Genomic DNA, 56,734 nt, shown 5'->3' on the forward strand with positions numbered 1-56,734 from the left:
CCTGGCCCTGGTTGCGGCATGTCTTCGCCGACGGCGGCCATGCCGGTCCGAAGCTGCGCGACGCCATGAAGGGCCACGGCGACTGGGACATCGAGATCATCAAACGGTCCGACACAGCATCGGGTTTCGAGGCGCTGCCGCGCCGATGGGTCATCGAGAGAACATTCGCCTGGCTGGGCCGCTCGCGCCGCCTCGCCAAGGATTGGGAGGCGACGACCGCAAGCTCCGAGGCATGGCTGCTGATCGCCCATATCCGCATTCTTGTCAGACGCTTGGCTCGATACCACGCACCACCGGTCGAATTATGAGTCGGGCTCTTAGGCGATAGGTTTATTCTGAGCCGAAATATCCGGTTTTAACACCGCCCTTCCGAACATACCCGGAGCATTTAACCGGAGAACATGATAAGCGTTTGATTTTTATAGAAAGTTCAAAAGGCTAATATCAAGTCATTCCGGGCGCACCACCTTCCCGGACATTGCCTTCGAGATCGCGGCGCGCATGATCGCCGCGCACGGCCTTTCGCGCGCTGCGCGGCGGCGATGCGATGTCGGAAGGGAAGGGAGAGTGGAGCGGGCGATCGGGATCGAACCGACGACATTCAGCTTGGGAAGCTGACGTTCTACCACTGAACTACGCCCGCGTCTGGGGCTTCGGATAGCGCCCCGCGCGCCCCTCGTCAAGGGGGCGCCGCGCCGCGCTGGCGCCGGGCGCGGCGGCGTGTATGCTGCGCCCGCGCCGCGCCCGGCGCGCCCTGGCCATGGGAGCCGACATGCGAGAGAATCGCACCTTCGAAGAGCTTGAGGTCGGCGAGAGCGCCGTCATCGAGCGCCTTTGCCGCGACGAGGATCTGATCGTCTACGCCAACGCCTCGGGCGACCACAATCCGCTCGGCCTGCCCGACGAGGACGGCGACGGCGACGGCGCGCCCGAGGCGCTGGCCCCGGCGATGTGGGTGGCCTCGGTCATCTCGGCGGTGGTCGGCAACATCCTGCCGGGGCCGGGCTCGCAGGTTCTGGCCGCGCGGCTGCGCTTCGCCGAGCGCCTGGCCGCCGGGCGCACCCTGCGCGTCGAGTTGCGCGTGGCGGGCAAGCGCGAGGGCGGCGTCGTGCTCTTGCACGCCCGCGCCGAGCGCGACGACGGCGCGCCGCTGGCCGAGGGCGAGATCGAGGCGCTGGCCCCCGCGCGCAAGATGCGCTTCGACGACGCCCATGTGCCGGGGCTGACGGTGCAGCGGCACCTGCATTTCCGCCGTTTGCTCGAGGCGGCCGAGGGGCTCGAGCCGCTGAGCGTCGCGGTCGCCGCCGCGGAATCGCCCGAGGCGCTCGAGGGCGCGCTGGCCGCCATGCGGCGGGGGCTTATCCGGCCGATCCTGACCGGCCGGCCCGAGCGCGTGGCCGGCGCCGCCCAGGCGCTGGGCGAAGACGTTTCCGCCATCGAGCTGATCGCCGCCCAGGACGAGGACGACGCAGCCCGCCGCGCCGTCGCGCTTGTGCGCGAGGGGCGCGCGCGGGCGCTGATGAAGGGGCATCTGCACACCGACGCGCTGCTGCGCGCGGCGCTTGATCGCGAGCGCGGGCTGCGCGCGGGGCGGCGGCTGAGCCATGTGTTCGTGATGGACGTGCCCGGGCTCGACCGGCTGCTGGCGGTGACGGATGCGGCGGTGAACATCGCGCCGGACCTGGCGCAAAAGCGCGACATCCTTCAGAACGCGGTCGATCTGATGCGCGCCCTCGGGGTCGAGACGCCGCGCGCGGCGGCGCTCTCGGCCGTCGAGACGGTCAACCCCGCGATGGCCTCAAGCGTCGAGGCGGCGGCGCTGGCCAAGATGGCCGAGCGCGGCCAGATCCGCGGCGCGCTGGTCGATGGTCCGCTGGCCATGGACAACGCGGTGGATCTGAGCGCGGCGCGCACCAAGGGGATCGGCGGCGAGGTGGCCGGGCGCGCCGACATCCTGCTGGCGCCCGATCTGGAATCGGCCAACATGGCGGCCAAGGAGCTGACCTTTCTTGCGCACGCCTCGGCGGCGGGGGTGGTGGTGGGCGCGGCGGCGCCGATCATCCTGACCAGCCGCGCGGATGACGAGATGTCCCGCCTGGTCTCGTGCGCGGCGGCGGCGCTGGCGGCGCGGGCCATGGGCTAGGGCGGGGTCTGAGGGCCGCGCCCGGCGCGGCGGCCCGCGGCGCGGACCCTTGTCCAACCGGCTCGCGGCGGCGGGGCAAGGGGGCGGGGCGCCTGACTTGCAGCCGCGCCGGGCCGAGGGCGGCGGGGTCGGCAGAGGTGGGGCGCGATCGGCGCGTCGGGGCGCGGCGCAGGGGGCGCCGCGGGGCCGGGGCGGCGGCGCGCCGCGTGCTGCCTGGCGTGCCAGGGACCGCGGCCGCCACGTGCTCGTGGCCCCCTGCGGGGTCGAGACCGGGGCGGGGGCGCTCGGCTTGCCGGGACGGGGTTCCGGCAGGCGGAAACGGGTCTCGTTTTGCGTGGCGTCCGGGGGCGCGCGGGCCTAATCCTTGCCCCGAGATCCGCGCCCTTGCCGCAAGGAGTCCCCATGTCCGAGACCATCGAAGCGCTGCTCGCTCCGCATCCCGACCAGGCCCCCGCGCTCGAGGCGCCGGGGCGCGCGCCGCTGAGCCATGGCGCGCTGCGCGCGCTGACCGCGCGGGTGCGCGACTCGCTGCGCCGCGCCGGGATCGGGCGCGGCGACCGGGTGGCGATCGTGCTGCCCAACGGCCCCGAGATGGCCGCCGCCTTCCTGACCGTGGCGCAAGGCGCGACCACCGCGCCGCTCAACCCGGCCTACAAGGCCGAGGAGTTCGACTTCTACCTGAGCGACCTCGACGCCAAGGCCATCATCCTGGCCGAGGACGAGAGCGGCCCCGCCCTGACGGCCGCGCGCGCCCGCGGGGTCGGGGTGATCCGCCTGCGCCCGGGCGCGGCGGCGGGCGATTTCGAGCTGATCCCCGAGGGCGGCCCGTTCGGCCAGGCCGACCCGGCCGCGCCGGGCCCCGAGGACGTGGCGCTGGTGCTGCACACCTCGGGCACCACCTCGCGGCCCAAGATCGTGCCGCTGACGCAGGCCAATCTGGCCGCCTCGGCGCGCAACATCGGCCAGGCCCTGGCGCTGGGCCCGCAGGACCGCTGCCTGAACGTGATGCCGCTGTTCCACATCCACGGGCTGGTGGCGGCGACGCTGGCCTCGGTGGCGGCGGGCGGGGCGACGTGGTGCGCGCCGGGCTTCGACGCGCTGCGCTTCTTCGGCTGGCTGGCGCAGGCGGACCCGACATGGTTCACCGCCGTGCCGACCATGCACCAGGCGATCCTGGCGCGCGCGCCGCGCAACGCCGAGATCATCGCGCGCGCGCGGCTGCGGCTGATCCGCTCGAGCTCGGCCTCGTTGCCGCCGCAGGTGATGGAGGCGCTCGAGCGCACCTTCGGCTGCCCGGTGATCGAAAGCTACGGCATGACCGAGGCGGCGCATCAGATGTGCTCGAACCCGCTTCCGCCGCGCGCGCGCAAGGCCGGCTCGGTGGGCGTGGCCGCCGGCCCGCTGGTGCGCACCGCGCACGAGACCGAGAACCGCCTTCTGCCCGACGGCGAGACGGGCGAGGTGGTGATCTCGGGGCCCAACGTCACCCCCGGCTACGAGGCCAACCCCGAGGCGAACGCCAAGGCCTTCTTCGAGGCCGAGGGTCGGCGCTGGTTCCGCACGGGCGATCAGGGGCGCTTCGACGAGGAGGGCTATCTGCGCATCACCGGCCGCCTGAAGGAGATCATCAACCGCGGCGGCGAGAAGATCAGCCCGCTCGAGGTGGACGAGGCGCTGATGGACCATCCGGCGGTGCAGCAGGTGGTGACCTTCGCCATCCCGCACCCCAGGCTGGGCGAAGAGGTGGGCGCCGCCGTGGTGCTGCGCGAGGGGGCCGAGGCGGACGAGGCCGAGCTGCGCGACTTCGCGCGCCGGCGGCTGGCCGATTTCAAGTGCCCGCGCCGCATCGTCATCCTGCCAGAGATCCCCAAGGGCGCCACGGGCAAGCTTCAGCGCATCGGCCTGGCGCAGAAGCTGGGCCTGGCCTGAGGAGGCGGCGATGGGCGATCCGATCAAGATCTGCATCTTCGGCGCCGGCGCCATCGGCGGCTTCATGGGCGCGCGCCTGGCCGCCGATCCCGAGGCGACGGGGGCCGATGTTTCGCTTGTGGCCCGCGGCCCGCACCTTGCCGCCATCCGCGAGAAGGGCCTGACGCTGATCGAGCAGGAGCGCGAGCTGAACGTGCGCGTGCGCGCCACCGACGATCCGTCCGAGCTGGGGCCGCAGGATTATGTGGTGCTGACGCTCAAGGCGCACTCGGCGCCGGCGGTGGTCGACGCCATGCAGCCGCTGCTGGGGCCCGACACCGCGGTCGTGACCGGGGTGAACGGCGTGCCGTGGTGGTATTTCCACCGCTTCGGCGGCCCGCTCGAGGGAACGCGGCTGCAAAGCGTGGACCCGGGCGGGCGCCAGTGGGAGGGCATCGGCCCCGAGCGCGCGATCGGTTGCGTGGTCTACCCCGCCGCCGAGATCGCCGCCCCCGGCGTGGTGCGCCATGTCGAGGGCTGGCGCTTCACGCTGGGCGAGCCCTCGGGCGAGCGTTCCGAGCGCGCGCTGCGCCTGTCGCGGGCGCTGACGGCGGCGGGCTTCAAGGCGCCGGTGCGCCCGCGCATCCGCGACGAGATCTGGGTCAAGCTGTGGGGGAACCTGTCCTTCAACCCCATCTCGGCGCTGACGCTGGCGACGCTGGACGCGATCTGCGCCGATCCGGGAACGCGGGCCGTGGCGCGCAGCATGATGCTCGAGGCGCAGCGCATCGCCGAGAAGCTGGGCGTGAAGTTCCCCATCGACGTGGACCGGCGCATCGAGGGCGCGGCGGCGGTGGGGGCGCATCGGACCTCGATGCTGCAGGATCTCGAGGCCGGGCGGCCGATGGAGATCGACGCGCTGGTCACCGCCGTGCAGGAGCTGGGGCGCCTGGTGGACGAGCCGACGCCGACCATCGACGTGGTGCACGCGCTGATCTGCCTGCGCGCGCGCGTCGCGGGCCTGCGCTGAGCGCGCGCCGAGGCGCTTGCGCGGCGCCGGGGCGCGGGCTATCCTGACCGCGCCCGCTGGGAGAGATCGGACCGCGTCCGGCGCCGAAGGAGCAACCGCCCCGGAAACTCTCAGGCAAAAGGACCGGCGGGCCATGGTGACCGACTCTGGAGAGTGGCGCGCGGCGCCCGCCGAAGGGATAGCGATCTCAGGCGAAAGGACAGAGGGGGCGTCGGCGCGCGCGGCTTGACCGCGCGTTGAACGACGCCGGAACCATGCGGCCGTGCCGCCGTTTCCGGCGTGATGGCACGGAGGGCCGCATGACGGACGAAACCCGCACCCCCGGCGACGAGGCGCCGCTGCGCACGCCGCTTCACGACCTGCATCTGGCGCTGGGCGGCAAGATGGTCGCCTTCGCCGGCTACGCCCTGCCGGTGCAATATCCGGCCGGCGTGCTCAAGGAACACCTGCACACCCGCGCCGCGGCAAGCCTGTTCGACGTCAGCCATATGGGCCAGATCGCGATCCGCGCGGCCTCGGGGCTGTGGGAGGACGCGGCGCTGGCGCTCGAGACCGTCACCTGCGCCGACGTGCTGGGCCTTGCGCCGGGGCGCCAGCGCTACGGGCTGTTCACCAACGAGAATGGCGGCATCCTCGACGACTTCATGTTCGCGCGCGAGGGCGACGCGCTGGCGCTGGTGGTCAACGGCGCGTGCAAGGCGGCGGACCTGGCGCATCTGCGCGCGCGCCTCGACGGCGCCGCCTCGGTGCGGATGATCGAGGATCGCGCGCTTCTGGCGCTGCAGGGGCCCATGGCCGAAGCCGCGCTGGCCGCCCTGGGCGCGCCGGTGGGGACGATGCGCTTCATGGATGCGCGGCGCATGACCATTCTCGGCGCCGACTGCTTCGTCACGCGCTCGGGCTACACGGGCGAGGACGGGTTCGAGATCTCGGTTCCCGCCGAGGCGGCGCGCGCGCTGGCCGAGGCGCTGCTCGACCACGAGGCGGTCGAGCCCGCCGGCCTTGGCGCGCGCGACAGCCTGCGCCTCGAGGCGGGGCTTTGCCTGTATGGCGCCGACATCGACGAAACCACCACCCCCGTCGAGGCCGATCTGGCCTGGTCGATCCAGAAGACCCGCCGCGCCGGCGGCGCGCGGCAGGGCGGCTTTCCCGGCGCCGAGGTCATCCTGCGCCAGCTGATCGAGGGCGCGCCGCGCCGCCGCGTCGGCCTGCGTCCCGAGGGGCGCGCGCCCGTGCGCGCGGGCGCGCCGCTCTTCGCCGACGAGGACGCCGCCGCCCCCGTCGGGCACGTCACCTCGGGCGGCTTCTCGCCCACGCTCCAGGCGCCGGCGGCGATGGGCTACGTGCCCGCCGCGCTGGCCGAGCCGGGCCGGCGCCTGTTCGCCGAGCTGCGCGGGCGCCGCGTGCCGGCGCTGGTCGCGCCCCTTCCCTTCGTTCCCACCTCCTACAAGCGCTGAGGTTCCCCGATGATCCGTTTCACCGAAGACCACGAATGGCTCGAGCTCGACGGCGACGTCGTCACCGTCGGCATCACCGAGCACGCCGCCGAGCAGCTGGGCGACATCGTCTTCATCGAGCTGCCCGAGGTGGGCCAGAAGATCGCGCCGGGCGACGAGGTGGTCACGATCGAATCCGTCAAGGCCGCGTCGGACATCGCCGCCCCGCTCGAGGGCGTGGTGACCGAGATCAACGAGAAAATCGTCGAGAACCCCGCCCTGGTGAACGAGGACCCCATGAACGCCTGGTTCTTCCGCATGAAGGCCGACGATCCCTCGGCGATCGAGGAGTTCATGGACGAGGACGCCTACAAGGACATGATCGCCTGAGGAGGGCGCGCCGATGACCGCCCGCAGCCAGTCCCGCCCCTTCACCGACTACGACCCCTACGACTTCGCCAACCGGCGCCATATCGGCCCCTCGCCGGCCGAGATGGAGGCCATGCTCGAGGCCGTGGGCGCGCCCAGCCTGGACGCGCTGATCGACCAGACGGTGCCGCGCTCGATCCGCCAGGAAGAGCCGCTCGACTGGGGCCCGGCCCTGTCCGAGCGCGACGTGATCTTCCGCCTGCGCGAGGTGGCGGCGCGCAACAAGCCGCTGACCTCGCTGATCGGCATGGGCTATCACGGCACGGTGACGCCGCCGGTGATCCAGCGCAACATCCTCGAGAACCCGGCCTGGTATACCGCCTACACGCCCTACCAGCCCGAGATCAGCCAGGGCCGGCTCGAGGCGCTGCTCAACTTCCAGACCATGGTCGCCGACCTGACGGGGCTCGACGTGGCCAACGCCTCGCTTCTGGACGAGGCGACGGCCGCGGCCGAGGCCATGGCCCTTGCGCGGCGGGCGGGCAAGTCGCGCGCGGCGGCGTTCTTCGTGGACGCCGAGTGCCTGCCCCAGACGATCAACGTGGTGCGCACGCGCGCCGCGCCGCTGGGGATCGAGGTGATCGTCGGCGATCCCTTCCGCGACCTGAACCCCGAGGCCGTGTTCGGCGCGCTGTTCCAGAACCCCGGCGTGAACGGCGAGCTGCGCGACTTCTCCGATCCCATCGCCGCGCTGCACGAGCATGGCGCGCTGGCGGTGGTGGCGGCCGACATCCTCAGCCTGGCGCTGGTCAAGTCGCCGGGCGAGATGGGCGCCGACGTGGCCGTGGGCTCGACCCAGCGCTTCGGCGTGCCCATGGGCGCGGGCGGCCCGCACGCGGCCTACATGGCCGTGCGCGACGCGTGGAAGCGCGCCATGCCCGGCCGCATCGTCGGCGTGTCGGTCGATGCGCGCGGCAACCGCGCCTATCGCCTGGCGCTGCAGACGCGCGAGCAGCACATCCGCCGCGAGAAGGCGACCTCGAACGTGTGCACCGCCCAGGCGCTGCTGGCGGTGATGGCGTCGATGTATGCGGTCTTTCACGGCCCCGAGGGCATCAAGGCCATCGCGCAGGACGTGCACATGAAGGCCGCGCGCCTTGCGGCGGGGCTCGAGCGCGGCGGCTTCGAGACCGCGCCGCGCGCCTTCTTCGACACGGTGGTCGTGCGCGTCGGCCCGCTTCAGGGCGTGGTCATGCGCGCCGCCCTGGCCGAGGGGATCAACCTGCGCCGCGTCGGCGACGACCGCATCGCCATCGCCATGGACGAGGTCGCGCGCCCCGAAACGGTCGAGGCCGTCTGGCGCGCCTTCGGCCTCGATCTGCGCTGGGACGAGGTCGAGGCCGCCCCGCGCCTGCCCGAGGCGCTGCAGCGCCGCACGCCCTATCTGACCCACCCGGTCTTTCACATGAACCGGGCCGAGGCCGAGATGACGCGCTACATGCGCCGCCTGGCCGACCGGGACCTGGCGCTGGACCGGGCCATGATCCCGCTGGGCTCGTGCACCATGAAGCTCAACGCCACGGCCGAGATGCTGGCGCTCAGCTGGCCCGAGTTCTCGTCGCTGCATCCCTACGCCCCGGCCGATCAGCTGGAAGGCTACCGGATCATGGTCGAGGACCTGTCGCGCAAGCTGTGCGCGATCACCGGCTACGACGCCATGTCCATGCAGCCCAATTCGGGCGCGCAGGGCGAGTATGCGGGGCTTCTGACCATCCGCGCCTATCACCGCGCCCGCGGCGAAGAGGGGCGCAACGTCTGCCTCATTCCCACCTCGGCGCACGGCACCAACCCGGCCTCGGCGCAGATGGCGGGGATGAAGGTGGTGGCCGTCAAGGCCGCGGCCAACGGCGACATCGATCTCGAGGACTTCCGCGCCAAGGCCGAGAAGCACGCGCATGAGCTGGCCGCCTGCATGATCACCTATCCCTCGACCCATGGCGTGTTCGAGGAGACGGTGCGCGAGGTGTGCCGCATCACGCACGAGCATGGCGGGCAGGTCTACATGGACGGCGCCAACCTCAACGCCATGGTCGGGCTGGCGCGTCCGGGCGACATCGGATCGGATGTCAGCCATCTGAACCTGCACAAGACCTTCGCCATTCCCCATGGCGGCGGCGGCCCCGGCATGGGGCCGATCGGGGTCAAGGCGCATCTGGCGCCCTTCCTGCCGGGCGACCCGCTGGCGGGCGAGGGGGCGGTGTCGGCCGCGCCCTGGGGCTCGGCGTCGATCCTGGCCATCTCGTGGGCCTATTGCCTGCTGATGGGCGGGGCGGGGCTGACGCAGGCGACCAAGGTCGCCATCCTCAACGCCAACTACATCGCCAGCCGCCTGAAGGGGGCGTATGAGGTGCTCTACAAGGGGCCGGGCGGGCGCGTGGCACATGAGTGCATCCTGGACCTGCGCCCGCTCGAGAAATCCGCCGGCGTCACCGTCGAGGACGTGGCCAAGCGTCTGATCGACAACGGCTTCCACGCGCCGACCATGAGCTGGCCCGTGCCGGGCACGCTGATGATCGAGCCCACCGAGAGCGAGCCCAAGGCCGAGCTCGACCGCTTCGTCGCCGCCATGCTGGCGATCCGCGACGAGATCCGCGCCATAGAGGAGGGGCGCATGGACCGCGAGGACAACCCCCTCAAGCGCGCGCCGCACACGGTCGAGGATCTGGTCGGCGAGTGGAACCGCCCCTATTCGCGCGAGCAGGCCTGCTTCCCCCCCGGCGCCTTCCGGGTGGACAAGTATTGGCCCCCGGTCAATCGCGTGGACAACGCCTATGGCGACCGCCATCTGGTGTGCACCTGCCCGCCGATGGAGGCCTATTCCGACGCGGCCGAGTAGCCGCCGCCGCGCCCCGGCGCCCGCCGCGCCGGGGCGTTTTCGTCGCGGACGGGACGGCCCCGGAGCCGCCGCAAGGGGCGCCCGGCCCGCTGCGCCGGGAACGGTCCGCGTGCAGCGAAGGGGCGCCATGACCGCCGACGCCTTGCGCCGGCGCGATCGGGGCCGGGCGCCGCGCTCCGGCCCCCGCGGCGCCGGGCGTTCGGGCGGGTCCGGCCTCGGCCCGGGGCCGGGCGTCCGTGGCGGGTCTGGCCTCGAGCCAACCGGGGCCGGGCGTCAAGGGCGCGGCGGCCGCTTCGAGCCAACCGGGGCCGGGCGTTCAGGGCGGCGCCGGTTTCGGGCCGGGCGGCGCGAAGGGAAGGGATTGCGCCGCGCCCCGGGCTCGGGGGCGATCCAGGCGCCGCTTGCGGTCGATCGGCTGGGGTTGGTTCGAGGCGGCGCATCGCCGGGGCCGGCATGGTTTCGGCGCCATCGGCGGGCTCTGCGGTCTGTCGCGGACCCTTGCCGGCGCGGGCGCGCGTCAGGCGCGGCAACCCCGGCGGTGGGGCTGCGTCCATGCCGCTTTGTCTTCCCGCCGCCGTCTTCGCGTTCCCGATCGTTGCGGCTCGGACGGCGACGGCGCCCCGGTCCGCCTTTCCGCGTTGCGACGCCTCAGGGACCTGCGCCCGTGTCGGGCCCGAACGGCCGCGCGCAGCGGCGGCCGCCGCGCGCGGTCGGCCGGCGTCGCCTGGCCCTCAGCTCTGGCGCCGGGATGCGGGCGGCGCGGCGCCCGGCTCGACGTCCGATCCGGCGCCCGACCCGGGTCCGGGCTCGGGGCCGCCGTCCGGGGCCGTCGCGGCTGCAGGCGGGGGAAGCTCCAGCGTCGGGGGCGCGTCGGCGCGCAGCCAGGCGGCCAGCGCGCGCGCCGTCGCGTCGATGCGCGCGCGCGTCAGGGCGCATTCCCACACCACCGCCACGCGCCAGCCCGCCGCGCGCAGAGCCGCCTGGGCGGCCTGGTCGCGCGCCTGGTTGCGGGCGAATTTCGGCAGCCAGTAGTCCCGGCGCGAGGCGGGCGTGCTGGCGCGCGGGCAGCCCGCATGCCGGTGCCAGAAGCAGCCATGCACGAACACGGCCGCCCGCCGTCCGGCGAAGACGAGATCCGGGCGCCCCGGCAGCGCGCCGCCCGCCGCCGCGCCATGCAGCCGGTAGCGCAGGCCCAGCCGGTGCAGCGCGCGGCGCAGCGCCAGCTCGGGGCTGGTGTCGCGCGCCTTCACCCGCGCCATCGTGCGCGAGCGCGTCGCCCTGTCATGCACGTCCGCCATGGGCCCTCGTTCGGGACGGCGGGCCCGGCCCGGCGGGGGGCCGGGCGGGCGCGTCGCTCATTTCGTAAGGATCAGCTTGCCCTGGCGCGTGATGCGCAGATTGTAGATCATGCCGTCAAGCTCGATTTCGGCTTCGCGTCCGCCGCGGGTGAGAACGCGCGCAGCATGACGTGGCCGCGTCAGCGCGCCGGGCGGGTCTCCCGCCGCGGCGCCCGGCTCGTCGGCCGTGCGGATGACGGCATGGAAGGCGCGGGGGTCCTGATGGCGGCTCATGCCGGTGTCTCCTGCGCTTCGGCGGCGCGGCCGACGGGGGTTGGATTCGCTGGCAACGCCCGGTTCGGGCGCGCGCAGGGGCGGTGCGGATCGGGGGTGGTCATTCCGTCTCTCCTTGCATGGGGCGCGTCCGGGCGTTGCGGCGGGGCGGTGAGGTGGGCCGCGGCTGGGACGGGCTATTTCTGACAAAAACAATCGGAGAAGTCAATCGGCGCTTTCTCGCCGCAATGCAACAAAAGCGCTTGGCGCCGCGGCTTGGCCGCTGCGATAGTGCGCCCCGGCGCCCGGCCGGCGGGCGCGATGGATGATCCGCCCGCATTCGCGGGCGCGCAGGATGATCGGAGGCCGCATGCACCCCTTGGCGCGCGCAGCGATCGGCGCGGCGGCGGTTGCCGCCGCCCTTGGCGGGGCCTGGTGGTGGCGCGCCGCGCTCGAGGACGGCCCGCCGCCCGGATTCGCCCGCTCGAACGGCCGGATCGAGGTCACGCGCGTGGACGTCGCCTCGCGATTTCCGGGCCGCCTGGCCGAAGTGTTGGTCGATGAGGGCGACCGCACCGCGCCCGGCCAGGTGGTGGCGCGGTTGGACGATGCGCAGCTGCGCGCCCAGCTCAACGAGGCCGAGGCCATGCGCGCCCAGGCCGAACAGGCGCTGATCGAGGCGCAGGCCCTGGTGCGCCAGCGCGCCAGCGAGCTCGAATTCCAGAACCAGGAGCTCTTGCGCACCCTCGCGCTCAACGCGCGCGGCCACGCCAGTCAGGAGGCCGTGGACCTGGCCCGCACCCGCCGCGAGGCCGCCGCCGCGGCCGTCGATCTTGCCCGCGCCTCGGTCGGGCGGGCGCGCGCGGCCATCGACGCGGCCGCCGCGACGGTGGCGCGGATCAAGGCCGACCTGGCCGATTACGCGCTGGTCTCGCCGGTGCAGGGGCGGGTGCAGCATCGGCTGGCCGAGCCGGGCGAGGTCATCCCCGCCGGCGGGCGCGTTCTGACGCTGCTCGACCTGACGGACGTCTACATGAACGTCTATCTGCCCGCGCCGCAGGCGGCGGCGCTGCGCGTGGGCGCCGAGGCCCGGATCGTTCCCGAGGCGACCGCGCGCGTCGTGATCCCGGCCACGGTCGCCTTCGTCGATTCCCAGGCGCAGTTCACCCCCAAATACGTCGAGACCGAATCCGAGCGCGCCAAGCTGATGTTCCGCGTCAAGCTGACCGTGGCGCCCGAGATCGCCGCCCCGCGCATCGATCTGGTCAAGGCGGGGGTGCCGGCGGTGGGGTGGGTGCGGCTCGATCCCGCGGCGCCCTGGCCGCCCGAGCTGGCGCCGCGCCTGCCCGATCCGGCCCGATGAGCGCCGCGCCGCGCCCGCATGCGCCCGGCCCATCGCCAGGCGGCGCGGCGGCGCGCGTGCGCGGGCTTTCGCACCGCTACGGGCGGGTCGCGGCGCTCGAGGACGTGTCGCTCGATCTGCCCGCGGGCAGGATGGTCGGCCTGATCGGCCCGGACGGCGTGGGCAAGAGCACGCTGCTTTCGCTCATCGCCGGCGCGCGCGCCATCCAGACGGGCTTCGTCGAGGCGCTGGGCGGCGACATGGCCGATCCGCGCTGGCGCCGGCGGGTGTGCGCGCGCATCGCCTACATGCCGCAGGGGCTGGGGGGCAATCTTTACCCGACGTTGTCGGTGGCCGAGAACATCGACTTCTTCGCGCGCCTCTATGGCCAGGACGCGCGCGAGCGGCGCGCGCGCATCGACGAGCTGACGCGCGCGACGGGGCTGCATCCGTTCCTCGACCGGCCTGCGGCCAAGCTGTCGGGCGGGATGAAGCAGAAGCTGTCCTTGTGCTGCGCGCTGGTGCACGATCCCGACCTTCTGATCCTGGACGAGCCGACGACCGGCGTCGATCCGCTCTCGCGCCGGCAGTTCTGGCGGCTGATCGCGCGCCTGCGCGCGCGCCGGCCGGGCATGACGGTGCTGGCGGCCACGGCCTACATGTCCGAGGCCGAGGGCTTCGACCACCTGGCGGCCATGGATGCGGGGCGGGTTCTTGCGGCGGGCGCGCCAGCCGAACTGATGGCGCGCGCGGGCGCGCCCACGCTCGAGCGGGCCTACGCGGCGCTCCTGGCGCCGGCGCGCGGCGCCGCGCCGCCGGTGCCCGTGCGTCGCCCCTTCGTCGAGCGCGACGGTCCGCCGGCCATCGAGGCGCGCGGGCTGACCATGCGCTTTGGCGATTTCACCGCGGTCGATCACGTCAGCTTCCGCATCCGCCGCGGCGAGATCTTCGGCTTTCTGGGCTCGAACGGCTGCGGCAAGACGACGACGATGAAGATGCTGACGGGCCTGCTCGACCCGACCGAGGGGCAGGCGCTGCTGTTCGGCGCGCCGGTGCGTGCGGACGATCTGGCGACGCGGCGGCGCGTGGGCTACATGTCGCAATCCTTCTCGCTTTATGCCGAGCTGTCGGTGCGCGCGAATCTCGAGCTGCACGCCGACCTGTTCGACCTGCGCGGCGCACAGGCGCGCGCCCGCGTCGAAGAGCTGCTCGACCGCTTCGAGCTGCGCGAGGTTGCGCGCGCGCGCCCGGCCGATCTGCCGCTGGGGGTGCGCCAGCGGCTGCAGCTTGCCGTCGCGGTGCTGCACCGGCCCGAGATCCTGATCCTGGACGAGCCGACCTCGGGCGTGGACCCGATCGCGCGCGATCGCTTCTGGGCGCTGCTGACCGAGCTGAGCCGCGACGAGGGGGTGACCATCTTCGTCTCGACGCATTTCATGAACGAGGCCGAGCGCTGCGACCGCGTTTCGCTGATGCATGCGGGGCGGGTGCTGGCGCAGGGCGCGCCCGACGAGCTGCGCGCGGCGCGCGGGGCGGCGACGCTCGAGGACGCCTTCGTCGCCTGGCTGGCCGAGGCCGCGGGGCTGGACGAGGCGGAGGCCGGGCTGGATGGCGCGGGGCCGGACGAGACGCGGACGGACAGGACGGACGCGGCGCAGACCGGCGCGGCGGGCGGGGCGAGCGGGGCCGCCGCCGCGTCGCCGAACGGCGCGCGCGTCGAGCCGGGCGATGCGCGGCGGGGCGGCGGCGCAGCGGGCGCGGCGTCGGCCCCCGGGCGGGCTGCGGCGGCGGTCTCCGGCAAGCCGGCCGGCGCCGATCCCTTGGCCCCCGACCTTCCGGCCCCCGAAATTCCGGCCCCCGAATCCCCCGGCCCCGGCGCGCGCCGCCGCGGCGCCGCCGAGCGGGACGCGGCGCGCGCGCTGTCCTTTCGGCGCATCCGCGCCTTTGCGCTGCGCGAGGCGCTGGAGCTGATCCGCGATCCCATCCGCATCGCCTTCGCGCTGGGCGGACCGCTGATCCTGATGCTGGCCATGGGGCTGGGCATCTCGTTCGACGTCGAGAATCTGAGCTACGCCGCCCTCGATCAGGACGACAGTCCCGAAAGCCGGCTGCTGCTCGAGCAGGTCGCCGGCTCGCGCTATTTCGCGCAAAAGCCGCCGCTGACCGATTTCCCGCAGATCGACGCGCGCATGGCCCGCGGCGAGATCGGCCTTGCGCTGGTGATCCCGCCCGGCTTCGGGCGCGCGCTGAACGCCGGGCGCACGGCCGAGCTGGGCATGTGGCTCGACGGTTCGGACACGCTGCGCGCCGAGACCTCGCGCGGCTATGCCGAGGGGGCCATGGCCGATTTCCTGGCCCTGCGCGCGCGGCTGAGCGCCGACCCCGCCGCCGCGGCCGCCGCGCCGCCATACGCCCTCGAACCGCGCTTTCGCTACAACCAGGCCTTCGAGTCGCGCAAGGCCATCCCGCCGGGCGTTCTGATGATGCAGCTCATCATGGTTCCCGCCATGCTGGCGGCGCTGGGCGTGGTGCGCGAGAAGGAGACCGGCTCGATCGCCAATTTCCGCGTCGGGCCGGCCGGGCGGCTCGACTTCCTGATCGGCAAGCAGGCGCCCTACGTCGCCGTGGCCATGGTCAGCTTCCTGCTTCTGACCGCGCTGATGGCGGTCGCCTTCGGGCTGGTCCCGCGCGGCGATCCGGCCGCGCTGGCGCTGGGGGCGCTGGCCTATGTGGCGGCGGGCACGGGCTTCGGGCTGCTGATCTCGGCCTTCGTGCGCACGCAGATCGCGGCCATCTTCGCCTCGGCGATCATCGTCACGATCCCGACGGTGAACTTCTCGGGCATGCTCTACCCGGCGGCGACGCTGACCGGCGCCGCGCGCATCGTCGGACAGGCCTTCCCGGCGCTGCATTTCCAGCGCATCAGCGCGGGGGTCTACAACAAGGCGCTGGGCATGGCGCAGCTCTGGCCCGAGATCCTTGTCCTGGCAGGGTTCGCGGCGCTTCACCTAATGCTGGCGGCCGCGCTGTTGCGCAAGCAGGAGCGCTGAGATGCCCGCCCTCGACCTGCGAAAGATCTGGCGCATGGGCCTCAAGGAGCTGCGCAGCCTGGCGCGCGATCCGGTCCTGGTCCTGCTGATCCTCTACACCTTCACCTTTGCCATCCACGCCGTCGCCCATGGCGTGCGCACAGAGCTGCGCGACGTCGCCGTGGCGGTGGTGGACGAGGACCGCTCGGCGCTGTCGCGGCGCATCGCCGGCGCGTTCCTGCCGCCCTATTTCCAGCCGCCGCGCATGATGGACGCCCGCCAGGCCGACGCCGAGATGGACGCCGGCCGCATCACCTTCGCCCTGCGCATCCCGCCCGGCTTCGAGGCCGACCTGCTGGCCGGCCGCGTTCCCCAGGCGCAGCTTCTGGTGGACGCCACGGCCATGAGCGTCGCCGGCGCCGGCACGCGCCAGGCGGCCGCCATCCTGCGCGACGAGACCGCGGCGTTCCTTGGCCGCGGCGCCGCGGCGGGCGCGCCCGCCATCGCGGCCAGCGTGCGCGCGTCGTTCAACCCCAATCTCGAATCCGCCTGGTTCGTGGCGGTCATGCAGGTGGTGAACAACGTCACCATCCTGGCCGTGATCCTGAGCGGCGCCGCCGTCATCCGCGAGCGCGAGCGCGGCACGATCGAGCATCTGATGACCCTTCCCCTGCGCCCGGCCGAGGTGATGCTGGCCAAGATCTGGGCGAACGGGCTGGTGATCGTGGCGGCGGCGGTTCTGTCGCTCGAGCTGGTCGTGCGCGGCTCGCTGGGGGTCGGGCTGGCCGGCTCGAGCGCGTTCTTCGCGCTGGGCGCGGCGGTCTATCTGTTCGCCGCCTGCGCGCTGGGGGTCATGCTCTCGACGGTGGCCACGACCATGCCCCAGTTCGGCCTTCTGGCGATCCCGGTCTTCGTGGTGATGAACCTGCTGTCGGGCGGGGTGACGCCGCTCGAGGCCATGCCGTCCTTGCTGGCAGACGCGATGCGCCTGTCGCCCTCGACCCATTTCACCGCCTTCGCCAAGGCGACGCTGTTCCGCGGGGCGGGGCTGGACGCGACCTGGCCCGAGCTTGCCGCCATGGCGCTGGCGGGCGCGGTCTTTTTCGCCGCGGCGCTGGCGCGGTTCCGCAAGACGATGGCCGCGCAGCGCTGATCGGGCGCGGCGGTTACCAATTGTTAACCGTGCAGGTTTACCGCTGAGAAAGGACAACCGCGCCCCGGATCAGCCATGACCCTGCACCAAAGACGCCGCGCCTTCGAGGACGCCGCCCCCGTGCCGCCCAGCTCGCCGCCGCCCGCGGTCGCGGCGGCCGAGCTGGTCTCGGCGCTCTGGCGGCGCAAGTGGACCGTGGCCGGGGTCGCGCTGGCGACGCTGCTTTTCGCCGCGGCCATGCTCTCGCGGCTCGAGCCGCGCTATGCCGCCATGGCCGAGGTGTTGCTCGAAAGCCGCCGCCCGCAGGTGGTCGATCTGGCCGAGGTGATGCCCGCCCTGCCGCTCGACGCGCAGGCGGTGCAGTCAGAGATCCGCCTGATCCAGTCCCAGCAGCTGCTCGAGCGCGTGGCGCGCAAGCTGCGCCTGCACGAGGATCCCGAGCTGGGCCCCGCCCCGGCGGTCGAGCCCGGAGCGCTGGCGCAGCTCAAGGCGGCGCTGGCCGATCTGGCGGGGTGGAGCGCGCCCGTGCGCTTTCCCGATCCCGAGCGCGAGGCGCGGCGCGCGCTGCTCGAGACCATCGCCGCCATGCGCAAGCGGCTGAGCGTCTCGCAGCAGGATCTGAGCCGCGTCATCGCCATCCGCTTCGAAAGCGCCGATCCCGACAAGGCGGCGCTGATCGCCAACGCCATCGCCGACCAGTACATCGTCGATCAGCTCGAAGCCAAGTTCGACGCCACGCGCCGCGCCTCGCAATGGCTCTCGCGCCGGCTTGACGAGCTGGCCGCCCGCCTGGCCGAGGCCGACGCCGCCGTGGCCGCCGCGCGCGCCCGCAGGGCCGAGCTGCTGGCCGGCAAGGCCGAAGACACGCGCGCACGCATCGAGGACATGGCGCGGATGCTCGAAAGCCTGCCCGAGGGCTCGCCGCGCCGCGCGGCGCTGCACGCCACGCTCGAGGATCTGCGCGCGCGCGCCGAGGCGCAGTCGCGCGCGGATGCCGAGCTGCGCCGGCTCGAGCGCGAGGCGGCCGCCATCCGCGATCTGCACGATTCCTTCCTGGCCCGCCTGAAGGAGACCAACGCCCAGACCGGCCTGCAACAGCCCGATGCGCGGCTGATCGGCGCCGCCGCGCCGCCGCTGCGCCCGGCCTTTCCGAACGCGCCCCTGATCCTGGGCTTTGCGCTGATGGGCGGCCTTGCCGCGGGCGGGGCGCTGGCCCTCTTGCGCGAGTCGCTGGGCGGGGTGTGGCATTCGCTCGAGGCGGCCGAGGCCGAGACCGGACTGCCCGTCCTGGCCGCGCTTCCGCGCGCGCCGGGCTGGCGCGAGGATCCGGTCGAGCATGTGCGCAAGCGCCCCGGCTCGGAGCTGGGCGAGGCGGTGCGCGAGCTGCGCGCGGCGCTGGCGCCGCCGGGCTCGGGGCCGCGGGTGATCGCGGTCGTCTCGGCCGGACCGGCCGAGGGCAAGTCGACGCTGAGCGCGCTTCTGGCCGAGAGCTGCGCGCGCATGGGGCGCTCGGCGGCGCTGGTCGATTGCGACCTGCGCCGGCCCGCGCAGGCCCGCCGCTACGGGCTGTCGGCCGAGGAGGATCTGCTGGCCGTGCTCGAGGGCGAGACGCCGCTCGAGGCGGCGCTGCGCGAGGACCGGCGCACGGGGGTGTCGATCCTGCCCTCGCAGGAGGCGCCGGCGACGCGCGCCGACGCGCTTGCCGGCCCGGCCTTCGAGGCGCTGATGCGCGAGCTGCGCGGGCGCTTCGACGTGGTGGTGCTGGACACGCCGCCGCTGCTGGCGGTGAGCGACGCGCGCGTGATCGCGGCCTTCGCGGATGCGGCGGTCTTCGTGGCGCGCTGGGGCGAGACGACCCGCGCCGACGCGCGCGCCGCGCTGCGCATTCTTCTCGACGCCGGGGTCGAGACGGCGGGGCTGGCGCTGACGGGCGCCTCGCGCCGCGAGGCCGACAACATGGACGGAGGCGGACGGTATGGCCGGTTCAGCGAATATTTCGCCCAGTGAGGGGGCGGGCGTCGGCCCCGTGGTGCTCGTCGGCCAGGCGCGCAGCGGATCGACGCTGCTTGCGGCCATGCTCAATCGGGCCGGGGGGCTGATGATCAACGACGCCTACGCGTTGCAGGCGGCGGACGAGCTGGGCCTGACCCGCGCGCCGCGCCCCGACGCGGCCGAGCGCTATCGCGCCGCCTGCCTCGACATCCTGCGCCGGCGGTCGGTGAGCGCGCCGCCCGCGCCGCTGCACCGCTCGGCCGTGATCTCGCCCGAGGCGCTTGCGCGCGCGTCGCGCGTCCAGGGCGGCGGCTGGGCCGAGATCTGGGGCGGCATGCTGCGCGCCGCGGCGCAGGGGCGCGCGTTCCACGGGTGGAACACGCCCCCCGACCATCTGCGCGCGGACGAGATTCTTTCGGCCTTTCCGACCGCGCGCTTCGTCTTCCTGATGCGCGATCCCTACGCGGTGCTGCGCTCGTACAAGCACCTGCCCGAATACTGGGGCCGCGGGCGCGCGCGCTACCATCCCGCCCTGCAGGCGCGCGCATGGGCCGCTTCGGCGCGCAGCCTGCGGCGGTTGAGCGCGCGCCATCCGCAAGCCGTCCACGCGCTGCGCTACGAGGATCTTCTGGCCGATCCCGGGCGGGTCATGGCGGGGCTGGCGCGATTTCTGGGCGTTGCGCTGCCCGCGCCGACGCCGGACGAGCTGCCGCGCAACGCCTCGCGCGCGGGGGCGGGCCTGACGCGGGCCGAGCTTTGGGTCGCCCGGCGCGCCCTTGGCGCCGAGGCGGCGGCGATGGGCTACGCGCCGCCAAGCCCCGAGGGGCTGGGCCTTGGCGGCCTTCTGGGGCGCAGCCTGCTGGCCGGCGTCTATTATGCCGGGGCGGCGCTGACCTCGCGCGACATGCGCGGGCGCATGCTGAGGCTGGCGCGCGCATGACGGCGGCTTCCGTGTCCCAGGCGCCCAGGCTGCGCCGCGCGGCGGCGGGGGTGGCGCTGGCGGCCGCCGGCCGGGGCGGCGCGCTCGCGGCCATGTGGGTGCTGGCGGCGGCGCTGCCGCTCGAGGCGTTCGGCGCCTTTGCGCATGCGCGCAGCCTTGTCCTCCTTCTGGCGCCGCTTGCCTCGCTGGGGTTCTCGGTGACGACGATGCGGCGGATTCCGCAGCTGCGCGCCGCGGGGCGCCCGGCCGCGGCGGCGGGGCATTTCGCGCTCGGAACGCTCGTCTCGGTCGGGATCGGGGCGCTCGGGGCGGCCCTCGGGCTGGCGGCGCCGGGGGTCGATGCGGTCAGCGGCGCGGCCCTGGCCGGGCTGCCCGCCATCGCCGTTCTGTTTCACGGCACGCAGGCGGCCCGCGCCCTGGACAGGCCGTTCTGGGCCTATGCGCCCATGGGGCTTGCAGCCGCCGCGGCGGCCGGGGCGACGGCGACGCTGGCGCTGGGCGGCGCGTCCTCGGCGCTCGAGGCGGCCTGGCTGCAGAGCGGCGCCATGACCGTCGCGGCCTTCCTGCAGACGCGGGCGCTGGCGCGGGCCCTGGGCCCGGCGCGCTTTCCCGCGCCGCTGAAGTGGTTGAGCGAGGCGGCGCCGCTCACCGCGTCGCTGATGGCGCGCGGCTGGTCGGTGCAGGGGCCTTTCCTGTTGCTGGCGTTCTGGGCGCCGGACAGCGCGTTGGGGATGTTCGGTCTTTGCATGACGATGGCGCAGGCGGCGCGCGTCGCGGCTTCGGGGGCCAATGGAGCGGCGGCGCCGGCGCTCAACGTCGCCATGCTGGCGCCCGGGCGCGGAGGCGCGCGCCGCGTCGCGCGCTGGTCGCAGCTGGTCTCGCTTGGCGCGGCGGCGGGCGTTTCGGCCGCGCTCATGGCCGTCTGGCTTGGCGTCGGGCCGCTTGTGGCCCCGCATCGCGCCGACGAGCTTGCCGCGGCTGCGCCGATGCTGGCCCTGCTGCTTGGGGCGGCCATGGTTCAGGCGCTCGAGGCCCCCCTTGGACAGGCGCTGATCGGCGCGGGCAGGGGGCGGCGCGAGCTGCGCATCCAGTGGATTTCGGCCATTGCGGCGACGGCGACCGCCGCGGCCGCGGCGCCCTCGCTTGGCGGGGCGGGAGCCGCGGCGGCGATGCTCTGCGGCGCCCTGGCGCGGCTTGGCCTGTTCCACTGGGCGCTGCGGCGCGACGGGTGGAGCGCCGAGCCCGCAGCCGCCGACGAGGTGGACGAGCTTCGCGGCCTCAGCGCGCTGCGGGCCGCCATCCGGGCCGATCATGCGCGCCTGGCGGGCGCCGGGCATTCGGCGCGGCGCATCTTGCGCGATGCGCTGATGCACAAGACCTTCCGCGTCGTCTGCTCCTATCGCTTCTACCGCGCCACGCGGCTGGCGCGGCGGCGCTGGATCCGGGCGCTGGTTCCCCTGGCCGCGCTCTGGCACCGCTGGGCTTGCCTGAGCATCGGCGCCGAAATCGCCTGGCAGGCCGAGATCGGCCCCGGCTTTCGGCTGCTGCACGGCTTCGGAGTGGTGATCTTGCCCTGCGCGCGGATCGGCCGGAACGTGACCATGGCGCATGGCGCCTGCGTCGGCTATCGTGCCAAGCCCGAGCGCCCGCGCGCGCCGCTCAGTTCGGGCGTCGTCGGGGACGGATGCTTCATCGGCCCGTTCTCGTTCGTGTGGGCGAGGATGGGCGCGGGGTCGGTCCTTGCGCCGTTGTCGATCCTGCGCGACGACGCGCCGCCCGGATCCATCCTGGCGGGCGCTCCGGCGCGGCGGGTGCGGGCCTTGGCCGAAGCGGGCGGAGGGGAGGCGGATGACGCCCCAAAAGCCGACGAACGCGGTTGATCCATCGGCGGTCTGGGGCGTCGCGCTCATTCTTCTTGCGGCGACGGGGCCGCTCTATCCGCTGCTGATCCATGGCTGGTCGGAGTGGAACACCGACTACACCGCGGTTCAGCAGGCGCGCCGCATGGTCTGGGCGCTGCTTTATCTGTGCATGGCGATCCAGATCTGGCGCTGGCGCGAAGCGGCGCGGCGCGTTCTGCTGGCGCAGCCCGTGCTGCCCTTCGCCGCCGCCTGGTTCGCCGCCTCGTGCCTTTGGGGCCCCTCGCCGGTCAAGGGCGGCGTCGCGCTGGTCCAGTATGCGATCATTCTTGTTTTCGGCGGCGCGGCGGCGATGCGCCTCGGCCCGCTGGGGCTGCTCGGGTCGATCCGGCTGATGGGGCTTGTCGTGGTCGCGGCGTCGGCCGTCATGGCGGTCGTCGCGCCGCTTTACGCCTTCGGGCAGCATGTCAACACGGGCGCGCTGCGGGGGATCTACATCGAGAAGAACCACCTTGCGCAGGTGCTCTCCTACGCCTTCGTCGCCGCGTTGTTCGAGGCGGCGGCCGCGCCACGCGAGGGCAGGGCGCGGCTATGGCTCGGCGTGGGAGCGATCGCGGCGGCGCTGGTGGCGGCGCGATCGTCGGTGGCGCTGGGGCAGCTGCTTCTGGGCGGCGCGCTGGCGCTGAGCGTGGCGGGGCTGGCGGGGCTGCGCTATGGCGGCTGGGCGGTGGGCGCGGCGGCGCTGGCCGGGCTTGCGGCGCTCGGGGCGACCTTGCCGGCGACGCTGGCGGCGCTGGGCGAGGACATGACGCTGAACGGCCGCACCGAGCTGTGGGCCCTGCTCTGGCCGCATGTCGAGGCGCGGCCTCTGATCGGGCACGGTTTCTTCGGGTTCTGGTCGCGGCCCGAGGCGGCCTCGATCCCCGACGTGCTCGGATGGAACGCGCGCGGCGCGCATAACGGCTGGATCACGGCGCTCTTGACGACGGGGGTGATCGGCGCGGGCCTTTGGGCGCTGCACTGGAGCTTCATCGTCGCGGCGGCGCTGCGCACGCTGCGGCCCGGCGGCGATGCGGCGCTGGCGGGATGCGGCGCCCTGGCGATCGCGCATCTGGTCTGGTCGATGTTCGAGGCGAACCAGCTCACGCAGATGAATTGGCAGGGTCTGATCGCGGGCGCGGCGATGGCGCTGCCGGTCTGGGCGCGCGCGGGCGCGGCGGCGCGCCGTTCAGCGGCGCGCGCCGTCGGCTGAGTCGCCCAGCTCGATGCGCCGCGCGGCGGCCAGGCGCAGCGCGCGCATCAGGAAGACCGGGTTGCCCAGCAGATAGCGCCGGGCCAGCCGCCGGGGCTCCATGATCAGACGATGCGCCCATTCCAGCCCGGCCGCCCGCATCCAGCGGGGCGCGCGGCGGCTGCGGCCCGAAAGGAAGTCGAGGATCGCGCCGCCGCACACGATGTCGACGTCGAGCCCCGCGACGCGCGCGCGCGCGCGCAGCCTGTCGGCAAGGATCTCCTGCCGCGGCGCGCCCATGCCCAGGATCAGCAGATCCGGCGCGTCTTCGAGCATCCATTTCTCGTAATCGGCCGAGGGATGGTAGCCATGGCGCGTCGCGACGACCCGCGCGCCCAGCGCGCGAAGCGCCGAGGCGGCCTCTTCGGCCACGCCGGGCAGGGCGCCGTAAAGCGCCACGCGCCGCCCGCGCGCCGCGGCGATGCGCGGGATCAGGTCGGTGCCGTTGGCGTTGGCGCCAGGATCGAAGCCCAGCAGGCGCATCATGATCTTCACGCCGATTCCGTCGCGCAGCAGAAGGTCCGCGCCCAGGAACGCGGCCGCGGCGTCGGGGCTTGCGGCGCTCAGATTGACGGCATGGGCGTTCAGAAAGGCGATGACCCGCGGTCCCGGCCTGCGCGGCGGAAGGGCGTGATCCTCGGCGCAGGGAACGGCGTGAACGCGCGCGCACAGCGCGGCGGCGACCGCGTCGCCCGGATCGAGCGGGCTTGGCGCCGCGGCGCCGAGGGGGGCGGCGGAAACGTCCGTCATTGCGTCGACCCAGGAACGGGCGCCGGGCGGCCGTCGATTTCAAGCAAGGTGATGCGCCAGCACTCGGGATCGTCGGCGCGCGCGTCGCACAGCCGCGTCGCCTGTCCGTAGATGGGCGCCCCGATGGCGCGGGCGTCCGCTGCGGCGCCGTCCGCCGCGCGCAGGGCGCGCGCGCGGAAGGTGACGCGCGCGGCGTCCTCGGGCGCGACGCGGCCCAGCACCATGTCCTCGATGGCGACCAGCCCGGCCGCGGCCGCGTCGCGCCCCAGGCGCGCGCGCAGGCCGGCAAGCTCCTGCACCGCCAGCTCCAGATCCTGCGCGGGCGCGCCGCGACGTCCGCTTGCGGGGCCCGAAGCCTGCGCCCAGACCGCTGCGCAGGCGGCGACGACGGTCAGGATCGTGGCTGACATGCGCATCGCTGGCCTCCTTTCCTGCTCGGTTTCCGCTCACCTGTGGTTAAGAATGACGGCAAATTCGCGGACAAGTCAACCTGAGATTGATAAAAATATGTTGTTTTACAGTATATTAACCTTCGTTAAGTCCCGGTTAATGCAACCTAACGGTGTGTCAATCCCGCCTGCGCCGCGCGACGTCCGGCGCTTGCCGGCGCGCACGGGCGACGATATACCGCCCACGACCGGCCGAGCGGCGGGCGCCCCGCGCCGCGGCGAGCAGATGGAACAGAGCGATGAAGATCAACGGCAACGAAATCCGCCCGGGGAACATTATCGAGCATGACGGCGGCCTGTGGGTCGCGGTCAAGACCCAGCACGTCAAGCCGGGCAAGGGCGGCGCCTTCGCGCAGGTCGAGCTCAAGAACCTGCGCGACGGGCGCAAGCTGAACGAGCGTTTCCGCTCGGCCGACAAGGTCGAGCGCGTGCGTCTCGAGCAGAAGGATCAGCAGTTTCTTTACGAGAACGACGGCATGCTGGTCTTCATGGACGCCGAGACCTTCGAGCAGATCGAGCTGCCCGCCGACCTTCTGGGCGAACGCCGGCCCTTCCTGCAGGACGGCATGACCGTCGTCGTCGAGTATCACGAATCCGAGGCGCTCAACGTCACGCTGCCCGAGAAGGTGGTGTGCACGGTGGCCGACACCGAGCCGGTGGTGAAGGGGCAGACGGCGGCGAACTCGTTCAAGCCGGCGGTGCTGGACAACGGCGTGCGAATCATGGTCCCGCCCTTCGTCGGCGTGGGCGAGGCCGTGGTGGTCAACACCGAGACCATGGAATACGTCGAGCGGGCCTGACCCCGCGGGCCGGCGCCGCCGGCCGTCGAATCGCGCCCCTTGCGGGGCCCTGCGCGGGTCATGACCCTTCATGGCCCGCGCGGCCGTTGAAAGGACAGGAAAGATGAGCGTCGGATCGGCCAATCTCAACGTGATGATCAAGGCCGCCCGCCGGGCCGCCCGCAGCCTGCTGCGCGATTTCGGCGAGGTCGAGAACCTTCAGGTCAGCCGCAAGGGCGCGGGCGACTTCGTGTCGCGCGCCGACCTCAAGGCCGAGGAGATTATCCGCACCGAGCTGATGACCGCGCGCCCCAATTACGGCTGGACCGCCGAGGAAAGCGACGCCGAAGAGGGCAAGGACCCCACGCGGCGCTGGATCGTCGATCCGCTGGACGGCACCACCAACTTCCTGCACGGCCTGCCGCACTGGGCGATCTCGATCGCGCTCGAGCACAAGGGCGAGATCGTCTCGGCGGTCATCCTCGACCCGGCCAAGGACGAGATGTTCGTGGCCGAGAAGGGCGCCGGCGCCTGGCTCAACGACCGGCGGCTGCGCGTCTCTGCCCGCACCGAAATGACCGAGATGCTCTTCGCCACCGGCATTCCCTTCGCCAAGAACGCGGGCGATCTGGCGCTGACCATGCAGGACCTGGCGCGGCTCATGCCGCGCTGCGCGGGCGTGCGGCGCATGGGCTCGGCGGCGCTCGACCTGGCCTATGTCGCGGCCGGCCGCTATGACGGCTATTGGGAGCGCAGCCTGAACGTGTGGGACATCGCCGCCGGCGTGCTGATCGTGCGCGAGGCGGGCGGCTTCGTGCAGGACCTGAACCATGCCGACGCCAACCCGCTGGTCACGGGCGACGTGCTGGCGGGCAACGCCGACGGCTTCGAGCGCTTCGCCAGGGTGCTGCGCGGCTGAACGGCGCGTCGCGCGGCTTTGCCCGCGCCGCGCGATCTGTTAGGCGTTTGCGGACAGGGCCCGCGCGGGTGGCGGCGCCCACCGCAGGCAGGATCGCGCATGAAGACCGAACACGGACGCCAGATCGAATTCTCGCAGCCCATCCGCCAGATCGTGATGATGGTCGTGGTCCTGGCGCTGGTCGGAACGGGCGTCTACTTCCTGCAGGGACCGATCCAGCAGGTCTTCTACGCCAATCCCTACCTCAACGGCTTCATCGCCGGCGTCTTCGCCGTGGGCGTTCTGGCCTGCTTCTGGCAGGTGACGACGCTGATCGCGGCCGTCAGCTGGCTTGAAGGCTTCGCCATCGACCGGCCGGGCCATGAATTCGTCGAACCGCCGCGCTTGCTGGTCTCGCTCAGCGCGCTGCTGCGCGACCGGCGCGCGCGCGCCGCGCTGACGGCGACCTCGGCGCGCTCGATTCTCGACACCGTGGCGACGCGGCTGGACGAGATGCGCGACATCACCCGCTACATCGCCAACCTGCTGATCCTGATCGGCCTTCTGGGCACCTTCTGGGGCCTGTCGAACGTCGTCCCCGGCATCGTGGACACGATGCGCTCGCTTTCTCCGCAAGACGGCGAGGGCTCGATGGAGGTGTTCAACAACCTCATGGCCGGCCTCAACGACCAGCTCGAGGGCATGGCCACGGCCTTCGCCTCGTCGCTGCTGGGCCTTGCGGGTTCGCTGGTGGTGGGGCTTCTGGACCTGTTCGCCGGCCATGGGCAGAACCGCTTCTACCGCGAGCTGGAAGAGTGGCTGAGCTCGATCACCCGCATCAGCCTGGCGGGCGAGGAGGGGGGCGCGGGCGCCGGCGCGCTGGCGCTGGAGCTGGCCGAGCGCAGCGCCGAGCAGGTGCAGGAGCTGGCCGCGTTGATGCGCGAGGGCGAAGAGCGCCGCGCCCAGGCCGAAAGCGGCGTCGCGCAGCTGGCCGAATCCGTGCGCCAGCTGGCCATGCGCATGGGCGAGGATCACGAGGCCCTGGCCGCCCTTGCGCGCCGCGGCGCCGACGAGGAGGGGGCGCGGCGGCTCGACCGCATCGCCGCGGCGCAGGAGCGCATCGCCCAGCTGCTCGAGCGCCGCGCCGAGGGCGAGGACGCGCTCGAGGCCGACGCCGAGGCGCGCCTGCGGCTGCGCAACATCGACATGCAGCTGATGCGCCTGCTCGAGGAGGTGTCCGCCGGCCGTCAGGACGCCGTGGCCGAGATCCGCATGGATCTTGCGCGCCTGACCCGGGCCCTGACGGGCGAAACGGGGGAGCGCTGAGATGGCGCTGCGCCGGCGCGGCGGCGGCCGCTTCGAGGCCAATGTCTGGCCCGGTTTCGTCGATGCGATGACGGCGCTGCTCCTGGTGCTGATCTTCGTCCTGTCGATCTTCATGATCATCCAGTTCGTCCTGCGCGACACCATCACCGGCCAGGATCGCGAGCTGGACATCCTGACGCAGGAGCTGGCCGAGCTGGCCTCGACCCTGTCCATGGAGCAGCGCCGCGCCGAGGGGCTGAGCGCGCAGCTGGACGTGCTGCGCGCGACCCTGGCCGAGGCCGAGGCCGACCGCGCGCGGCTGGGCGAAGAGCTGGAGAAGGTCGCGCGCCAGCGTGACGACGCGCGCGCGCGCAACGACGCCTTCGAAGCCCAGGTCGCTGCGCTGAGCGCCGATCTTGAGCGCGCGCAGGGCCGCGTCGCGGCGCTGACGCGCGATCTGGACGCGGCGCGCCGGCAGGCCGGCGCCGAAGCCGGGCGCGCCGACGCCGCCGAGGCCGATCTGGCCAGGGCCCGCGCCGCCATCGACGAGCTTGAAAAGGCCAAGGCGCGCGAGATTTCCGAGAAGGAGGCGCTGCAGCTGTCTCTGGCGCGCCTGCGCGAAGAGATCGACGCCCAGGCCGAGGCCGCCCGCCTTGCCGCCGCGCGCCGCGCCGCGCTCGAGGCCATGGTCGCCGATCTGCGCAAGGACGCCAAGGACAAGGAGGCCTCGATCGCCAGCCTGCTGGCGGCGGCCGAGGCGCGCGACGCCGAGCTTGAACGCCAGCGCGCCGCCGCCGCCAGCAGCGCCGAAGAGGCGGCGCGGCTGAAGGAGCGGCTCGAGGAGCGCGAAAAGGCCCTGACCGAGCTGCGCCTGACCGCCGAAGAGAAGGAGCGCGTCCTCGCCGCGCTGCAAAAGCGCATGACCGAGGCCGAGAAGGCCCGCGCCATCGAGGCCGCCGCCGCCGAGGCGCTGCGCAAGAAGCTGGCCGGCGCGCAGGACGAGCTGACCGCCGCGACGCTGGCGCTGGAGGAGCAGCGGCGCAAGGCGGAAGAGACGCTGACCCTGCTCGCCGCGGCCGAGGCGGCGCGGCGCAAGGCCGAGCAGGCCTTGCAGGATGCGCGCGGCGAGCTGGACGCCAAGGCCGAGGCGCTGTCGCGCCGCGAGGCGGCCCTGGCCCTGGCCGAGCGCCAGTTGAGCGAAGAGCGCCAGGCCTCGGCCGATCAGGCGCGGCGGGTGGCGCTGCTCAACGAACAGCTGCGCGAGCTGCGCCGCCAGCTCGCCAATCTCCAGGGCCTGCTGGACGAAGCGCGCGCCAAGGACGAGGCGCAGCAGGTGCAGATCGAGAATCTGGGCTCGCGCCTGAACGCGGCGCTGGCGCGCGAGCTGGCGCTCAAGCGGCGCGAGCAGGAGCGTCTGGCCGCCGAAGCGCGCCGCCTTGCCGAAGAGAACAAGACCCTGGCGCAGTATCGTTCCGAGTTCTTCGGCCGAATCAAGGAGGCCCTGGGCGAGCATCCGGGCGTGCGCGTGGTGGGCGACCGTTTCGTGTTCCAGTCCGAGGTGCTTTTCGCCCCCGGCTCGGCCGAGATCGGCCCGGACGGCCGCCGCCAGCTGAGCGAGTTCGCCAAGCTTTTCCGCGGCCTCATGGCCGAGCTGCCGCCGGAGCTGCCCTGGGTGCTGCGCGTGGACGGGCACACCGACGACGTGCCCATCGCGCCGGGCGGGCGCTATCGCGACAATTGGGAGCTGAGCCAGGCGCGCGCGCTGTCGGTGGTGCGGTATCTGATCGAGGTCGAGGGCTTCCCCCCCGATCGCCTCGCCGCCGCGGGCTTTGGCGAATACCAGCCGATCGACCCCGCCGACACGCCCGAGGCGCGCGCGCGCAACCGCCGCATCGAGCTGAAGCTGACCGAGCGTTGATCGCGAAGGCGCTGCAAGATTTGCGCAATTCGGGCTTGCAACCTTCCGCGCGCGCCGCTATCAGAGGCCTCGGAAGCGCCCTTCGTCTAGCGGTCCAGGACGCCGCCCTTTCACGGCGGAAACACGGGTTCGAGTCCCGTAGGGCGTACCACCCCTTCAGGCACAACATGCGATCTTCGGCAAGCGTCGCCGCGACGCGCGCATGCGAAAACGGCCGCCCTTTCGGGCGGCCGCCTGCTTTCGCGCGCCGCGCGCCGCTCAGTCGGCGGTGAGCAGCGGCGGCTTCGGGTTCGGGATCTGCGCCTTGCCGTTGGGCAGGATCTCGAGATCCAGCTTGCCGTCCTTGACCCCGACGCGCACCAGCCCGCCCTTGGTCAGGCGTCCGAACAGCAGCTCTTCGGCCAGGGGCTTCTTGATGTGCTCCTGAATCACGCGGCCCAGCGGGCGCGCGCCCATGCGCTCGTCATAGCCCTTGTCGGCCAGCCATTCGGCGGCCGGGCGGGTCAGCTCGATCGACACGCCGCGGTCCATCAGCTGGCCTTCGAGCTGCAGCACGAACTTCTCGACCACCTGCAGGATGACCTCCTTGGGCAGGGGCCCGAAGCTGATGATCGCGTCGAGGCGGTTGCGGAACTCGGGGCTGAAGGTGCGCTCGATGGCGGCTTCGTCCTCGCCCTCGCGGCGCTCGCGGCCGAAGCCGATCGCGCTCTTGGCCAGCTCCGAGGCGCCGGCGTTCGAGGTCATGATGAGGATGACGTTGCGGAAGTCCACCGTCTTGCCGTTGTGATCGGTCAGCTTGCCGTGGTCCATCACCTGCAAGAGGATGTTGAACACGTCCGGGTGGGCCTTCTCGATCTCGTCCAGAAGCAGCACGCAGTGCGGGTGCTGGTCGACGCCGTCGGTCAGCAGGCCGCCCTGGTCGAAGCCGACATAGCCCGGAGGCGCGCCGATCAGGCGGCTGACCGAGTGCTTCTCCATGTATTCGGACATGTCGAAGCGCAGCATCTCGACCCCCAGAGTGGCGGCCAGCTGGCGCGCGACCTCGGTCTTGCCCACGCCGGTGGGGCCGGCGAACAGGTAGTTGCCGATGGGCTTTTCGGGCTCGCGCAGGCCCGCGCGCGACAGCTTGATGGCCGAGGCCAGCGCCTCGATGGCGGCATCCTGTCCGAAGACCACGCGCTTGAGGCTGCCTTCGAGGTCGCGCAGGTTCTGCGCGTCGTCCTTCGAGACGGTCTTGGGGGGGATGCGCGCGATCTTGGCGACCACCTCCTCGATCTCCTTGGGGGTGATGGTCTTGCGGCGCTTGCCGGCCGGCAGCAGGTGCTGGGCGGCGCCGGCCTCGTCGATCACGTCGATGGCCTTGTCGGGCAGCTTGCGGTCATGGATGTAGCGCGCCGACAGGTCCACCGCGGTCTTGATGGCGTCGGCGGTGTAGCGGATGTCGTGATGCTCTTCGAAATAGGGCTTGAGGCCGCGCAGGATCTTGATCGTGTCCTCGACCGAGGGCTCGTAGACGTCGATCTTCTGGAAGCGCCGCGACAGGGCGCGGTCCTTCTCGAAGTGCTGGCGGTATTCCTTGTAGGTGGTCGAGCCCATGCAGCGCAGCGTGCCCGACTGCAGCGCGGGCTTGAGCAGGTTCGAGGCGTCCATCGCCCCGCCCGAGGTGGCGCCGGCGCCGATGACGGTGTGGATCTCGTCGATGAAGAGGATGGCGTCCTCGTGCTGCTCCAGCTCCTTGACCACGGCCTTGAGCCGCTCTTCGAAGTCGCCGCGATAGCGGGTGCCGGCCAGCAGCGCGCCCATGTCGAGCGAGAAGATCGTGGCGCCCGACAGGATCTCGGGCGTCTCGCCGTCGACGATCTTGCGCGCCAGCCCCTCGGCGATGGCGGTCTTGCCGACGCCGGGATCGCCGACCAGAAGCGGGTTGTTCTTGCGCCGGCGGCACAGCACCTGGATGCAGCGCTCGACCTCGGCCTCGCGCCCGATCAGCGGATCGACGCCGCCTTCGCGGGCCTTTTCGTTGAGGTTGACGCAATACTTGGCCAAGGCGCCCTCGTCGCCCTTCTCGCGCTCGGGCGCGGACTGCGAGGCGGACTCTTCGGCGCCGCGCACGGGGCGCGGTTCGCCGAAGGCGGGGTTCTTGGCCACGCCATGGGCGATGAAGTTGACCGCGTCGTAGCGGGTCATGTCCTGCTCCTGCAGGAAATAGGCGGCGTGCGATTCGCGCTCGGCGAAGATGGCGACGAGCACGTTCGCGCCGGTCACCTCGTTGCGGCCGGAGGACTGCACGTGAATCGCCGCGCGCTGGATCACGCGCTGAAAGCCCGTGGTCGGCGCGGCCTGCGAGCCGTCCACCTCGGACACCAGGGCGTCGAGCTCGTTGTCGATGAACCGGGTCAGCGAGGCGCGCAGCGCGTCCATGTCCACGCCGCAGGCCTGCATGACCCGCGCCGCGTCCGGCTCGTCCATCAGGGCGAGCAGGAGGTGTTCAAGCGTGGCGAGCTCATGCTTGCGCTCGTTCGCCAGGCTCAGAGCGTTGTGGATGGCTTCCTCAAGGGTTTTCGTGAACGAGGGCATGGGCGTCACCTTCTGCATGCGGCCGCGCAAGGTCGCGCGGCGGGAGCGACGGCGCGCCGGGGTGCGCAACCATCGTCTCCATTAGACTTCGGATTTGTAATCGAAGGGTCAAGGGCGCCAGCCGCGATCACGAAATATTTCGCGCCCTTCACTCCTTCTCCATGGTGCATTGAAGCGGGTGCTGGTGCTTGCGGGCGAAGTCCATCACCTGCATCACCTTGGTTTCGGCGACCTCGAACGAGAACACCCCGACCACCGCCACGCCCTTGCGGTGAACGGTCAGCATGATCTCGACGGCGCGCTCGTGGCCGATGCCGAAGAAGCGCTCGAGCACGTGGACGACGAACTCCATGGGCGTGTAGTCGTCGTTCAGCATCAGCACCTTGTACATGCTGGGGCGCTTGGGCCTGGGCTTGGCGGCCACGGCCAGATCGGTGGACGGCGCGCCCGGCGCGTCGTCCTTGTCGTGGTCGGCGGCCGAAAGGATGCGGGCCGCGCGCAGGTCTTCAGTCGGGGTCATGTCGGCCGATCGCTGGAGTTTCCGGCGGCACGGCGCCGCCCGGGAACATATTATAGGATGCGGCCGCCCGGGGAAAAGGGGGCGCGCGCATTCGCCTCGGCTCGCGCGCCCGAATTCGATCGCGGATTCGATCGCGTGCGCCCGGCCCGGGGCCGGACGCGCGCGGGGGCTGCGCGGGTCAGCGCCGTCCGGTCTGCGCCAGCTCGCCGGCGGCGGCGATGCGCTCGGCCACGGGCTCGACGGCCGCGCGCGCGGCGGTCAGGGCGATCTCGTTCATCTTCGTGGCGTGGCCGAGCGCGCTCTCGAAGGCGCGGCGGGCGAATTCGGCCTGCTTCTCGAGCGCGTCGAGCGGGCTGCGCGCCGCCGTCAGCTCGCGCGCGGCGGTCAGGCTCTCCTCGATCGTCTCGCGCGCCAGGGCCAGCGCTTCGGCGTTCATCTCGCCGGCGGCCTTGGCCGCGACGTTCGAGGCGGCGAGCAGCGCATCCACGTTGCCCTGCCCGTAGCGGGCGAGGGTCTCGAGCGAGCGGGCGAGCGACTCGGCCTGGCGGGCGGCGGCGGCGCGGGCCTCGTCGGCCGAGGGGATGGCGACATGGGGCTGGGCGGCGATCTTTTCGGCGGCGGTCATCATGATCTCCGGTGCTTCGGGCGGTCTGTCGGGCGCGGAAACGGCGCCTGGAACGCGATTCTTCACATCTCTTTACGCTGGGTAAATATGGGGACGATGTTGCGGTGCGTCAATGGCGTGCTGCAAGGCAAAATCGCCCACTGGTTGCGCGAATTCGGCCCGATTTCCATTTTCAGAACGTCGCGCAGCATGTTACGCTGCCTTGCGCGTGCGGAAGATGAGGAAAACTCGCGACCACCGGCACGCGCGAGGCGAAAACGTGAAGAGCAGCGTACGAGGGCAGGCATGATCAAGGCGGCGCGAAGGCTGATGCTGGGCGCATTCGTGGCGGCGGCGGCGCTGTTGGGCGCGCTGGCGCCCGAGGCGCGGGCGGCGCAATACGCGGCGCTGGTGATGGACGCCCGCACCGGCGAGGTGCTTTACGCAAGGAATGCCGACACCCCCCTGCCGCCGGCCTCGCTGACCAAGATGATGACCATCTATCTGGCCATCGAGGCGGTGAAGTCGGGCCGGCTCAAGCTGGACCAGAAGGTGCGCGTCTCGGCGCTGGCGGCGCGCCAGCCGCCGTCGCGCATCGGGCTGCGGCCGGGCCAGCTGGTGCGCGTGCGCGATCTGATCCGCGCGGCGGCGGTCAAGTCGGCGAACGACGCGGCCATGGCGCTGGCCGAGGCGGTGGGCGGCTCGAAGGAGCGTTTCGCCCAGATGATGAACCGCAAGGCCAAGGCGCTGGGCATGACCCGCACCAATTTCCGCAATCCGCACGGGCTGACCGAGGCCGGGCATCTGTCGACGGCGCGCGACATGGCCATTCTGGGCCGGCGGCTGTTCTTCGATCACCCCGAGTATTACAACATCTTCGGCCGCAAGAAGACCCGCGCCGTGGGGCGCACGATATACGCCACGAACCGGCGGCTGCTTTCCTCCTATGCCGGCGCGGACGGGATCAAGACCGGATACACCGCGGCTTCGGGCTACAACCTGGTCGCCTCGGCCCATCGCGGAGAAAAGCGGGTGATCGTGTCGGTGTTCGGCGCGCGCTCGTCGCGGCAGCGCACGCAGAAGGTGGCGCAGCTGCTCGACCTTGGCTTCAAGCGCGCGCCGCGCGACGTGGCGGTGATCCGGCCGGGCGCGCCCACGGGGCGCGTCGCCCACGCGCCGGCGCCGGCCCTGCGGCCGACACCGCCCGCCGGTCTGCTGGCGCAGCTGGGCGAGGCCGTCGTTCCCGCGGCGGCGGCGGCCGAGCTGCGGGCGAGCCGTTCGCGCGCGGCGCCCTTGCGCGCCGAGTTCCCGCCGGACAAGCCGGGCGGCGGCGTGGCCGTGGCTTCGCAGCTGCGCATGGGCGCGGCCTCGCCCGCCGCGGCGCTGCGCGCGCCCGCGCCCAGGCCGCGGCCGCGCTGAGCGCGGCCGCTCGGTCGCCGCGGCGGGCGGGGCGCCTGGCGGCGGCGGTCCCGGTTCAGGAAGCGGCCTCGAGAATCGCGATCAGCGCGCCCGTCTCCAGCGCGACCGGCGCGCCCTTCATCGATGACGAGGCCAGCGATTCCCTGGCCAGCGGCGCGTGGTCCTCGGGGCTGAGCCCCAGCGCGCCGAGGCGCGGCAGGCCCTGGGCGTCGATCCATGCCTGCAGGGCGTCGAAGGCCTCGGGCGCCGGCGCCTCGAGCGCCGCGCCCAGCCAGGCGGCGACCTCGTCCAGCCGCGCCTGCGCGCGGGCGTCGGGCCGTTCGGCCAGCGCCTCGCCCGTCGCGCGCAGCACATGAGGCAGAAGGCGGCCGCAGATGGCCCCGTGGGCGCCGCCGACGCGCCCCCCCGCCACGCCGGCCAGGCCATGCACCGCGCCAAGTCCGGCATTGGCCAGCGCCAGGCCGCCGAACAGGCTGGCCAGCGCCATGTCGGCGCGCGCGGCCGCATCGTCGGCGACCGCGCCCGGAGCCGGCTCCATCAGCGCGCGCAGCGCCCGCATGGCGCGCGGGATCGCGTCGCGGCACAGCGCATCGGTCAGCGGGTTGGCGCGGCAGGAAAGGTAGGGTTCGATGACCTGGGTCAGCGCGTCCAGCCCGCTGGCCAGCGTCACCGCGCGCGGCGCGCCGCGGGTCAGCTCGGGATCCACCACCGCCAGGCGCGGCAGCAGCCCCGGATCGCGCAGCGACACCTTGCGCCCATGCTCGGGCACGCCCAGCACGGCGTTGCGCGTGACCTCGGCGCCGGTGCCGGCGGTGGTGGGGATGGCGACCGCCGGCAGGGGCGGCGCGGTCAGGGGGCGGCCCTCGCCGACCACTTCGAGATGGGTCATGACGCCGCTCGGCTGCGGAACAAGGCCGGCGATGGCCTTGGCCGCATCCATGGCCGCCCCGCCGCCAAGGCCCGCCGTCGCCTCGACGCCGAAATCGCGCGCGCGGGCGACGGCGTCCTCGATCATCGCGACGGTGGGCTCGGCGGGAATGCTGACGGGCAGGATCTCGGCCCCCAGCGACTCGAGCGCCTCGGCCAGCCAGCGCCCGCGCCGCGGATCGGCGCCGGTGACCAGCGCCACGCGCCGTCCGAGCGCGCGGATGGCGGGCGCGGCCTGGGCGGCGGCGCCGGGGCCGAAGGCGATGCGGGCGGCGGTGGCGAAGTCGAAGCTCGGCGGGGTCATGCGCTCTCCTGCGGCGGCGCGCGGCGGGGCCGGGCGCGGAACGGGTCGGGATCGGGTCGGGGCGCGAGGATGGCGCGCCGCCCGGCCCGGCGCAAGCGCCTCTTGGCAGGCGCGGCGAGACGGGGCAGAATGAGAACATAAGAGGAACAAAAGGTTCCGCGCGCATGTCCATGATCGATTCCCCGCCCGCGCCCGACGCGCCCCATGCGCCCGCCTCGCCGGCGCCGCGCGGGCGGCGCATCCTGTCGTTGTGGCTGCCGCATATGGGGGCCGAGCGGGCCTTGCGCCGCGCCGGCCTTGACGCCGACGCGCCCTTCGCGCTGATCGCGCCCATCGGCGGCGCGGCGACGGCGGTCTCGGTCAACGCGGCGGCGCTGGCGCTGGGGCTGCGCGCGGGCATGACGCTGGCCGATGCGCGGGCGCTGCATCCCGCGCTGGCGGTGGCCTGGCGCGACCCCGCGGCCGAGGCGCGGCTGCTGGCGGCGCTGCTGCGCTGGGCGGGGCGCTTCAGCCCCTGGGCCGCGATCGAGGACGGACCGCCCGGCGAGGGCGGGCTGATCGCCGATGTGACGGGCTGCGCGCATCTGTTCGGCGGCGAGGCGGCGCTGGCGCGGCTGATGCTGCGCGAGCTGGGCGCGCGCGGACTGACGGCGCGGCTGGCGGTGGCCGATACGCGCGGGGGCGCCTGGGCGCTCGCGCGCTTCGGGGCCGCGTCGCCCGACGGCGCGGCGATCGCGCCGCCGGGAACGTTGCGCGCTGCGCTTGCGACCTTGCCGGCGGCGGCGCTGCGTCTGCCAGAGGAAACGGTTCGGGCCCTGGCGCGCCTTGGCTTGCGCCGCGTCGGCGACATCGCGGGCATGCCGCGCGCGGCGCTGGCGCGCCGTTTCGGCGTCGAGCTGACGCGCCGCCTGGACCAGGCGTTGGGGGCCGAGCCCGAACCCGTTTCGCCCGCACGCCCCGCGCCGGTTTTCGCCGTGCGCCTGACCTTGCCCGAGCCGATCGGCTTGCGCGCGGACATCGAGGCGGCGCTGAAGCGGCTGCTCGAGCGTCTGTGCGCCCGCCTCGAGGCCGAAGGGCGGGGCGCGCGCCGGTTGCGGCTCGAGATCCGCCGCGCCGACGGCGGCGCGCAGGCGCAGGAGCTGGGGCTGGCGCAGGCGATGCGCGATCCGGCGCGGATCCTGCCGCTGTTCGACGCCGCGCTTGCGCGGCTGGAGGCCGGTTTCGGCGTCGACGCGGTGCGGCTTGAGGCGACGATGACCGAGCCGTTGTCGGCGCGGCGGGTGCGCGGCTGCCTCGACGCGCAGGCGGCGGCGATGCGCCGCCGCCACGGTCCGCAGGCGCAGCAGGACGCGCAGGCGGCCGAGGCGGTTTTCGCCGATCTGCTGGGGCGGCTTGGCGCGCGCATCGGGCTCGAGCGGCTGTTCCGCCTGCATCCGGGCGACAGCCACATCCCCGAGCGCGCCGCCCGCCTGCTCGCGGCGGCCTGGAGCGAGCCGCATGCGGGCGGCTGGCCGCCGCCCGACGCGCCCCGTCCCGCGGCGCTGCTGACGCCCGAGCCCGCGCAGCCTCTGGCGGCGGCGGAGCCGGACGCCGAGAGGGGCGGCGCGCGCCGGGCGGCCGATGGCGGCGCGGCGGGGGGCGAAGGGGGTGGCGGGGCCGAGCGCCCGCCCGTCCGGCTGCGCTGGCGCGGACGGGTTCTGGAGCTGGCGCGCGTCTCGGGCCCCGAGCGCATCGCGCCCGAATGGTGGCTGGACGACCCCGCCTGGCGGGCGGGCGCGCGCGACTACTGGCGCGTCGAGACGACGGCGGGCGCCCGGCTGTGGCTGTTTCGGGTGTTGCGCGCGCCGCCGGGGCAGGGGTGGTTCGTGCAGGGGATCATGCCCTGAGCGCGCCTTGGCGCCTATCGCCGCCAGAACGCCGCCGTCAGCAGGACATAGACCGACACCACCTCGAGCCGGCCGATCAGCATCGCGAAGGACAGCAGCCATTTGGCCGAATCCGAGAGCGGCGCGAAATTGCCCGACGGGCCGATGATGTCGCCCAGCCCGGGCCCGATGTTGGCCAGCGCCGTCGCCGCGCCCGACACGGCGGTGACGGTGTCGTAGCCCAGCATGCCCATCGCCACCGCCAGCACGCCCAGCGTCAGGAAGAACAGGAAGAAGAACGCCATCACCGAGGAAATGACCTCTTCCTCCAGCGCGCGCTCGCCATAGCGGGCGGGGAACACGCCATGGGGCGTGTGGATGCGCTTGATCTGTGCCGAAATGGCGATCAGCACCACCTGGAAGCGGAAGATCTTGATCGAGCAAGAGGTCGAGCCCGTGCATCCCCCGATCAGCCCCATGAGGAAGAACAGCGCGCTCGAGAACGCGCCCCACTGCGTGTAGTCGACGCTGGCATAGCCCGTGCCCGAGATGATCGAGATGGTGTTGAACAGCGCCTCGCGAAAGCTTTCCTCGGCCCCGTCGGGAAAGCGCGCCAGGCGGAAGAGCGTCAGCGCCAGCGTCAGCGCGGCGATGATGGCGACATAGGCGCGCGCCTGCGGGTCGGTCAGCAGCGGCCGCGCCGTGCCGCGCAGCATCTGCACGTAGCGCGCGAAGGGCAGGCTGGCCAGCAGCATGAACACGCTGGCGATGTATTCCACGTTGCGCTCGAAATGCCCCAGCGAGGCGTCGTAATTCGCGAATCCCCCGGTCGAGACGGTGGTCATCGCGTGCACGATGGCGTCGAAGGCCGACATGCCGTCCGCCGCATAGGCCAGCGCGCAGGCCCCCGTCAGCGCCACGTAGATCCACGAGATCGACGCCGCGATCTCGCCCGCGCGGGGCAGGATCTTGCCCAGCGTGTCGAAGGATTCGGAGCGGAAGAACTGCATGCCGCCCACGCGCAGCGTCGGCAGGAAGGCCAGGGCGAAGACGACGATGCCGATCCCGCCGATCCACTGCAGCAGCCCGCGCCAGAGCAGCGTGCCCCGCGGCAGCGTCTCGAGCCTCGAGAACACCGTCGATCCCGTGGTGGTGATGCCCGACATCGCCTCGAAATACGCGTCGGCGAAGCTGGCCGACGGGGCGCCCAGCATGAAGGGCAGCGCGCCGAACAGCGGCAGCATCACCCACACCCCGACCGTCAGCGCGAAGGCCTGCTGGATGCTCAGTCCCTGCGAGCGCCGCGTGCGGCACGCCGCCGCCGCCGCCAGCCCCGCCGTGACCGACAGAAAGCCCGACAGGGCGAAGGCGCGCCAGTTCCCCGCGCCGTCGGCCAGATCCAGCGCGCAGGGCAGCGCCATCGCCGCGCCCAGCGCGGCGACGAGCAGTCCGACGACGTAGATGGCGGGGCGCAGGTCGATCATCGCCGCGGAGCATTGACCCCTTGCCCGGCGCCTGTCAACGCGGCTCGCCCGCTCGCCCGCTCGCCCGCTCGCCCGCTCGCCCGCTCGCCCGCTCGCCCGCTCGCCCGCTCGCCCGCTCGCTTGGGGCCTGCGCCGGCGCGCGGCGCCGGAGGCGTCGCTCGGGGGCGGGCGAACTCGTCGGCGCCGCGCCGCGGCGGCGGGCGCGCGGGCTCGCCCTCTGGCGCAGGTCGCCGCGGCGGGGCTGCGCCGGCCTGCGCAAGGGCCGGGCGGCCGTGCGGGCGGATCGGACCGCGCCGCCAATCAGGATCCGCGCGCTCTTTCGCGCGCGCCGCTCAGGCGCGCAGCGTTTCGAAGAAGCGGGGGTCGATGCTGGCCTGGGCGAAGGTCGGCCCGCTGACCAGCACCGACACGGCGTCGTGGCTGTGCAGCGACTCCTGGTGGCTGGCCGCGACGCGGAAATCGCCGATGCGCGGGTCCGCCTCGAGGGCCGCGCACAGCAGACGCGCCGCGTCCTCGACGAAGATCGGATTGGCGCCGTTGAGCTCGGCGAAGGCCTGCTCGTCCTCGCGCTTGACCATCACCTGCGTCTCGGTCGGGATGGCGCGCGCGCACATGTCGATCAGATCCTCGGGCCACAGCCGCTCTGCGCCCTCGGCCAGCGCCGCCGACACGCGCGCCAGCGAGCGCTGCGAATGCGGCGTGGCCATGCGCCCGCGCGCGGCGCGCGCATGCTCGGCCAGCTCGAGCGAGCAGGGGCAGGTCGAGGAATAGACGTAGTCCAGATGCATGGCCCGCAGCCGGCGCCCGCCCGCCTGCGCCAGCTCGAAGGCCAGGTCGTAATACTGCCAGCCCTCGAGCCCGCTGCGCAGCGCCTTGCGCCGCAGCGGCAGGCGCAGGCGCAGCATCAGGCGGGCCTCGTCGCTGTCGAGGTCATGCAGATAGGCGTCGAGGATGCGCCCGAGCGCCTCGAAGTCCATCGGCCCCTGCGCAAGGCGGTAGAAGCTGCGCATGATGCGGCTCATGTTGATGCCCTTGCGCGTGGCCTCGAGCGCGACCGAGCCGACCACCGAGGTTTCCAGCGTCGCCGTTCCCCCGTCGCGCAGCGGCCAGAGCAGCGGCAGGCGGAAGTTCGAGATTCCCACATGCTGGATCGGCCGCCGCGCGCCCCGGATCAGGCTTTCGGGGCCGTTCTGAAGGTCGGGCATGGCGGCCAGGTAGGGCGCGTCGGGGCGGAAGCCCTCGTCATAGACGCGGGCCGGCGCGGCCGCGCCGGATTCGGCCTCGAGCCGGGCGGCCAGCGCCGGATCGGCCCGGCGCAGGCGGCGCAGAACCTCGAGCGCCGCGCGCGCGGCCTCTTCCGAGGGCGCGGGTTCGGCGGGCGTCATCGATCCGGGCTTGATGTTCATGCTCGACCTCGTTCCTGTAGATCGCCTACGCCGCGGCAAGCTAGCGCGCCGGCGCGCGCGGGCAAGGCCGCTCAGTCCCCGTTCCGGGCCGCCTCGAGACCCCGCGCAAGGTCGGCGATCAGATCCTCGGGGTCCTCGAGCCCGACCGAGACGCGCACCAGCCCGTCCGAGATGCCCAGCGCGGCGCGCTGCTCGGGGCTGAGCCGCTGGTGGGTGGTGGTGGCCGGATGGGTGACGATGGTCTTGGCGTCGCCCAGATTGTTCGAGATCAGCGCCACGCGCAGCGCGTTCATGAAGCGGAAGGCCGCCGCCTTGCCCCCCCGCAGCTCGAGCGCCAGCATGGTTCCGCCCGAGCTCATCTGCCGCCGCGCCAGCGCGGCCTGCGGATGATCCTCGCGCCCCGGATAGATCAGCCGCGACAGGGCAGGCGAGCCGGCCAGCGCCTCGGCGATGCGCGCGGCCCCCTCGGCCTGGGCGCGGCAGCGCAGCTCCAGCGTCTCGAGCCCCTTGAGCAGCACCCAGGCGTTGAACGGGCTCAGCGCCGCGCCGGTGTGCTTCATGTAGGGCTCGAGCTCGTCGCGGATGAAGCGGCGCGTTCCCAGCACGACGCCGCCAAGGCAGCGGCCCTGCCCGTCGATGTGCTTGGTGGCGGAGTAGACCACGATGTCGGCCCCCAGCGCCAGCGGGCGCTGGAACATGGGCGTGGCGAAGACGTTGTCCACGATCAGCCGCGCGCCGGCCTCGTGCGCGATGCGCGCCACGGCGGCGATGTCGATCAGCTCGAGCGTCGGGTTGGCCGGGCTTTCGATGAAGCACAGCTTCGTCTCGGGCCGCATGGCGGCGCGCCAGGCGTCAAGGTCGGGGCCGTCGACCAGCGTCGCCTGGACGCCGAAGCGCGGCAGCAGCGTCTCGATGATGTAAAGGCACGAGCCGAACAGCGCGCGCGAGGCCACCACGTGGTCGCCCGCCGCGACCTGGCACATGATGGCCGCGTGAATCGCCGCCATGCCCGAGGCGGCGGCGAAGGCGTCCTCGGCGCCCTCGAGCAGGGCGATGCGCTCTTCGAACATGCGCACGGTGGGGTTGCCGTAGCGGGCGTAGACGAAGCCGGGATCCTCGCCGACGAAGCGCGCCTCGGCGGCCTCGGCGCTGGGATAGGCGAAGCCCTGGGTCAGGAACAGCGCCTCGGACATCTCGCCGAAGGGGCTGCGGACGGTTCCGCCGTGAACGAGGCGCGTGCGGGGGCGAAGCTCTGGGGGCTGGGTCATCTGCGCGTCTTCCCGAGGATACGGGCTCCGAACTGGTCCCGACCGTGCCGATCGGGACGGCGGCGCGCCTGCCCGACCTTTTAGCGGCTTGTTTAACGTGGCCCGCAATCCGGTCGTCCAAATCGCCACGAGCCACGCGCATACGCCCGCGCGCGGCCGCGGTCAAGGGCGCGGGGGCGGCGATTCACGCGATCGCAACGGCTTTGTGGTGAAGTGAAACCATCAGGACCGGAGGCGGCCGCTTCCCGGCCGCGCAAATGCGGGGGCGGCGCCATGACGTTGATGCATGTGACGGCGACGAAGCGGGGGCTGGCGCTTCATGCGCCGGGGCGCCAGGACCGGGCGGCGCCCGGGCGGGCGCTGGCGGGACGGCTGGCGCGCGCGCTCGAGGCGCTGCCCCAAGGGGCGCCGGTCGCGGTCCTGGTGCATGGCTATCGCTACTCGCCCCTCGCGCCCGCCGCCGATCCGCATGCGCTCCTGTATGATCCCCGGCGCGGCGCGCGCTGGCCCGCGGCGCTGGGCTTCTCGGCAGAGGATCCGCGCGACGGGCTGTGCATCGGCTTCGGCTGGCCGGCCTCGGCGGGGCATGTGCGCTCGCTGCTGCGCCATGGGCGCAACGGATTCGCGCAGGTGTATCGGCGCGCCGCCGGGGCGGGCGACCTGCTGGCCGAGCTGCTGACGCTGGTCAATGCGATCCGCCCGGATCTGCGCTGCGGGGTGTTCGCCCATTCGCTGGGCGCGCGCGTGGCGCTGCGCGCGCTGGGCGCGCCGGGCGTCGGTCCGGTGGTGCTGCTGGGGGCGGCCGAACACGCCAGCGCCGCCCGCGCCGCGCTGGGCGCGGCGGGCGCGGCGGGGGCGCATGTGGTCAACGTGATCTCGCGCCAGAACGATCTGTTCGACGCCATGTTCGAACGCTTCGCTCCCGCGCCCGCCGGCGCCCCGGGCGGCGCGCTGGGGCGCGAGGGGCTGGGCGCCCGCCGGCCCGACTGGATCGACCTGCAGCTGGACCACCCGGCGGTCGAGGCCTGGCTGGCGGCGCGCGGGGTGCCGCTTGGCGACGCGCGCGCGCCGGTCTGCCATTGGAGCTTCTACGCCCGGCGCAACGCCATGGCCTTCTACGCATGCATCCTGCGCCGGCCCGGCGCGTGGTCGCCCGCCGCGATGCGCGCGGCCGGCGTTCCCGAGGTTCTGGCCCCGCGCTGGGCGCGCCTTGCGCCCCTGCGGGCGGCGACCGCGGGCGCCGGGTTCTCCGTCGGCGGGCTGCGGGCGCGCGCGGCGCGGGCGCTGGGCGCCGCCGGCGCGGGCCGGCCGGCCGAGGGCGGCGCGCTGGCCTGAGCGCGGTCTTGCGCGGGGGCCGGGGCAGGGGCAATCTGCGGCTGCCGGCAGCAATTCACGGAGAACCACAAGATGCCCGCGCCCATCGAGTTGCATTACTGGCCGACGCCCAATGGCTGGAAAGTCTCCATTGCGCTCGAGGAAATGGGGCTGCCCTACGAGACCCGGCTTGTGAACATCGGCGCGGGCGAGCAGTTCAGGCCCGAGTTCCTGCGCATCTCGCCCAACAACCGCATGCCCGCGATCGTGGACCACGAGGGGCCCGACGGCGCGCCGATCTCGGTTTTCGAATCCGGCGCCATCCTGCTTTACCTGGCGCGCAAGACCGGCCTTTTCGGCGGCGGGAACGAGCGTGCGCGCGTCGAGGTCGAGCAATGGCTCATGTGGCAGATGGGCGGGCTGGGGCCGATGGCGGGGCAGGCGCATCATTTCCTGGTCTACGCGCCCGCCATGGACCCGCCGCAGACGCTGCCCTACGCGCAGGCGCGCTATCGCGACGAGGTGGCGCGGCTATACGGCGTTCTGGACCGGCGCCTGGCCGATCGCGATTACGTGGCGGGCGACTATTCCATCGCCGACATGGCGATCTGGCCCTGGGCCTCGTTGTGGGAGCGGCAGGGCCAGGATCTGGAGCGCTTTCCCAACATGGCCGCCTGGCTCGAGCGGGTCGGCGCGCGCCCGGCGGTGCGCCGCGGGCGCGCGCTGGCGGCCGAGCTGCGCGGCGAGATTCAGAACGACCCCAAGGCGCGCGAGGCGCTGTTCGGCCGGCGCGGCTGAGCGGCGATCTCTTCCAGCCAGGCGGCCAGAAGGGCGTGCGCGGCGCGGGCCGAGTCGGGCTCGAGCATCATCAGATGCCCCGCCTCGGGCAGAACATGCGCGCGCCCGCCATGCCACAGCGCCGTGGCCGCGGCGTCGAGCGGCGGGGTGATGGGGTCGCGCCCCCCGGCCAGCGTCAGCACCGGCGGGCGCGGCGCCCAGGGCGTCAGCCAGAAGGGCGGCGGCGCGAAGGGGCGCAGGCCCAGGGCCTGCACCATCGGCGTCCAGGGTTCGTCGCGCAGATTCGCGGCCAGCCAGGCCAGCAGCTCGGGATCGGCGCCGCGGGGCAGGAACAGCCGAATCAGCCGCTCGGCCGCGGCCGCGCGCGGCCCGTGGGCCGCCAACGCGGCGAGGGCGCGCCAGTCCTGGGGGCTGCGCAGCATCAGCTGCGCGCCCGCGCGCGCCATGCCGTAGGGCGGCGCGGGGCACATCAGCGCCAGCCCCGCCATGGGCGCGCCCATGCGCAGCGCGTTCTGCGCCGCCGCCGCGCCCAGCGAATGGGCGATGACGACCGCGGGCCGTCCCGCCGCGCGGATCGCGCGGGCGATGCGGCGCGCGTAAAGGTCCAGCCCGCCGCGTCTTTGCGCGCGCTCCTGCGCCGAGGCCAGATCCGGCGCCCAGCAGCGATAGCCCTGGGCGACGAAGTAGGGGATGGTCGCGCGCTCCCAGATCCAGGCGCCCGCGCCCATGCCGTGCACGAAGATCAGGTCCAGCGGGCGGCGCGCATGGGCGGGGCCTGCGTAGAGGATGGGCGGGGCGCTCATTTGCGCATGGCCCGCACCAGTTCCGACGCGCCCCAGCCCGCCGCCAGGGCCAGCGCCAGGGACAGCGCGCCGTACAGCGCCGGCCGCTCGCGCGACAGCGTCTCGACCCAGCGCTCGAGCCCCACCTTGCGCACGCTGATCGCGGCCTTGCGCACATCGGTCACGCGCCGGTCGCGCAGCAGGAACACGCGCGCCTCGTAATTGCCCTCGACGATGTCGGGGGGCAGCCCGATATGGGCGGTGAAGAGCGTGTCCTCGAGCAGGCGCACCCCGCCCGGCGCCTCGACGTAGAAGCCCGCCTCGCGGCGCAGGCGGATGACGGCGCGGCGGAAGGCCTGGGGATCGTCGACGGGGCCGGCGTCGATCATGCGCACCTTGTGGTTGATGCCGATGCGGTGGCGCAGATCGTCGGTGTAGGAGAGCACCTCTTCGAGCGGGCCGGTCGAGGCCAGGGCGTAGAAGCTGGGCGCCTCGTCGACGCGCACGGCGGCGCGGTTCATCCACACGCCCATCACGCGCTCCTTGCGGCGCACGGTCAGCGCCTCGGGCGGGCCGGCGATCTCGACGATGACGTCGAGCTTGCCGGGGGGCGGCGGCGCCTCGCGGCGGATGGCGCCGAAGACGAAGATCTCGGAGCCCGAGAAATCGGCGGTGATGGCGACCCGGTTCTGGCTGAGCGCGGCGACCACGCGCTCGACCTGGCGCGTCCAGGGCTGGGCCGAGACCAGCGCCGGGGCGGCCGCGGCCAGCAGCGCCCAGGGGGCGAGACGGCGGCGGGGCGCGGCGGCCGGGGCGAAGGGGCGCGGGATCATGGCGCGACCGGGGCGATCGAGAACAGCTCGTCGGGCGTGGCGACCAGGTCGTAGCCCACCCGCGCGCACACGGCCAGCACCAGCGCGGCCAGCAGCACGCGCAGCTGTTCGGCGCGCAGGCGCGTTCCGATCCGCGCGCCCAGCTGCGCGCCGAACACCCCGCCCACCAGCAGCATCACCGCCAGCAGCGCATCGACGCTGCGGTTCTCGACCGCGTGCATGATGGTGGTCGCGCCGGCGACGAACATGATCTGGAACAGCGAGGTGCCCACCACCACGTTCGTCGGCATGCCGATCAGGTAGATCATCGCCGGCACCATGATGAAGCCGCCGCCCACGCCCATCACCGCCGACAGCACCCCCACCAGCGCCCCGACCATGAAGGGCGGGATGGCGCTGATGTAGAGGTTGGACGCGCGAAAGCGCATCTTCAGCGGCAGCCCGTGCACCCAGCTGTGGCGCTTGCGCCGGCGCGGCGCGCCCGGCCGTCCGGCCTGGCGCAGCGCGCGCAGGCTTTCGAGCATCATCAGCCCGCCGACGCCGCCCAGGAACACCACGTAGCTGAGCGAGACCAGAAGCTCGACCTGGCCCATCTCGCGCAGCGCCGAGAAGATGCGCACCCCCAGCGCCGAGCCCGCCACGCCCCCCGCCAGCAGCACCGCGCCCATGCGCAGGTCCACCGCCCGCCGGCGCCAGTGCGCCATCACCCCCGACAGCGAGGCGCCGGCGATCTGGTTCGCGCCCGTGGCCACGGCGACGGCCGGGGGGATGCCCGAGAAGATCAGAAGCGGCGTCAGCAGAAACCCGCCGCCGACGCCGAACAGCCCCGAAAGCACCCCGATCAGACCGCCGAGCCCGAGGATGAGCAGCGGGTTCACGGACACTTCCGCGATGGGCAGATAGATGTGCATGCCTGTTCCGTCGCTTGACCGGGCGAATCGGCGCGCCCGCGCTCCATGCTAGGACGGCGCGCGCCCCGGGTCTTGTCCTGCGCGCCTAGCGCGTCGTCGCGCCGCCGCCGGCCGCGGCGGCCTCCTCGTCCACCAGATCGGCGACGCGCCGCGCGGCGGCGCCGGCGATGCGCGCGCGCTCTTCGTCCGCGGCGCCGGCGGGCAGGTCCGGCAGGCGCACGGTGACCTCGCGCGCGGCGAAGCGGATGCCCTCCTTCTCGAACAGCTCGCGGATCTTCTGGTAGACCAGCTTGCGCGTCGTCCACTGGTCGCCGGGCCGGGTCATGTACTTGACGCGAATGATCATGGCGCTGTCCTCCATCTTGTAGACGCCCTGCGACTTGAGCGGCTGAAGGAACTTGCGCCCCTCGGTGGGATGCTGCAGCAGCTCCTGCCCCAGCTTCTTGATCAGCTTGCGCACGCGCTCGACGTCGGTGTCGTAGGTCAGGCGCAGCGGCAGCTTCATCATCACCCAGTCGCGCGAATAATTGGTCAGGTGGCGGATCTCGCCGAAGGGGATGGTGTGCAGCGCGCCCAGGTGATGGCGCAGCTGCATCGAGCGCACCGAGATCTTCTCGACCGTGCCCTTGACGTCGCCGACGTCGATGTATTCGCCCTTGCGGAAGGCGTCGTCGATCAGGAAGAACACCCCCGACAGGATGTCGCGCACCAGCGTCTGCGCGCCGAAGCCGATGGCCAGACCCACGATGCCGGCGCCCGCGAAGATCGGCGCGACGTTGAAGCCGAGCTCCGCCGCCGCCGTCAGCGCCACCGCGATGCCGATCACCACCAGGATCGCGCTGCGGAACAGGGGCAGCAGCGTGGCCAGTCGGCTGGCGGACGAGGCGCCGCCCTCGTCGCCGGGCGTGACCGGCACGTCGTCGGCCCCTTCCTCGGCGATCTTGCGGTCCAGCCAGATGCGCGCGGCGTGAAAGGCGATGTAGCCGAAGAACAGCGTGTCGAGCGTGTCGCCGAGGGCGTCGAGCCGGGCGTTGCGGTCGAAGATGTCGGGGCCGCCCCAGAAGCGGATGACCACATAGGCCCCCAGCCCCAGCGCGAACAGGCTGGCCGCGCGGCGGGCCAGGTCCTCGAAGCTGCGCAGGGGGTGGTTCTGAAGCGGCAGCGCGCGGCGCGGGGCGGTCGCCTGGGCGCGCGCGGGCGAGGGGCCGCCGCCTTCCTCGTCGCCGCCATCCCCGCCGCCATCCCCGCCCTCGCCCTCGGCCGTCTCGTCGCCGCTGGCATGGGCGGGCGCGGCGGCGGGCGGGGGCGCGGCGGCGGCCTCTTCGGCGTCGCGCCGCGCGGCGTCGGCGTTGATCGCGTCGCGCGCGCGCGCTCGGGCGAAGGCGCGCTCGACCGCGTAGACGATCAGCGCGTAGCAGATCAGCGACAGCATCAGCGCCAGCAGCGCGCCGCCCACCAGCGGCACCTCCTGGCGCAGGCCCATGATCGTGCGGAACGATTCCTCGGCCCACGCCGCCAGCACATAGGCCGTCGCCAGCGGCGCCCATGTCAGCGAGGCGAAAGAGGCCAGCCAGCTGACCTCGGACCGCCGCCGCCCGCCCAGGATCGCGTTCGACACCGCGCGCCGGTTGGTCCAGATCATGACCACGATCAGCGCCGTCGCGACCAGGTTCATCGCGATGGTGACCAGCGCGTGCAGGTCCGTCGGCACGTCCATTTCCAGAAGCCAGGCGCAGAAGGCCTGTCCGGCGATGCCGACGAAGGTCGCCGCCGACAGCCACAGATAGAGCCGGCGCGCATCCGCGTCCGAGATGGCCGGGATGCGGTAGTCGCTCAGATACGGGCTGACCGTCATGCGCCAGCCGGTGTCCACCAGCATGAACAGCGCATACGCCCCCAGGATCACCGCCCCCGTCGTCGCCGTGGGCGGATGGTCGCGCATCAGCGCAAAGCCCAGCCCGACCGCGACCACCAGGTTGATGGCGATCGCCGCCAGCGTGATCGCCATGCGCAGCGCCAGCACCGGCAGCTTGTCCGACAGCGCTTCGGGCCTGCGCCCGCGCTGGGCCGCGATCATGAGCGGGCGGAAGACGTAGACCGCCAGCACCACCACCACCGCGCGGCCGATCATCAGCAAGAGGATCGCCACCAGCGCCACGCCCGCGAAATAGCCCGGCTTGCCGTCGGGCGCCGCGCGCGCCAGCGCCCGCTCGATGTCCTCGAGGGCGGTCGGCGCGCGCGCCAGCATCCGCTCCAGCCTCTGGCGGAACACGCTCACCGTCTCGGTGGTGCGCGAGATGACCGACTCGGCGCCGTAATCGGCGAGCGTGCCGTATGCGGCCAGATCGGGCGGGCGGTTGGCCGCGTCGGGTTCGGCGGCGGGGCGCGACATCAGCGGCTCGGAAGCGGGCGCGGGCTGGGCCTCGGCCGCGCTGCGGGCGGCGCTCGGGAACAGTTTCTCGTAGCTCAGGATCTGCGCCCCCGCCTGCGCGCCCCAAAGCGCCGCGGCGGCCAGCGCGAGGGCCAGCGCCAGCAGAAGGCGCGGCTTTCCGGCGGGACCTTGTGCGGACATGAGCGAATCTCCCAGGCTGCCGGCCGGGGCGCCGGCCCGTCACCATAAACCCGCAGGACGCGCGGCGCAGCGGGCGCGCGAGAAATTGACCGCGCGTGCGCGTGCGGCCGATCATGCCCGCGCGCGCAATGCGCCTTTCGCCGCGCCGCGCTTTTGGTGTAGCGTGGCCGCGCGTCCCGGCGAGGGGGATGCATGCAACGCCAGCCGGGATTGTGCAATGGCAGCGACTTCGCGAGATGCCCGGGCGCCGGTCGCGCGTCGCGTGATGCTTTACAGTCACGACACCTTCGGTCTTGGCCATCTGCGCCGCTCGCGCGCCATCGCGCAGGGGCTGGCGGCGGCCGCGCCGGACCTTGCGGCGCTGATCCTCACGGGCTCGCCCATCGCCGGGCGCTTCGACTTCGCCGACCGGGTGGACCATGTGCGCCTGCCCGGGGTCGTCAAGCTGCCCGACGGCGACTACGCCTCGCACAATCTGGGCCTGCCGCTGGACGAGACCGTGCGCCTGCGCGCCGCCATCATCCGCGCCGCCGACCAGGCCTTCGGCCCCGATCTTCTGATCGTGGACAAGGAGGCCTGGGGCTTTCGCAACGAGCTGGCCGAGACGCTCGAGGCCGCCTCGCGCCGCGGCGCGCGAATCGTTCTGGGCGTGCGCGACGTGCTGGACGAGCCCGCCGCCCTGGCCGCCGAATGGGCGCGCAAGGGCCATGCCGAGGCCATCGAGCGCTATTTCGACGAGATCTGGGTCTATGGCCTGCCGCAGATCTGCCGCCCGCTCGAGGGGTTGGGCCTGTCCGAGCGCGTGCGCGCGCGCATCCGCTACACCGGCTATCTGCGCCGCGACGCGCCCGAATGGCCGCCCGAGGTGGGCGTCACGGCGCCGGACGAGCCCTTCGTGCTGGTCATGACGGGCGGCGGCGGCGACGGCGAGATGCTGGTGGACTGGGCGCTGTCGGCCTACGAGGCCGATCCGACGCTGCGCCCGCATGCGGTCATCGTCTACGGCCCGTTCCTGGCGCCCGACCTGCGCGCGGCCTTCGACCGCCGCGCGGCGGCGCTGGGCGGGCGCGTGACCGCGATCAGCTTCGATCCGCGCGTCGAGCGCCTGCAGGGCGAGGCGCAGGGCATCGTCGCCATGGGCGGCTACAACACTTTCTGCGAGATCCTGAGCCGCGACAAGCCGGCGGTGATCGTGCCGCGCGTGCGCCCGCGCAAGGAGCAGCTGATCCGCGCGCAGGCGGCGGCGCGTCTTGGGCTTGCGCGCATGCTCGTGCCCGAGGCCGAGGGGCGGCGCGATCCGGCGGTCATGGCGGCGGCGATCCGCGGCCTGGCCGACCAGCCGCGCCCGTCGGCGGCCGCGCCCGCGGGCATGCTCGACGGCCTCGACGCCATCATCCGCCTGGCGATTCCCCAGACCGGCGCCGCGTCCGGGGCGGCCGCGCCCCGGGGCGCGGCGACGGACCGCGCCGCCGGCCCCGCGCCCGATCTCGCGCCCGATCGCGCGCCCGATCGCGCAGATGTCGCCGATTGCGACCAGGCGCCCGCCGCCCCGCCAGCCGCGCCCCACGCCGCCGCGCCTCCCGCCGCAGCGCGCCGCGCCGCGGGCGGCGGTTGAGCCGCGCGGCCGCGCGCATCGTCAAGCGCAGGGAATCATGAGCAGTCCCGACCGTCCCGGCGCCCAGCCGCCGCAACCGATCGCCCCGTCGGCGCCCGACCCGGCGCCCCAGGCCCGGCCCGAGTCCGGCGGCCCCGCCCTGGCCGTCGTGGTCAAGGGCTATCCGCGTCTGTCCGAGACCTTCGTGGCGCAAGAGCTGGCCGCGCTCGAAGAGCGGGGCTTCGCCTTCGACATCTGGTCGCTGCGCCACCCCTACGACCCCAAGACCCATCCGCTGCATGCGCGGATCCGCGCGCGCCCGCGCTACCTGCCCGAATACCTGTATCAGGAGCCGCTGCGCGTGCTGCGCGCCCTGCGCCGCGCGCGCCGCCTGCCCGGCTTCGGGCGCGCGCTGCGGGTGTGGCTTGCCGATCTGCGGCGCGATCCGACTCCCAATCGCGGCCGACGCTTCGGCCAGGCCCTGGCGCTTGCGGCCGAGCTGCCCGAGAGCGTGCGCTTTCTCTACGCCCACTTCCTGCACACCCCCGCCTCGGTCGCCCGCTATGCGGCGCTGATGCGCGGGATCGGCTGGGGCGTGTCGGCCCATGCCAAGGACATCTGGACGATTCCCGAATGGGAAAAGCGCGAAAAGCTGGCCGAGGCGCGCTTTTGCGTCACCTGCACCGGATCGGGGGCGGCGCATCTGCGCGCGCTGGCGCCCGATCCGGCGCGGGTGGGGCTGCTTTATCACGGGCTGGACCTGAGCCGCTTCCCGCCGCCGCCTGCGCGCGCCCCCCATGACGGGCCGCTGCAGCTGCTGTCGGTCGGGCGGCTGGTGGCCAAGAAAGGCTACGACGACCTTCTGGCCGCGCTGGCGCGCCTGCCGGCGGGGCTCGAGTGGCGGCTGACGCATGTCGGCGGCGGACCGCTGGCCGACAAGCTGGCCGCGCAGGCGCGCGCGCTGGGAATCGCCGGGCGCATCGCCTGGCTGGGAAAGCGCGACCAGACCGAGGTCGTCGCGCTGATGCGCAAGGCCGATCTGTTCGTGCTGCCCTCGAAGATCGCCGCCGACGGCGACCGCGACGGGCTGCCCAACGTGTTGATGGAGGCCGCCAGCCAGGAGCTGCCCATCCTCTCCACCCGCGTCTCGGCCATTCCCGAGTTCATAGAGGACGGCGTGCATGGCGCGCTGGTCCCGCCGGCCGACCCCGATGCGCTGGCCGCGGCGCTGGCGCGTCTTGCGGCCGATCCCGAGGAACGGGCGCGCATGGCCCGCGCGGCGCGCGCGCGCCTCGAAGCCGAGTTCGGCATGCAGGCGGGCATCGACGCGCTGGCCGCGCGGCTGGAGGCCGCCCTGGCCGAGGCCGAAGCGGGCGCGGCGCCGGGCGCGGGGCCGACGGGCGCGGCTCAAGGCGCGGGAACGGGCGCCGCGCCGGACGCCTCGGCGCCCGCCGATCGCGCCGCCGCATGGCCGCGGCCGGGCGGCCGCGCGGCGGGGCGGGCCGCGGGCGCGGGGGCCCAGGCCGCCGCCAGGCGCGCCGGCCGCGCCGCGCCGCCCGGAGGCCGGGCATGAGCGCGCGCCCCCGCATCGCCTTCTACGCGCCCCTCAAGCCGCCCGATCATCCCGATCCCTCGGGCGATCGGCGCATCGCGCGGCTGACGATGAAGGCGCTCGAGCGGGCGGGCTTCGCGCCCTTCCTCGCCTCGGATCTGCGCACGCTGGACATGGCGGGCGACGCGCGCGTGCAGGCCGCCCTGGCCGACGAGGCCGCGCTCGAGATCGAGCGCCTGCTCGAAGACCTTGCGCCCGCGCCGCCGGCGCTCTGGTTCACCTATCACTGCTATTACAAGGCCCCCGACCTGATCGGGCCGCATGTGGCGCGGGCGCTGGGCATCCCTTACGCCATCTCCGAGGCCAGCCACGCGCCCAGCCGCCGCGCCGGCGCCTGGTCGCGCTTCGCCCGCGAATCCGAGCGCGCCATCCGCGCCGCGGACGTGGTGTTCTGGACCACGCGGCGCGATCTGCCGGGGCTCGAGCGGCTCGAGGGCCGGCGCGGGCGCCTGGCGCATCTGCCCGCCTTCACCGAACTGCCCGCCGACGCCGACCCCAACCCCGACGCCGCCCCGGCGCGGCCCGTTCCGACCGGGCCGCTGCGGCTGCTGACCGTGGCGATGATGCGGCCGGGCGACAAGCTGGCCTCGTATCGGCTGCTGGCGCGCGCCCTGTCCTGGATCGAGGATCGCGACTGGCGGCTGACGGTGGTGGGCGACGGCCCGCTGCGCGCCGAGGTCGAGGCGATGTTCGCTCCCTATGGCGCGCGCGTCGCCTTCGCCGGCGTCGTGCGCGAGCGCGCGCGCCTGCGCCGCATCTACCGCGCGCATGAGCTGTTCCTGTGGCCCGGCGTCGGCGAGGGCGTGGGCATGGCCTATCTCGAGGCGCAGGCCGAGGGGCTGCCCTGTCTGGCCGAGCGCCGCCCGGGTCCGGCCGACGTGGTGCACGCCGCGCCCTTGCCCGAGCCCGGGCCGAACGGCGATCCCGGCCCCTTCGGCCGCGCCCTGCGCGCGCTGACCTCGGATCGCGCGGCGCTGGCGCGCATGGGCCGGCAGGCGCAGGCCGAAGTGGGGCGGCGCCACTCGCTCGACGCGGCGGCGGCGCTGCTGCGCGGCGCGCTGGCGCCGCTCGCGGCCGGGCGCGCGGGCGAAGGCGGGGCGGGCGGGGCGGAGGGCGGCCCATGCCCGTGATCGGCCTGTTGCGCCATTTCCCCACCGAATGGAACGCCCGCGGCCTGCTGCAGGGGCGCAGCGATCAGCCCCTGTCGGCCGACTCGCGCGCGGCGCTGGCGCGGCTGCGCCTGCCGCCGGCCTGGCGGGCGGCCCGGGTGGTGTCCTCGCCGCTGGCGCGCGCGCGCCAGACCGCCGAGGCGCTGAGCGAGACGGGCCCGCCGCGGCTCGACCCCGACCTGGTCGAGATGGATTTCGGCGCGTGGGAGGGTTGCGCGGGCGCGGCGTTGCTGGCCGATCCGCTCAGCGGCTATCGTCCGGTCGAGGAATGGGGGTGGGACTTCGCCCCGCCCGGCGGCGAGACCCCGCGCGCCATGGCGCGCCGCCTGGCGCCGGCGCTGGCGCGCCTGGCCGCCGAGGCGGCCGAGGCGCCGCGCCTTGTGGTCGCGCATCGCGGGGTGATGCGCTGCATCCTGGCGCTGGCTTCGGGATGGCCCTATCGCGGCCCCGAGCCCTTTCGCATCAAGCGCGCGGCGGTCCATCCGGTGACGCTGGCCGATGACGGGCGTCCGCTGGCGTTCGGCGCGCCGGTCAAGCTGACGCCGCGCCTTGCGCCCGAGGCGGGCGCTTGAGGGCCGCTGCGCGCGCGGCGGCGGGGCGCGCACGCCTCCGCGGCGGGGGGCGGACATGGCTTGGGCGGCGCGCCATCGGAGGAAGGGCATGAGAGTCGCGTTGCTGGTCACGCATCTGATGGGGTCGGGGCACCTTCAGCGCATGCTGGCGGTGGCGCGGGCGCTGGCGCGGGCGGGCGCGCGGCCGACGGTGATCTCGGGCGGGCGGCCGCTGGCGCATCTGGACGCGGGCGGAGTCGAGCTGATCCAGCTGCCGCCCGTCAGCGCCGACGGGCTCGACTACAAGACCCTGCTGGGGCCGGACGGGCGGCCGGCGGATGCGGCGCTGATGGCCGCGCGCCGCGCCGCCATCGCGCGCGCGCTGAGCGCGCCGCCCCCCGATGCGCTGGTGGTCGAGCTTTACCCTTTCGGGCGCCGCCAGCTGGCCGAAGAGTTCGAAGCCGCCATCGCGGCCATGGCGCCAGGCGCGCCGGTGTTCTGCTCGATCCGCGACGTGCTCGAGCCGCCCAGGAAGCCCGCCCGCGTGGCCTGGACCATGGCGCGGCTGGAGCCGTTCCGCGCGATCCTGGCGCATGGCGATCCGGCGCTGACGCCGCTTTCGCTCAGCTGGCCCGAGGCCGACGCGCTGGCCGGCCGGCTGATCCACACCGGCTACGTCGCCGAGCCGCCGCCCCCCGCCGAGCCCGACGGCCCCGGCGCGGGCGAGGCGCTGGTGTCCGTGGGCGGCGGCGCGATCGGGCGCCGGCTGCTCGAGATGGCGGCGCTGGCGGCGCGCCGCTCGGCGCTGCGCTGGCGGCTGCTGGTGGGCGGCGCCGACGCGGCGGCCGAGGCCGCGCGGCTGGCGGCGCTGGGGCCGGCCCTGGCCGAGCCGGCGCGCCCCGATTACCGGCGGATGCTGGGGCGCGCGGCGGTGTCGGTCAGCCTGTGCGGCTACAACACCGCCGTCGAGGCGGCGCTCAGCCCCACCCCCGCGCTGCTCGTGCCCATGGAGGAGGGCGGCGAGCGCGAGCAGCTGATCCGCGCCCGCGCCTTCGCCGGGCTCGAGGGGATCGAGGTGCTGCGCATCGGCGATCTGACGCCCGAGCGTCTGGCGCGCGCCGCCGAGGCCGCCGCCGCGCGCCCGCGCCGCCCGGCGCGGCTGGCCGCCGACGGCGCGGCGCGCGCCGCCGAAACCATTCTGGCCACCTGCGCGGGCGCGCGCGCTCAGGAATAGGGATCGAGCGCGTCGCGCAGCCCGTCGCCCAGGAAATTGAACGCCAGCACCACCATCATCACCGGAACCATGGGCGCCAGCAGCCATGGGTAGATCTCGACCGCCGTCAGGTCGAGCGCGTCGTTGAGCATCAGCCCCCAGCTGACCGCCGGCGGCCGCAGCCCCAGCCCCAGCAGCGACAGCGCCGTCTCGCCCAGGATCATCGAGGGAATCGACAGCGTGGCCGAGGCCACCAGATGCGACATGAAGTTGGGCATCATGTGGCTCATGATGATGCGGCGCGTGGGGGCGCCCATCAGCTCGGCCGCGCGCACATAGTCCTCTTCGCGCAGTGACAGGAATTTCGAGCGCACCGCCCGCGCCAGCCCGGGCCAGTCGAGCAGCCCGAGGATGACCGAGATCATGAAGAACACCGACACCGGCCCCCAATTGGCCGGGATCGCCGCCGACAGCGCCAGCCAGATCGGCAGCTCGGGCAGCGAGCGGATGATCTCGATCGACCTTTGCACCGCCGCGTCGGTCCAGCCGCCGAAATAGCCCGCCAGCCCGCCCAGCGTCATGCCGATGGCGAACGAGATGACCACCCCGATCAGCCCGACGGTCAGGCTCAGCCGCGCGCCGTGCATGATGCGGCTGTGAATGTCGCGCCCCAGGCGGTCGGCGCCCAGCAGGTGCAGATCGGCGCCCTCGGGCGGGCAGAACAGGCGCATGTTGGTCTCGACCAGCCCCAGCAGCGTGTAGACCGGCCCGCAGCGCGCCAGAAAGCGCACCGGGCGCGGATCGTCCAGATCGGGGGTGAACACCGGCTGGAAGGTGTTCATGTCGATCTCGGAGCGCATGGGATAGGTGACGGCCAGATGCCCGTCCTTGAAGAACTCGACGGCCTGGGGCGGGGCGAATATGGCGTCGGGGTTGCGCTGGGCCGGATCGTAGGGCGCCAGGAAATCGACGAAGGGCAGCGCCAGGTAGATCGCCAGCAGATAGATCCCCGAGATCACCGCCAGGCGCCGGCGCCTGAAGCGCCGCCAGATCAGCGCGGCGGTCGAGGCGTCGAGGTCGCTGCGCTCGAGCGCCTGCACATCGGCGGCCGGGTCGTAGGGCTCGGCCGAGACGTAGTGCGCGTCGGGGTCCAGCATCGCCTCGCGCGCGGCGTCGGGGTCGGTCGCCTTGTCTGCGCGCGTCATGCGTTTCTTCCCGAAAAGCGGATGCGCGGATCGAGCGCGGCCAGCAGCAGATCCGAGATCAGCATGCCGACCAGCGTCAGCGCCGAAATGAAGAGCAGGATGAAGCCCGACAGGAAGTAGTCCTGGCTGCGCAGCGCGCCCAGCAGGATCGGGCCGATGGTCTGCAGCCCCATGACCAGCGACACCAGCACCGAACCCGAGACGAGCGAGGGCAGCATGTTCCCGATGTCGGCCACGAAGGGGTTGAGCGCCATGCGCAGCGGATACTTCACGATCGCCGCCGCCGGGCGCAGGCCCTTGGCGTAGGCGGTGACCACATAGGGCTTGGCCAGCTCGTCCAGCAGGTTGGCCCGCAGCCGCCGCACCATGGCCGCCATGCCCGAGGTGCCGATGACGATGATGGGCACGATCATGTGCGTGGCGATGTCGCGGATCTTCTCGAAGGTGAGGGGCGCGTCGGCCAGCTCCTTGCTGACCAGCCCGCCGACGGGCAGGCCCAGCCAGTGCGCACCCTTGTGATACAGGATCAGCGCCAGCAGGAAGTTGGGCGTGGCCAGCCCGATATAGCCGATGAAGGTGGCGATGTAGTCGATGGCCGAGTTGGCCTTGACCGCCGCCACCGTGCCCAGCGGCAGCGCCACCAGGTAGACGAAGAGAATGGCGAAGAGGTTGAGCGAGATGGTCATCCACAACGCCTCGCCCACGATGTCGGCGACCGGCGCGTCCAGCTCGAACGACCAGCCCAGGTCGCCCTGCAGGATGCCCGAGA

Annotated in this window: 44 protein-coding genes, 2 tRNA genes, 1 pseudogene and 3 riboswitches (1 of these 50 cut by a window edge); of the genes and pseudogenes, 28 read left to right on the forward strand and 19 right to left on the reverse strand. The window is 73.4% G+C overall.

Features of this window, described 5'->3' with window-relative positions:
* On the forward strand, positions 1-308 hold a 308-nt coding region (locus LY05_RS12925), incomplete at its 5' end, for a transposase (RefSeq protein WP_148923434.1).
* A 260-nt stretch (positions 309-568) separates the two neighbouring features.
* Here LY05_RS12925 and LY05_RS12930 read toward each other — a convergent pair.
* Positions 569-643 (reverse strand) — tRNA-Gly (locus LY05_RS12930).
* A 129-nt stretch (positions 644-772) separates the two neighbouring features.
* Here LY05_RS12930 and LY05_RS12935 point away from each other — a divergent pair.
* The 6 genes from LY05_RS12935 to gcvP all read left to right on the forward strand — a co-directional run bounded on the left by LY05_RS12935 (position 773) and on the right by gcvP (position 9,782).
* Entirely contained in the window at positions 773-2,143 is a 1,371-nt protein-coding gene (locus tag LY05_RS12935) for a bifunctional enoyl-CoA hydratase/phosphate acetyltransferase (RefSeq protein WP_148923435.1), read from the forward strand.
* Between the two features lie 402 nt (positions 2,144-2,545).
* Positions 2,546-4,072 (forward strand): acyl--CoA ligase, encoded by a 1,527-nt coding sequence (locus tag LY05_RS12940; RefSeq protein ID WP_148923436.1) that lies wholly within the window; start codon positions 2,546-2,548, stop codon positions 4,070-4,072.
* A gap of 22 nt (positions 4,073-4,094) precedes the next feature.
* Positions 4,095-5,081 (forward strand): 2-dehydropantoate 2-reductase, encoded by a 987-nt coding sequence (locus tag LY05_RS12945; RefSeq protein ID WP_148923493.1) that lies wholly within the window; start codon positions 4,095-4,097, stop codon positions 5,079-5,081.
* Between the two features lie 47 nt (positions 5,082-5,128).
* Positions 5,129-5,217: riboswitch (glycine riboswitch) on the forward strand.
* Positions 5,218-5,294: riboswitch (glycine riboswitch) on the forward strand.
* A gap of 86 nt (positions 5,295-5,380) precedes the next feature.
* The gene (gcvT, locus tag LY05_RS12950) at positions 5,381-6,538 is read left to right on the forward strand and encodes a glycine cleavage system aminomethyltransferase GcvT (protein ID WP_148923437.1); all 1,158 of its coding nucleotides are present in this window, start codon (positions 5,381-5,383) and stop codon (positions 6,536-6,538) included.
* Positions 6,539-6,550: 12 nt separating this feature from the next.
* Positions 6,551-6,907: a glycine cleavage system protein GcvH gene (gene gcvH, locus LY05_RS12955; RefSeq protein ID WP_148923494.1), complete on the forward strand. Its 357-nt coding sequence runs from the start codon at positions 6,551-6,553 to the stop codon at positions 6,905-6,907.
* 13 nt (positions 6,908-6,920) lie between these two features.
* Positions 6,921-9,782, forward strand: coding sequence for an aminomethyl-transferring glycine dehydrogenase (gcvP, locus tag LY05_RS12960; RefSeq protein WP_148923438.1), 2,862 nt, complete (start codon positions 6,921-6,923; stop codon positions 9,780-9,782).
* Between the two features lie 731 nt (positions 9,783-10,513).
* Here the strand turns inward: gcvP and LY05_RS12965 are convergent.
* Both LY05_RS12965 and hemP read right to left on the reverse strand, forming a co-directional pair.
* Positions 10,514-11,080, reverse strand: a complete 567-nt coding sequence (locus LY05_RS12965; protein ID WP_148923439.1) for a very short patch repair endonuclease — start codon at positions 11,078-11,080, stop codon at positions 10,514-10,516.
* Positions 11,081-11,137: 57 nt separating this feature from the next.
* Positions 11,138-11,263: a hemin uptake protein HemP gene (hemP, locus tag LY05_RS15440; protein WP_072747953.1), complete on the reverse strand. Its 126-nt coding sequence runs from the start codon at positions 11,261-11,263 to the stop codon at positions 11,138-11,140.
* Positions 11,264-11,702: 439 nt separating this feature from the next.
* Here hemP and LY05_RS12975 point away from each other — a divergent pair, with 439 nt between their 5' ends.
* From LY05_RS12975 to LY05_RS15205, 7 genes are all read left to right on the forward strand, one after another.
* Positions 11,703-12,695, forward strand: a complete 993-nt coding sequence (locus LY05_RS12975; RefSeq protein ID WP_211356330.1) for an HlyD family secretion protein — start codon at positions 11,703-11,705, stop codon at positions 12,693-12,695.
* Positions 12,692-15,724: a ribosome-associated ATPase/putative transporter RbbA gene (gene rbbA / locus LY05_RS12980; protein WP_148923442.1), complete on the forward strand. Its 3,033-nt coding sequence runs from the start codon at positions 12,692-12,694 to the stop codon at positions 15,722-15,724. The genes LY05_RS12975 and rbbA overlap by 4 nt, the downstream gene beginning before the upstream one ends.
* Position 15,725: 1 nt before the next feature.
* On the forward strand, positions 15,726-16,856 hold the full coding sequence (locus tag LY05_RS12985) for an ABC transporter permease (RefSeq protein ID WP_148923443.1): 1,131 nt from the start codon (positions 15,726-15,728) through the stop codon (positions 16,854-16,856).
* Positions 16,857-16,931: 75 nt separating this feature from the next.
* Positions 16,932-18,863 (forward strand): polysaccharide biosynthesis tyrosine autokinase, encoded by a 1,932-nt coding sequence (locus tag LY05_RS12990; RefSeq protein WP_148923444.1) that lies wholly within the window; start codon positions 16,932-16,934, stop codon positions 18,861-18,863.
* Positions 18,864-18,882: 19 nt separating this feature from the next.
* On the forward strand, positions 18,883-19,788 hold the full coding sequence (locus LY05_RS12995) for a sulfotransferase family protein (RefSeq protein WP_170259006.1): 906 nt from the start codon (positions 18,883-18,885) through the stop codon (positions 19,786-19,788).
* A gap of 11 nt (positions 19,789-19,799) precedes the next feature.
* Positions 19,800-21,668 (forward strand): LbetaH domain-containing protein, encoded by a 1,869-nt coding sequence (locus LY05_RS13000; protein WP_170259007.1) that lies wholly within the window; start codon positions 19,800-19,802, stop codon positions 21,666-21,668.
* On the forward strand, positions 21,637-22,899 hold the full coding sequence (locus LY05_RS15205) for an O-antigen ligase family protein (protein ID WP_170259008.1): 1,263 nt from the start codon (positions 21,637-21,639) through the stop codon (positions 22,897-22,899). The genes LY05_RS13000 and LY05_RS15205 overlap by 32 nt, the downstream gene beginning before the upstream one ends.
* Here LY05_RS15205 and LY05_RS13010 read toward each other — a convergent pair.
* Together LY05_RS13010 and LY05_RS13015 are read right to left on the reverse strand one after the other, a co-directional pair.
* On the reverse strand, positions 22,876-23,688 hold the full coding sequence (locus tag LY05_RS13010; RefSeq protein ID WP_148923447.1) for a WecB/TagA/CpsF family glycosyltransferase: 813 nt from the start codon (positions 23,686-23,688) through the stop codon (positions 22,876-22,878). The two genes, LY05_RS15205 and LY05_RS13010, sit on opposite strands and share 24 nt — an antisense overlap.
* Positions 23,685-24,104 (reverse strand): hypothetical protein, encoded by a 420-nt coding sequence (locus LY05_RS13015; RefSeq protein ID WP_148923448.1) that lies wholly within the window; start codon positions 24,102-24,104, stop codon positions 23,685-23,687. Before LY05_RS13015 ends, LY05_RS13010 begins: the two co-directional genes overlap by 4 nt.
* 272 nt (positions 24,105-24,376) lie before the next feature.
* Here LY05_RS13015 and efp point away from each other — a divergent pair, with 272 nt between their 5' ends.
* The 5 genes from efp (at position 24,377) to LY05_RS13040 (ending at position 29,188) form a co-directional block, all read left to right on the forward strand.
* The gene (efp, locus tag LY05_RS13020; RefSeq protein WP_072747852.1) at positions 24,377-24,937 is read left to right on the forward strand and encodes an elongation factor P; all 561 of its coding nucleotides are present in this window, start codon (positions 24,377-24,379) and stop codon (positions 24,935-24,937) included.
* Positions 24,938-25,040: 103 nt separating this feature from the next.
* Positions 25,041-25,835, forward strand: a complete 795-nt coding sequence (locus LY05_RS13025; protein ID WP_072747853.1) for an inositol monophosphatase family protein — start codon at positions 25,041-25,043, stop codon at positions 25,833-25,835.
* Positions 25,836-25,934: 99 nt separating this feature from the next.
* Positions 25,935-27,140, forward strand: coding sequence for a biopolymer transporter ExbB (locus LY05_RS13030; RefSeq protein ID WP_148923449.1), 1,206 nt, complete (start codon positions 25,935-25,937; stop codon positions 27,138-27,140).
* 1 nt (position 27,141) lies between these two features.
* Positions 27,142-29,037, forward strand: coding sequence for a peptidoglycan -binding protein (locus LY05_RS13035; protein WP_148923450.1), 1,896 nt, complete (start codon positions 27,142-27,144; stop codon positions 29,035-29,037).
* 75 nt (positions 29,038-29,112) lie between these two features.
* Positions 29,113-29,188 (forward strand) — tRNA-Glu (locus LY05_RS13040).
* Between the two features lie 107 nt (positions 29,189-29,295).
* Here LY05_RS13040 and clpA read toward each other — a convergent pair.
* The 4 genes from clpA to LY05_RS15565 form a co-directional block, all read right to left on the reverse strand.
* Complete coding sequence (gene clpA, locus LY05_RS13045) at positions 29,296-31,614, reverse strand: ATP-dependent Clp protease ATP-binding subunit ClpA (protein ID WP_072747955.1); 2,319 nt, start codon at positions 31,612-31,614, stop codon at positions 29,296-29,298.
* 148 nt (positions 31,615-31,762) lie between these two features.
* Positions 31,763-32,134, reverse strand: coding sequence for an ATP-dependent Clp protease adapter ClpS (gene clpS / locus LY05_RS13050; protein ID WP_072747856.1), 372 nt, complete (start codon positions 32,132-32,134; stop codon positions 31,763-31,765).
* A 178-nt stretch (positions 32,135-32,312) separates the two neighbouring features.
* Positions 32,313-32,759, reverse strand: coding sequence for a phasin family protein (locus tag LY05_RS13055; RefSeq protein ID WP_072747857.1), 447 nt, complete (start codon positions 32,757-32,759; stop codon positions 32,313-32,315).
* A gap of 62 nt (positions 32,760-32,821) precedes the next feature.
* Positions 32,822-32,950, reverse strand: a complete 129-nt coding sequence (locus LY05_RS15565) for a hypothetical protein (protein ID WP_282957566.1) — start codon at positions 32,948-32,950, stop codon at positions 32,822-32,824.
* 94 nt (positions 32,951-33,044) lie between these two features.
* On the opposite strand from LY05_RS15565, the gene LY05_RS13060 reads away from it, so the two are divergent.
* Positions 33,045-34,157 (forward strand): D-alanyl-D-alanine carboxypeptidase family protein, encoded by a 1,113-nt coding sequence (locus tag LY05_RS13060; RefSeq protein WP_211356331.1) that lies wholly within the window; start codon positions 33,045-33,047, stop codon positions 34,155-34,157.
* Positions 34,158-34,212: 55 nt separating this feature from the next.
* On the opposite strand, the gene LY05_RS13065 is transcribed toward LY05_RS13060, so the two are convergent.
* Positions 34,213-35,388 carry an iron-containing alcohol dehydrogenase gene (locus LY05_RS13065; protein WP_148923452.1) on the reverse strand — a complete coding sequence of 392 codons (1,176 nt, stop codon included), beginning with the start codon at positions 35,386-35,388 and terminating at the stop codon, positions 34,213-34,215.
* 164 nt (positions 35,389-35,552) lie between these two features.
* Between LY05_RS13065 and LY05_RS13070 the strand changes: the two genes are divergently transcribed.
* Positions 35,553-37,274 (forward strand): Y-family DNA polymerase, encoded by a 1,722-nt coding sequence (locus LY05_RS13070; RefSeq protein ID WP_428842405.1) that lies wholly within the window; start codon positions 35,553-35,555, stop codon positions 37,272-37,274.
* Between the two features lie 14 nt (positions 37,275-37,288).
* On the opposite strand, the gene LY05_RS13075 is transcribed toward LY05_RS13070, so the two are convergent.
* The 3 genes from LY05_RS13075 to LY05_RS13085 all read right to left on the reverse strand — a co-directional run bounded on the left by LY05_RS13075 (position 37,289) and on the right by LY05_RS13085 (position 41,411).
* A complete protein-coding gene (locus LY05_RS13075; protein WP_148923453.1) occupies positions 37,289-38,737 on the reverse strand; it encodes a TrkH family potassium uptake protein in 1,449 nt (482 codons plus the stop codon).
* A gap of 332 nt (positions 38,738-39,069) precedes the next feature.
* Entirely contained in the window at positions 39,070-40,143 is a 1,074-nt protein-coding gene (gene folE2 / locus LY05_RS13080) for a GTP cyclohydrolase FolE2 (RefSeq protein WP_072747861.1), read from the reverse strand.
* 71 nt (positions 40,144-40,214) lie between these two features.
* Entirely contained in the window at positions 40,215-41,411 is a 1,197-nt protein-coding gene (locus tag LY05_RS13085; RefSeq protein ID WP_148923454.1) for an O-succinylhomoserine sulfhydrylase, read from the reverse strand.
* 60 nt (positions 41,412-41,471) lie between these two features.
* Positions 41,472-41,550: riboswitch (SAM riboswitch) on the reverse strand.
* Positions 41,551-41,684: 134 nt separating this feature from the next.
* On the opposite strand from LY05_RS13085, the gene LY05_RS13090 reads away from it, so the two are divergent.
* Positions 41,685-42,746 (forward strand): alpha/beta hydrolase family protein, encoded by a 1,062-nt coding sequence (locus tag LY05_RS13090; RefSeq protein ID WP_148923455.1) that lies wholly within the window; start codon positions 41,685-41,687, stop codon positions 42,744-42,746.
* A gap of 72 nt (positions 42,747-42,818) precedes the next feature.
* Positions 42,819-43,523 (forward strand): glutathione S-transferase N-terminal domain-containing protein, encoded by a 705-nt coding sequence (locus LY05_RS13095; RefSeq protein ID WP_148923456.1) that lies wholly within the window; start codon positions 42,819-42,821, stop codon positions 43,521-43,523.
* Here the strand turns inward: LY05_RS13095 and LY05_RS13100 are convergent.
* The 4 genes from LY05_RS13100 to LY05_RS15270 form a co-directional block, all read right to left on the reverse strand.
* Positions 43,475-44,326, reverse strand: a complete 852-nt coding sequence (locus LY05_RS13100) for an alpha/beta fold hydrolase (RefSeq protein WP_148923457.1) — start codon at positions 44,324-44,326, stop codon at positions 43,475-43,477. The genes LY05_RS13095 and LY05_RS13100 overlap by 49 nt on opposite strands.
* A complete protein-coding gene (locus tag LY05_RS13105; RefSeq protein WP_072747866.1) occupies positions 44,323-45,138 on the reverse strand; it encodes a TIGR02186 family protein in 816 nt (271 codons plus the stop codon). The genes LY05_RS13100 and LY05_RS13105 overlap by 4 nt, the downstream gene beginning before the upstream one ends.
* Entirely contained in the window at positions 45,135-46,049 is a 915-nt protein-coding gene (locus tag LY05_RS13110) for a sulfite exporter TauE/SafE family protein (protein ID WP_148923458.1), read from the reverse strand. Before LY05_RS13110 ends, LY05_RS13105 begins: the two co-directional genes overlap by 4 nt.
* 85 nt (positions 46,050-46,134) lie before the next feature.
* Positions 46,135-48,621 carry a mechanosensitive ion channel family protein gene (locus tag LY05_RS15270; protein WP_249041949.1) on the reverse strand — a complete coding sequence of 829 codons (2,487 nt, stop codon included), beginning with the start codon at positions 48,619-48,621 and terminating at the stop codon, positions 46,135-46,137.
* Positions 48,622-48,886: 265 nt separating this feature from the next.
* On the opposite strand from LY05_RS15270, the gene LY05_RS13120 reads away from it, so the two are divergent.
* The 5 genes and pseudogenes from LY05_RS13120 to LY05_RS13140 all read left to right on the forward strand — a co-directional run bounded on the left by LY05_RS13120 (position 48,887) and on the right by LY05_RS13140 (position 54,781).
* Positions 48,887-50,236, forward strand: a complete 1,350-nt coding sequence (locus LY05_RS13120; RefSeq protein WP_249041950.1) for a glycosyltransferase family protein — start codon at positions 48,887-48,889, stop codon at positions 50,234-50,236.
* Positions 50,237-50,315: 79 nt separating this feature from the next.
* Positions 50,316-51,581: pseudogene (locus LY05_RS13125) on the forward strand (glycosyltransferase); the annotation flags it as partial.
* A gap of 203 nt (positions 51,582-51,784) precedes the next feature.
* Positions 51,785-52,957 carry a glycosyltransferase family 4 protein gene (locus LY05_RS13130; RefSeq protein ID WP_148923460.1) on the forward strand — a complete coding sequence of 391 codons (1,173 nt, stop codon included), beginning with the start codon at positions 51,785-51,787 and terminating at the stop codon, positions 52,955-52,957.
* Complete coding sequence (locus tag LY05_RS13135) at positions 52,948-53,568, forward strand: histidine phosphatase family protein (RefSeq protein ID WP_072747872.1); 621 nt, start codon at positions 52,948-52,950, stop codon at positions 53,566-53,568. Before LY05_RS13130 ends, LY05_RS13135 begins: the two co-directional genes overlap by 10 nt.
* Before the next feature lie 88 nt (positions 53,569-53,656).
* Positions 53,657-54,781 (forward strand): glycosyltransferase, encoded by a 1,125-nt coding sequence (locus tag LY05_RS13140; RefSeq protein WP_148923461.1) that lies wholly within the window; start codon positions 53,657-53,659, stop codon positions 54,779-54,781.
* Here the strand turns inward: LY05_RS13140 and LY05_RS13145 are convergent.
* Positions 54,772-55,965 (reverse strand): ABC transporter permease, encoded by a 1,194-nt coding sequence (locus tag LY05_RS13145; protein WP_428842406.1) that lies wholly within the window; start codon positions 55,963-55,965, stop codon positions 54,772-54,774. The two genes, LY05_RS13140 and LY05_RS13145, sit on opposite strands and share 10 nt — an antisense overlap.
* On the reverse strand, positions 55,962-56,734 hold the 3' portion of the coding sequence (locus LY05_RS13150; protein WP_148923462.1) for an ABC transporter permease. 250 nt of this gene lie beyond the right edge of the window; 773 of the gene's 1,023 nt are visible here — the last part of the coding sequence; its start codon lies off the right edge, out of view; it ends in the stop codon at positions 55,962-55,964. Before LY05_RS13150 ends, LY05_RS13145 begins: the two co-directional genes overlap by 4 nt.

It is taken from the genome of Oceanicella actignis (assembly GCF_008124525.1).
Lineage (GTDB): Bacteria > Pseudomonadota > Alphaproteobacteria > Rhodobacterales > Rhodobacteraceae > Oceanicella > Oceanicella actignis.

Excerpts from the sequence above, each read along its gene's own strand:
- LY05_RS12965 (WP_148923439.1), bottom strand. The coding sequence starts at position 11,080 with ATGGCGGACGTGCATGACAGGGCGACGCGCTCGCGCACGATGGCGCGG.
- LY05_RS13035 (WP_148923450.1), top strand. The coding sequence starts at position 27,142 with ATGGCGCTGCGCCGGCGCGGCGGCGGCCGCTTCGAGGCCAATGTCTGG.
- LY05_RS13130 (WP_148923460.1), top strand. The coding sequence starts at position 51,785 with ATGAGCGCGCGCCCCCGCATCGCCTTCTACGCGCCCCTCAAGCCGCCC.
- LY05_RS13135 (WP_072747872.1), top strand. The coding sequence starts at position 52,948 with ATGCCCGTGATCGGCCTGTTGCGCCATTTCCCCACCGAATGGAACGCC.
- clpS (WP_072747856.1), bottom strand. The coding sequence starts at position 32,134 with ATGACCCCGACTGAAGACCTGCGCGCGGCCCGCATCCTTTCGGCCGCC.
- rbbA (WP_148923442.1), top strand. The coding sequence starts at position 12,692 with ATGAGCGCCGCGCCGCGCCCGCATGCGCCCGGCCCATCGCCAGGCGGC.
- LY05_RS13140 (WP_148923461.1), top strand. The coding sequence starts at position 53,657 with ATGAGAGTCGCGTTGCTGGTCACGCATCTGATGGGGTCGGGGCACCTT.
- LY05_RS13110 (WP_148923458.1), bottom strand. The coding sequence starts at position 46,049 with ATGCACATCTATCTGCCCATCGCGGAAGTGTCCGTGAACCCGCTGCTC.
- LY05_RS13095 (WP_148923456.1), top strand. The coding sequence starts at position 42,819 with ATGCCCGCGCCCATCGAGTTGCATTACTGGCCGACGCCCAATGGCTGG.
- LY05_RS13070 (WP_428842405.1), top strand. The coding sequence starts at position 35,553 with ATGTCCATGATCGATTCCCCGCCCGCGCCCGACGCGCCCCATGCGCCC.
- LY05_RS15270 (WP_249041949.1), bottom strand. The coding sequence starts at position 48,621 with ATGTCCGCACAAGGTCCCGCCGGAAAGCCGCGCCTTCTGCTGGCGCTG.
- LY05_RS12990 (WP_148923444.1), top strand. The coding sequence starts at position 16,932 with ATGACCCTGCACCAAAGACGCCGCGCCTTCGAGGACGCCGCCCCCGTG.
- LY05_RS13105 (WP_072747866.1), bottom strand. The coding sequence starts at position 45,138 with ATGATCCCGCGCCCCTTCGCCCCGGCCGCCGCGCCCCGCCGCCGTCTC.
- LY05_RS13120 (WP_249041950.1), top strand. The coding sequence starts at position 48,887 with ATGCTTTACAGTCACGACACCTTCGGTCTTGGCCATCTGCGCCGCTCG.
- LY05_RS13075 (WP_148923453.1), bottom strand. The coding sequence starts at position 38,737 with ATGATCGACCTGCGCCCCGCCATCTACGTCGTCGGACTGCTCGTCGCC.
- LY05_RS12940 (WP_148923436.1), top strand. The coding sequence starts at position 2,546 with ATGTCCGAGACCATCGAAGCGCTGCTCGCTCCGCATCCCGACCAGGCC.
- LY05_RS12985 (WP_148923443.1), top strand. The coding sequence starts at position 15,726 with ATGCCCGCCCTCGACCTGCGAAAGATCTGGCGCATGGGCCTCAAGGAG.
- LY05_RS13030 (WP_148923449.1), top strand. The coding sequence starts at position 25,935 with ATGAAGACCGAACACGGACGCCAGATCGAATTCTCGCAGCCCATCCGC.
- LY05_RS15565 (WP_282957566.1), bottom strand. The coding sequence starts at position 32,950 with ATGCTGCGCGACGTTCTGAAAATGGAAATCGGGCCGAATTCGCGCAAC.
- gcvP (WP_148923438.1), top strand. The coding sequence starts at position 6,921 with ATGACCGCCCGCAGCCAGTCCCGCCCCTTCACCGACTACGACCCCTAC.
- LY05_RS13060 (WP_211356331.1), top strand. The coding sequence starts at position 33,045 with ATGATCAAGGCGGCGCGAAGGCTGATGCTGGGCGCATTCGTGGCGGCG.
- LY05_RS12975 (WP_211356330.1), top strand. The coding sequence starts at position 11,703 with ATGCACCCCTTGGCGCGCGCAGCGATCGGCGCGGCGGCGGTTGCCGCC.
- LY05_RS13010 (WP_148923447.1), bottom strand. The coding sequence starts at position 23,688 with ATGACGGACGTTTCCGCCGCCCCCCTCGGCGCCGCGGCGCCAAGCCCG.
- LY05_RS13100 (WP_148923457.1), bottom strand. The coding sequence starts at position 44,326 with ATGAGCGCCCCGCCCATCCTCTACGCAGGCCCCGCCCATGCGCGCCGC.
- LY05_RS13085 (WP_148923454.1), bottom strand. The coding sequence starts at position 41,411 with ATGACCCAGCCCCCAGAGCTTCGCCCCCGCACGCGCCTCGTTCACGGC.
- LY05_RS13090 (WP_148923455.1), top strand. The coding sequence starts at position 41,685 with ATGACGTTGATGCATGTGACGGCGACGAAGCGGGGGCTGGCGCTTCAT.
- LY05_RS15205 (WP_170259008.1), top strand. The coding sequence starts at position 21,637 with ATGACGCCCCAAAAGCCGACGAACGCGGTTGATCCATCGGCGGTCTGG.
- LY05_RS13145 (WP_428842406.1), bottom strand. The coding sequence starts at position 55,965 with ATGACGCGCGCAGACAAGGCGACCGACCCCGACGCCGCGCGCGAGGCG.
- LY05_RS13065 (WP_148923452.1), bottom strand. The coding sequence starts at position 35,388 with ATGACCCCGCCGAGCTTCGACTTCGCCACCGCCGCCCGCATCGCCTTC.
- gcvT (WP_148923437.1), top strand. The coding sequence starts at position 5,381 with ATGACGGACGAAACCCGCACCCCCGGCGACGAGGCGCCGCTGCGCACG.
- LY05_RS13055 (WP_072747857.1), bottom strand. The coding sequence starts at position 32,759 with ATGACCGCCGCCGAAAAGATCGCCGCCCAGCCCCATGTCGCCATCCCC.
- LY05_RS13015 (WP_148923448.1), bottom strand. The coding sequence starts at position 24,104 with ATGCGCATGTCAGCCACGATCCTGACCGTCGTCGCCGCCTGCGCAGCG.
- LY05_RS13025 (WP_072747853.1), top strand. The coding sequence starts at position 25,041 with ATGAGCGTCGGATCGGCCAATCTCAACGTGATGATCAAGGCCGCCCGC.
- LY05_RS12935 (WP_148923435.1), top strand. The coding sequence starts at position 773 with ATGCGAGAGAATCGCACCTTCGAAGAGCTTGAGGTCGGCGAGAGCGCC.
- clpA (WP_072747955.1), bottom strand. The coding sequence starts at position 31,614 with ATGCCCTCGTTCACGAAAACCCTTGAGGAAGCCATCCACAACGCTCTG.
- efp (WP_072747852.1), top strand. The coding sequence starts at position 24,377 with ATGAAGATCAACGGCAACGAAATCCGCCCGGGGAACATTATCGAGCAT.
- folE2 (WP_072747861.1), bottom strand. The coding sequence starts at position 40,143 with ATGAACATCAAGCCCGGATCGATGACGCCCGCCGAACCCGCGCCCTCG.